The sequence below is a fragment of the Bacillota bacterium genome (genome assembly GCA_012727955.1).
Taxonomy (GTDB): Bacteria; Bacillota; Limnochordia; order DTU087; family JAAYGB01; genus JAAYGB01.
Genome location: JAAYGB010000066.1, coordinates 1 through 57671 on the forward strand (window position 1 = coordinate 1; position 57671 = coordinate 57671).

Here is a 57671-nt window from a genome sequence, read left to right on the forward strand (position 1 = left end):
CCAGCAATTAGGAAGCGAAGAGTCGGCCTCCCTGCCGGACCAAGCTTTCCTGAATGAGCTCCCACTTCGAATGCGGCAAGCCTTTGCAGCACTACCGCCCCTGAAGGATTGGGCCCGGGTTGCCCTGGGAATGAAAACTTCAGACAATAAGAGATTTCTGCGATATTGGTGGCAAGCAGATCCCGGCGGTGATTGGGTTCCCTATGAAAAACAAACCAGCGGATTTCCCTTTTATCGCCGGGCTCGGTTTGTTGTGGACTGGTCGCCCGAGGCTCAAGAACACTATCGGACTCATTATTCGGCACAGCTGCCCAACAAGTCCCTGTGGTTTCAAGAGGGGATTACCTTTGGGATGTTAAGCAGTCGAGGCTTTTCGGCCAAGTACCTGCCACCGGGACACATGGCAGACATGGCGGCGAATCTGGTGATTCCCAATCGGCCGAGGGATCTGTGGTTTCTTCTCGGGGTATTGAACAGCCGCTTAGCTGGGTATTTCCTAGAGGCGATAAACCCCTCGGTGAACTTCCAGGTGCGAGATGTGCAGCGATTACCGCTGCCATCGCCAACTCCCGAGGAGCATCGTCTGATCTCCTTGGTGACGCGGTTGTTGGTCGCCGTGGAAAGGATCCGGGATCAATGGGATCCCACCAGTCCAGACTATCGCCAACCGCCCTTAACGGAAAGTGGGAAACAGGACTTGGCGGCAATTTGCCAACAACTGGACACCATCATCGCCGGCTTTTATCGGGGGGTACTGATCCTGATTGAGATCCTAGACCTTTGTGTCTATCGGTTGTATGGGCTGTCTGAGACAGACCGGAGCCTGTTGGATAACTATGCAAACGCCGGGGTATGTCGCCTGGCAGAATCCTGGCAGAAAGCGGTACTGCAGTGGCGGAGGGACTTCGGCCATGATCTGGTGAACTACGCCTTCACTGAACTGACGAGCTCAGGCCAAGGGGCAGGGTATGGGGATCTGTGCCGTTGGCTGAGCAGCACCTTCGGACCAGAAGGGATTAAGACCATGGAAGAACTGGTCCAGTCCAACTTAGCCGAGTATCTGCAGAAGAAGTTTTATCCCCAGCATGAACGCCGATGGGGTAGGGCGCCAAGACTTCGCCCTTGTTTGCTGGAAGATGGTACGATGGGTTTTGCTTTATTGGCTTAATTTGAGAATAGGGATGGTTATTGATGCATGTTCAAGGGATTAGAAGTTTGGTAATCACTGCAGTATTGGTGGCTCTCGTAGCCGTAGCGACGATGGTAATCCAGGTTCCGATGCCAGGAACCAAGGGATTTGTCAACATCGGTGATACGATTATCTTTGTCGGAGGCGGGTTGTTTGGTGGAACCGTCGGTCTGGTAGCCGGAGGACTGGGTTCAGCCCTGGCGGACCTTTTGGCGGGTTATCCTCACTGGGCACCCTGGACACTGCTCATCAAGGGAATTGAGGGCTTGATTGTTGGGTTGATGGTCTACCCTGGGGTACGAAAGGGATTGGGAGTGAGAAGAACCCTAGCTGGATTGGCAGTTGCTGGACTCTGGATGGTCTTTGGCTATTTTCTCGCCGCGACCATCATCTATGGCAGCCCCGTGGTGGCTGCAACCAGTATTGGTGGCAATGTCGGGCAGGCGGTGGCCAGCATTGCCTTGGCAATCCCGCTGATTCAAATCCTGCGACATCGAGTAGATCCTCTATAAAGGCAAGAAATCGGCGCAGATTCCTGTGGTCAGGAGCCTGCGCCTTTTTGGTTTGTCACTTTATTCTCTGCCAAGGCCCTTTATCAGGCCCAGCTTTATTTGGCGTTGCGGGCTGCAATCACTGGTACTCCGGTACCCAACAGATCGGCAATGATTACGTCACCGACTTTGACGGGAGCCTGGACTTTTACCTTCTCCAGCTCCTTCATTGCGGCAAAAATCAAGTCCTTAGGGATTGCTTCCTTGGTGCGGACCGGTAATAGGCGCAGCTCCTTGCTGTCGATGGCTACGGTGGTAGTGATTACCCGTTGGGGGTTGTTGATTTCATTGACAGCATAGTCCTCGCCTCGACGACACTGATTGCCGCTAACACTGACAAATTCATTATTCTCGTCGATGGTGATCGATAACTCGCAGCCGATGGGACAGACAATACAGGTTTTAGTGAGAACTTTGTTTGTCATTGTGAGGCGGCCTCCTTTTTCTGCGAGGTGGCAGCGGTCATTTCCACGGTAATCTCTGTCTGACCCTGCCAGGCCTGAAGGTCATTTTCCCGGATCGGAATCTTCAGCATCTCACTGGGTTTAACGGTACGGCGGCGTACCTGCTTGTCGCCGATGTGAAGCACCACGTTCTCCTTAGGTTCTGTGACCCGAAGGTAAAGATCGAAGGGCTCTCCGTACTTCACACTCTGGGGGAGAACATAGCGAACCCCGTTTCCGGCCTTGAGAGTAACGGTGGTCTCCTGGGCTTCAGGCAGCTGTCCCAGAGCGTAAAGGGCGGCAGCTCTACCGGCAATTTCTGCTTCCTCGCTGACATAGTCCACCAGGTCGTGGACATGGAGGACGTTTCCGCAGGCGAAGATGCCGGAAGTTTGGGTCTCCCGCAATTCATTGACTACGGGCCCTGAGGTGGCGGAGTCCAAGGCAACTTCGGCATCCAGCGATAGTTCGTTTTCTGGAATCAGACCCACCGACAGCAGCAGGGTATCACACTTGATCACCTGCTCGGTGCCGGGAATGGGGCGCCTTTGATCGTCGACCTTGGCGATAGTTACCGACTCTACCCGCTCTCGCCCTTGGATGTTAATCACCGTTGACTGCAAGTGCAGTGGGATGGCAAAGTCCTCAAGGCACTGGGCCACGTTCCGGGCCAATCCGGCGGCGTAGGGCAGTATCTCCACTACTGCGTGAACCTTAGCTCCCTCCAAGGTAAAGCGACGTGCCATAATCAAGCCGATGTCACCGGAACCGAGAATAACTACATCTTTTCCAGGCATATAGCCGTCGATGTTAATAAAGCGTTGGGCCGCTCCTGCGGTGAACACTCCCGCGGGACGAAAACCAGGAATGTTAATCGCACCTCGCGTCCTTTCCCGACAGCCCATCGCCAGCACAACGGCTTTGGCATCGCACTCTATTAATCCATGCTCGGAGGAAACCGCGGTTACCCGACGCTCCTTGGTCAAGGAGATCACCATAGTGTTGAGGTAGACGTCGATATCTTTGGCCTCAACTTCCTCCATGAAACGAGCAGCGTACTCCGGTCCTGTCAACTCCTCCTTGAACCGATGGAGTCCAAAACCGTTATGGATACATTGCTGCAGAATACCACCGAGTTCATTACTGCGCTCAAAGATGGCAACTTTCTCAGCACCCTGCTCCTTGGCGGCCAGGGCAGCTGCCAAGCCCGCCGGACCACCGCCGATAATCAACACATCGAAGGTTAACTGTGATTGGTTCACTATACGAGCTCCTCCTTCTGGGAAGATACGTTGTCATCGCTGGCTAACCCTTTCCTCACCGGCTCCAACAAAATCTCACTACCGGGACCCCGCTTGGTAATCTCTGTGGGATCAACTCCCAGCTCCCTAGCAAGAATTGCAATTACCAAGGGTTGGCAGAATCCTCCTTGGCAACGGCCCATACCGGCTCTCGTGCGGAACTTAATGCCGTCGACGGTGCGGGCACCACGCTTGATGGCCTCGACAATCTCACCTTCCGTGATGGTTTCACAGCGGCAGATGATATGCCCAAAGCTGGGGTCTGAGGCAATGAGTTTAGCCCGTTCCTCATTGTCCATGGCGTGAAAGCGAGGGAAGGGACGACGACTGTCTACCGCTTCCGGATTTTCCTCTAGCTCTAACCCTGCTTCAACCAACAGCTCCGTCAATACTTCGGCGATGGCCGGTGCGGCAGTCAATCCCGGTGACTCTATGCCTGCTGCATGGATCAGTCGCGGTGTTTTCGACGAGGGCTCGAGGATAAAGTCCCCTCGATCCGAGGCAGCGCGCAGTCCGACAAAGCTGGTAATAATGTCTCGGCTGTTGATCCTGGGAACAATTCGCCTGACTGAAGTGACAATCTCTTCAAATCCACTGGCTGTGGTGTCCAGGGCTTCCTTGTCCGGCAATTCCAGAGCGGTGGGCCCAATCATCAGGTTTCCTTCCGCGGTGGGAATGACCAGGATCCCCTTGCTCTTGGGACTGGGAGTGGGGAAGATGGTGCGATGGACTAGATCTCCCACCCGCTTGTCCATGAGGTACTCTTCACCTTTGCGGGGGGTGATAGTAAAGGAGGTATCGCCGACAAAACGAGCTACCTCATCGGCATACAAGCCTGCAGCGTTAATGACATACCGAGCATAGATAACTCCCTTGTCTGTGACTATGCGAATTCTGTCTGATTCGTCCTCCAAACCGATGACGGTGGTATCGGTAAAGAGGGCAGCTCCATTGGCTTGGGCAACCTCTGAGAAGGCAATAGCCATTTCAAAGGGATTGACTATCCCACCTTCTGGTGCGTAAAGGGCAGCGATTACGTCCTCACTGAGATTGGGTTCAAGGGCCAAGGCTTCTTCTCGAGAAATGATTCTAATACCCGGTACCTGATTGAGCTTGCCTCGCTCCAGGTGTTGCTCTAAGACCGGTAAATCCTCCTCCGAGAAGGCCACCATCAGAATCCCATTCTGCCGAAAACCGACATCAAGCTTCTTGGCCAGTTCTGGGAACTTCTGGTTACCTCGAATACACAGCTTGCCCTTCCAGGTGTTTGGGTCATCGTGAAAACCACCGTGGACAATTCCACTGTTGGCCTTGGTTGCTCCCCAGCCGACTTCAGCGTTTTTCTCAATAAGGGCTAGACGTAGCCGATATTGCGACAATTCATACAGGACGGCTGTACCGACGATACCGCCGCCGATGATTGCAACATCGGCTGAGTAAAGCTCTGGTGCCTTAGTCAATTGCTCCGCCTCCTAATATTGATAATGGGGTAAGTAAATCTATTGTTACCAGTGCAAAACTAGCAATGCCTACAAACACGCAAAAAAGTCCTGCTTCCAGGGTAAGGGATATCCACCCTGTCAGAAGGACTTCTCTCCTTGGTCTCCAGTCAATGCTGACAGAACTATTTGCGTGACTATGTTGTTGGTATATCTATTATACCTGACATGGTCAGTAACGGCAAGGAAACATTTGGCCCGGTGGAATTAGATTCCCTGGGGTGGAAACAAATGGAGGGATCCCGCTGGACAAAGAGAACCTTTGGATCATTGCAGACGGGGTGGTCAAGGAGGGGTAGATGTGGCGGTAGTAGAGAAGGAGACAGTTGGACGAGCCCTTGTGGTCAAGCTGTCCGGTGAACTGGATCTGGTAACCTCGGATTCAGTGAAGGAAGCGATCGATCCCGTACTTGAAGGTTCTTCCCGGATCACTGATCTGGTGATTGACCTAACCCAGGTGAGATTTATCGATAGTTCCGGTTTGGGGATGCTCTTGGGTAGATATAAGAAAGTGAGTGACCGGGGAGGAAAGGTGATTGTCTTTGGCCTACAGCCGGCAGTGGAGAGGGTCTTGGCCATGGCCGGTATCACCAAGATTGTAGAGGTTGCCGCATCGCGGGATGCTGCACTAGCCCACTACTAGGGAGGTTACTAGAGCATGGATGTAATGTTGGAACCCAATAACGTAAGAATGGAATTTCCCAGTAGACCGGAGAATGTGGCCTTTGCCCGTACTGCTGTGGCCATGTTTGCCGCGCAGATGGATTTCACCTTAGATGAAATCGATGAGATTAAGATAGCAACCTCAGAAGCGGTCTCCAATGCGGTGATCCATGGTTACAAGGATCGGGTGGGTATCGTCAAGGTAACGGTAGCCCTTTATGACGATTACCTGGAAATTCGGGTGGAGGATGAAGGCGTCGGTATCGAAGACATTCAGCGGGCGATGGAGCCGGCCTTTACCACGGATCCAACTCAGCGTATGGGGTTGGGAATGGTGTTCATGAAGGAATATATGGACAAACTAGATATCCGTTCGGAGGTCAACAAGGGCACCGAAGTTATCATGCAGAAATCGCCTAGCGCCGGCAACAGAGAAACGGCGGAATGAGGGTATTACTATGGAATGGTCCTTATCCCATATAGAACTGCCGCCGTATAAACCGCTGAGTGATTGTGAAACCAAGGAGCTATTGCACCGGGCCCAGTCGGGAGATGCCCAGGCCAAACAAGAGTTAGTTGAGGCCAACCTTCGCTTGGTGATGAGTGTTGTCCAACGCTTCGCGGGACGGGGTGAACCGGAGGATCTTTTCCAAATCGGCTGTATTGGCTTGACTCGAGCAGTGGAGCGCTTTGATCTTGACTATGATGTCAGATTTTCCACCTATGCTGTGCCCATGATCATTGGCGAGATCCGGCGTCATCTCCGGGAGGATCAGACGATTCGGGTCAGCCGCTCCTTAAAGGAATTGGCCCATCGGGCGGCTCAAGTCAGCGCGACCCTAGAACAAGCCCTAGAACGAACTCCAACCCTGCGGGAACTGGCGGAAGCCCTGGAGGTATCGCCGGAGGATTTAGTGGCTTCCTTGGAGGCCCATCAGGAGCTGGCATCACTCCAAGCAGTAATTTATGAAGACGAGGGACAACCAGTCTTGCTCCAGGACCAAATCGGTGTGCCAGCCAACACTGATGCTGCCATTGAGAATATGGCCCTACGCCAAGTTTTTGAGAGTCTATCTGCCCAAGAGCAGAGTTTCATTAAGTTACGCTTCTTCGAAGAGAAAACCCAATCAGAGATCGCCTCCCTTTTGGGAGTGTCCCAAGCCCATGTATCCCGGATGGAGAAGAATATCCTGCTTACCTTAAGATCGAGACTAGATTGACGGCAGGGATACCCACAGGGAAGACTAAAGCAAAAAAGGGACTGCCCTGTGTTATGCAACACCATAGGGACAGTCCCTTTTCGTGGCTTTATCTTACAGTGAAGTAATCACCCTCAGACCTTGGCGATTTGCTTGCTCTCCGTTGATTTGAGGCAAGCCAAGATAATCTTCAAGGCTTCATAGCCCTCTTCACCGGAAATCTCGGGAGCCTTCTCGTTGACGATGGAGTTAACGAAGGCCTCACTGACGCCACTGGTGACCTGTCTTTCGTTGGTAGCGATAGCACCTACGTTGTAGCACTCTTCGGTGCCGTCTCGGTAGGTAACGGTGACCTGGAAGTTGGGATCATAACCAATCTTCATCACACCGTTCTCACAGTAGAGAATCGTACCGTTATCTTCACCGCCTCGATAGGTCCAGCTGGCGATGAGGGTACCGATGATGCCGCTTTCGGTACGCAGGATACAAGTAGCATTGTCATCGACGTTAATCAAGCTGCCGTCCTCATAGCGCTTGTCTAGGGTACCAACAAAGGCACCGACCTCAACGACCTCTTCACCCAGAAGCCAGCGGATCAAGTCGGCCTTGTGAACGCCCAGGTCACCCATGGCTCCGATGAAGGCCTTGTCCTTCTGGAAGAACCAAGTCTTGACGGACTTATCAACACACCATCCCTCGGGACCGGCGTGACCAAAGGTGGTCCGGAAGGTGAGCACCTTGCCGAGCTTACCGCTGTCAAGAATCTCCTTTGCCTTGACATGAGGAGGCATGAGGCGTTGGTTGTGACCGATCATCAAATACTTCCCGCTGTCCTTGGCAGCCTGGATCATCTCCTCGGCCTCTTCGGCGGAGGTAGCCATCGGTTTTTCGCACAATACGTGTTTGCCTGCCTTCAGGGCTGCAATGGTTACAGGAGCATGCAGGTAGTTGGGGAGGCAGACAACGATGGCGTCGATCTTCGGATCTGCCACCACGTCCTTCCAATCGGTATAGGCCTTCCCGCCGTAGAGCTCTACCATAGCATCGGCCCGCTCAGGCACGATGTCACAGAAAGCTAGAATCTCGGCCTGAGGATTGGCGGCCAGTTCCGGAGCATGGCGATGCCGACAGATAGATCCACAGCCGATGATACCAAACTTGACTGTCACTGCTATTCCTCCCTTATACGCATTATATTAAGAATTTGTGTTACGGGGTATATACTTCGTGTTTTGGTTGATACTTCCTGCCTAAAGCCGCAATGCTCGATCCTTGCCGTAAGGAGGACTTCTTGATGAAAAAAAGGCTGGTTGACTTGCACGTACATTCCAATTATTCCGATGGTACATGGTCAGTGGAAGAAATGGTAGGTGCGGCCAAAGAGAAGGGACTGTCGGCCGTCGCTCTCACGGACCACGACACGGTAGAGGGTATCGATTTGGCAACGGCTGCTGGAAATTCTGTGGGGATTGACGTAATTCCCGGGGTGGAATTGAGTACGGAAGTGGGCGAGGCGGAGGTTCACATTCTGGGATACTTCGTCGATCACATGAACGCCGAATTCAACGGGTTACTAAACAGGATGCGGCAGGGTCGCAGTCATCGGATGGTGGAAATGGTGAACCGGCTCAACTCTCTAGGCTACGAAATCACCTTGGAAGAAGTTGAGGCAAAGGCTGAATCCGGGACAATTGGCCGACCCCATCTTGCCCGGGTACTGGTGGACAAAGGCTATCTCTCGTCGGTGGAAGCGGCCTTTGACCGCTTGTTGGGTAGAGGCAAACCCGGATATGTACCAAGGACGAAACTGACACCACCCCAGGCCATTGCCGCCATCAAGGGGGCCCATGGAGTGGCTGTCTTAGCTCATCCCGGGCTCATTGAGGCCCAATTATCCATCTCCGATTTGGTGGATGCTGGGCTTGGGGGAATCGAGGTGTACTATCCGGCCCATGACTGTAATGCTGTCAATCTATGGCTGCAGGTAGCTCAGCACTATCGGCTAATTGCTACCGGAGGCTCAGACTATCATGGTCCTGGAGCCAAGGCCCATGGGACACTGGGATATCCCGAAGTTAGGTATGAGGTGGTTGAACAATTGCAGGCTGCCATACATGGTTAGATTTGCAGGCAGGTAAATGTCTGAAAAAAACGAAAACAAACAAAGGGCTAGTCCCTAGAGTCTTAGTACTAGATGCAGCAGCAATCTTCAAATCTAATCGAATAAGGAGTGGCAGTACACAATGATTTTGAGTGGGGAAAGGGTGGTACTGCGGCCCGTTCAACCTGCGGATTTTCCCTATGTTGTGGAGTGGACCAAGAACGAGCAGGTAGGCCACTTCGCCGCCGACGACGGGTATCCTGAAAGTATCGCAGAATGTGAGCAGTGGTACAAGAAGTTACTGGCAAATCGCCACAATCAGGTGTTTATTATCCAGGCTGAAGATGGTCATCCCATTGGAGATGTAGAGTTTGATCAGATCACGTGGCGCAGCGGAGACGCCGAACTGCGGATCCGGATCGGTGATCCTCGCTATTGGAACCGGGGATATGGCACTGAAACAGTCAGAGCCATGGTCAAATATGGGTTCGAGGAACTGAACTTGCAGCGGATTTATCTTAGGGTCTCCAAAAACAACCCCAGGGCCCTGCGCTGCTATGAAAAGGCCCATTTCCGCAAAGAGGGCAAGGTGATGCGCAGGGTAGGAAACTCTACCTCGGAGGAAGTAGTTTATTTGATGCGAATTCTCAAGGGCGAATATCTTCAGGCCCAAAACAAGGGCCATCTAGGACAAGTGAGCTAGCTGGTCCGGTACCGGGATGCATCCTCACGGCGGCAAAGAGCCAAATGAGGAAACGTCCCGGTATTTTGTTTGCACTGAAGCTAATCCTTGGCACCTTCCTCGCGCTGAAGCTCAATTTCTGCCCGAGCCGCTTCAATGATTTTCCGCCGCAAGTTGGCTCCAACTGCGGTGTTCAGTTTCCCGCCTACCTGTCCACACTCTGCAGCGGTTAGGGAATCCCACCCCACCTGGGCAATCTTCTCCGCCAATCCCAGTTTTGCAGCCACTTGGTCCCGATACTTTTTCCAAGCAATCTCCTCTAGCTGTTTTTCTTCTATGAATTGCTCATGCTTGTCAACCATTTCAGGCCTCCCAATTCGCTACTAACATAATCCTGTAGAAATCCCTGTAATCCTATTTAGTGTTTGAAGGAGAGATGAAAGGCTATTCGAAAAAACACGACGATATTTGAAAGGGGGATCGGCAGGGCAGGACATAATTACCAGGTGTCGAAATACCAACTAGGTGTAACAGTTGCAGGCATTTGATATGGAATGATTTGGGAGGTATGTGCGGTGGTAGAGATTATCCTTAGGGGCGGCCCACTGATGATTCCGCTGCTTTTGTGCTCCGTTTTCGCAGTAGCGATATCCCTGGAGCGGCTGTGGTATCTGTGGCGCAGTCGTATTGACACGGAAGATTTGATGGATGATGTTAAGTTGGCATTACAGTCGGGCAAAGTACTGGAAGCTATGCAGATCGCCAAGAAAAGCCGCGGTCCAGTGGCTGCTGTAATCGCCGCGGGAATTGCTTATTATGATCGACCGGTTCCAGAGATTCGTCAACATATGGAAGAAGTGGGTAACCTTGAGGTGTACAAGCTGGAGCGACGCTTGCCGATTCTAGAGGTATTGGTGGGAGTAGCGCCCCTCTTGGGATTGCTGGGCACGGTAACTGGAATTATTCGGATTTTTAACGTAATGGCTGGCTTGCGTGGACTGGGCGATCCCGCAGCGATGAGTGGGGGAATTGCAGAGGCGCTGATCACTACAGCAGCGGGCTTGGCCATTGCCATACCCACCATGTTGATATACTCTTACTTCTCCGGTCTCATCGATAAGTTTGTCACCGACATGAACAAGCGCATCTCAGAGTTGCTAAATGTCCTTGAGTCAAGGGGTGAGTACTGATGGCTATTAAGCGCCGTCCACGTAAGCGCTTTCAGCCGGACATTGTGCCACTGATCGACGTTATCTTTTTCCTGTTGGTCTTTTTTATTGTTTTTACAACTTTTCGGACTACGCCAACGGGATTGAATATTGAGTTGCCGCGGGCCGCTACGGCACAGAACCAGGCCCCGACAGAGTTGACCATTAATGTCGCTGCCGATGGAACCTTCTATGTCTCCGGAGAACGGGTGACCGGTCAGCGAATTCAATCCCTTGTTAAACAGCGCTTGGAGAGAAATTCCGATTTGTTTGTGATCATCAACGCCGATAAGCAAACACGCTATGACAACGTCATTACCGCTATGGACCACGTTCGGACCGCTGGTGCTTACCGGATTGGTCTTGCCGTTCAGCCTCGGGATGACTGACCTTTTTCTTTTAGGGGGTGAAGAGCATGGATACCTTTAGCGCCAGTGAACGCCGATTTGGAATCTTTCTCATTCTTTCAGTGATACTTCACGGGGTGCTGCTCTATGTTTTCCCCGATCTGGCCGGTCAGCTGTCTTTGGGTTCCCCCTGGGGTGTCGAGGGTGGAGTAATTCAGGTTGTTCGGGTAGATGGGACATGGGAAGGAACTCGAGATGGGACTGGAGATAAAGCAACAGCAACCACTGTTGCCGAACCAAAGCCCACACCACCACAACCCAAGCCCGAACCCCAGCCAGAGCCGAAGCCACAACCCAAGCCTGAACCGCAACCGCCACCACCCCCGAAGCCAAAGCCAGAACCCAAGCCTGCGCCCAAGCCGGAGCCGAAACCGGAGCCGGCGGCCAGCGTCATGGAGTCTTCGCCCAAGCCCCAGCCAGAACCAAGGCAGCCTGATCCGGTGCCACCGGAACCAGTGCAGAGTCAGCCTGGAGCTAGGGAGTCGGAGGGCAGTTCCAAGGTGATGACCAGTGAGCAGGGCCGAGAGGTAGTGACCTCCCAGGAGGGTACAGGTGGAGGTAACGGGACGATGGGAGAAGGGACTGGGGTGTCTGAAGCGGTCGAGGAACCAGAGATAGAGGATGTTGAGCCCGTTGAACCGGAAACGCCTCCGGCTCCGCCGCCGCCACCACCGCCACCGCCGTTACCTTCTGCCAATGGTATCTTCCCGCTATCTCGGCTTACCTATCCGAAGGACGCGCAGGATTCCGGTGCTGCCGGTGAATGGGTGGGACAGGTCCGGTTCTCCGCTGGAGGAGGTACCCCCCAAGTCTTGAACGTGATGCAAGCCACGGGCAACAGGTCCTTGGATGATTACGCTGAACGAGTTATGCAGAGGGGCTTGCGTTACCCCACGGGCACCGTGGATTACGTCGCCAAGGTGACGGTAAGATTCAGCGGAGCGCCAGACTATGAGGTGGACATCATTGTTTCCGATATCGACTACGCCGAATAAGTAGCTTGGTCGTTGTTCTTTGGAAAGATGACTTAAAAAGGGAGTGCCGGGATTGAAAACACTAAAGCGAACACTGCTGGGCCTAATGGCTCTGTGCCTTCTGATGTTGCCGGTTTCCGGTACCACTATGGCTGCAGGCGGGGATGACTTTATCTTAGCCAACGAGTATATTGCCATCACCGTCAATGGTAGCGGCGAGAACACCGGCAGGTTTTCAGTAAATACCACCGGAGGAGATCCCTTGCGCCAAAATGATGACGACAAGCCGCTGATCTACGGCCGGGCCAATCCTTGGACTTCCTACACCACTGTCCGGGTTGATCAACGGGACTACGTCTTTGGAGGCCCAACGAATAAAAGGGCGGGGCAAGGCGTTCCGACGGGAACCTGGATCTCGGGACCGGAATTGGTCGATGACTCAATCGTAACTACCTATGTCATCGCCGGTATCGAGGTCAGCCAGAGGCTTGGGTTTACCCGAAGCTTGACCACTGGCCTAATGGATACTGCTCGGATTGAATATGAGCTTGTCAACAAGGATGTGGTGGAACACAGCGTGGGCCTGCGAGTCGTCCTGGACACGATGCTCGGTGCCAACGACGGTGCACCCTTCCGGGTGAGGGAGCAGTCAATTCTGACAGACACGCGATTTGCCGGATCGGAAGTACCTCAATTCTGGCAAGCCTTTGATTCTGTGAGCAATCCTCAGGTGATGGCTCAGGGTACCCTGCGAGGCAGCGACTTAACAGCTCCCGACGAAATCTACTTCACTAACTGGGGTAGTGTCGCCGATGCTCCTTGGCAGTTCCAATTCCAACCGGGCCGAGACTTCGTTCGCATAGGCGAGTTTGAGCTCGATAGTGCAATGGCCCTGTTTTGGAATCCCGTCACCCTTCAACCTGGGCAAGCTCTGCGCTATGCGACCAGCTATGGAATGGGTGGAATCACCATTGCTCCTGGTCGCTTGTCCCTCGGGGTGACGGCGCCGGCGCAGGTAGTGGCCGATCCCAGCTCTCCGGAAGAGTTTCCTATCATCGCTTACATAGAAAACTCCGGTGAAGGGGAGGCCCTAGATGTTACTGCTATCCTCCGACTGCCTGAAGGCTTTGAGGTTGTTAGCGGATCTACTTTGCGTAGACTGGGCAACATCGATACCGGATCGTCAGCTCAGGTTCGCTGGCAAGTCAGGGCCAGACAGCCACAGGTAGGCACTGCTCAAATCAGTGTTCAAGTCGAGGCCAAGAACAGCGAAACCAACCGAGTCTACCGTAACATCGAGATACTGGCACCGGCTAGGCTTGAGGTGACCGTAAGATCTGAGGAAGTTTCCATCAACGATCGCACTTGGGCACCGGGGGCCTTCGTAGTCGAGGCCAGATTGACCAATACCGGTGGGTCCGTCGCCCATCGTGTTACCGCCTCCTTCCAGGCTCCCTTGGGAATGGCCTTAGCCAAGGGTGAGTCAGAGTTGAAATTTGCCGGTGACATTGGCCCCGGTCAAACGCAAAGGCTTCGCTGGCGCTTAATACCCACGGGGGTAACCGGGGAAGCTATACCCTATTCCATTCGCACAACCTCCAGGGAGACGGGCTCCCGGGTTGTCAATGGCAGTGTCGCCATCCCTCCGGCTCGATCTGCTGTCTGGTGGCAGTGGACAGAGCAGGAGAACGCTCTTGAGGTGGGAGAGGTCCTAGTGGGACACTTGCGGGTGGTCAACCTAAAGGACTTTGCTGGGGGAGCGGGAATCCTACGCTTTGATCCCACGAAACTGCAGGTAACCGGTGGACGGTTGGGGGTAGCCAAGGGTACCTTGATGCGCTTTGGTCCCGATGGACGCCGGCAAGACAGTGATTGGCAGCAGTTGCTGGTAGACAACCAGCGGGGAGAAATTCGCTTCAACGTCGAGCTGGAGAAAACCTATCCCGAAGCCAGTGGTGATTGGCTGGAAATTGGATTTCGGACGGTAGGAACTGGCTCTAGCGCCCTTGAGATTCACGATCTCGTCCTGTCGGCTTCCGAGCAGGAGAGGATTTTGGTTCGGGGCAGAAATCCTTATCAAGTTGAGTAGGTACGGCTTAGGGAGGTAGACTGTGGTGAAACTGACAAGCAATAGGTTTGTGGTTCCGGCGATATTGGTTGCTTTATTGGTTATGGCTTTGGCGGGCACGGTGTGGGCGGCGCCGAATATCAGCGACGTAGCCCCTAGCCATTGGGCCTATCAGGCCGTTGTCAAGTTGGTGGAGGAAGGTTACCTAGAACTTTCCACCGGTAACGCCTTTAATGGCGAGGATTATGTCGATCGGTACACCTTGGCCAGCGTAGTGGCTGAAGTTCTCCATGAGATGGAGAAGGGACGCCTGGACATTTCCCAGGAGGACGTTGCATTACTGCGAAGGCTGACCACGGAATTTAGCAGTGAGTTGGTTTCCTTGTACGAGGAAAACGATGAGTTGTTTGCCCGGGTAGAGCAATTGGAGAAAACTTCTGAGGCTGTCAAACAACAGGTATATGACAGTGTCGACTTTTTGACACAGACCGATGCACAGCTGACGGAAGAAGTGGATCTGCTGAAGCGGGAACTTCAGGCCAGTGAGGCCAATAGTTTGGCGGCCCTGAGCCAGGTGGATGGAAAGATCGAGGCCTTGTCTGCTTCCGTTTTTGAGATCTCCGGAGCCGTAGACAACCTGCAATCTTCCGTAGCAGAGCACAGCCGCATCCTGGATGCAAACTCCGCGGTGCTGGCAGAAGCCATCGAGGCAATTGTCGCTTTGGAAGAGATCTTAGACGTCAACGTTGAGAGCCGATTCCAGGAACGGGAGATGGCCCTGGCAATGGTCCGAGATGAGTTGGCTGCTGCCGACAGCGAGCTCCTACAGACTCTGCAGTCCCAGGGGGTCTCCTTACAGGAGCTAACCCAGCAGGTGCTGGCGCTGGAGGATGGTTTTGGTACTGTCATAGCTGAACAGGAGACGGAAATCACTGAGCTTGAGGCACAGCTTCAGCAGGCCCAGGAGATGTTGGCGGCGTTGGAGCAACGGGATGAAGCTCAAGCTGAAACCATTGCTGCTTTGCAGAAGCAAATTACAGGGTATCAAGGGCGAATCGAGGAACTCAAGGCCGAGGTAGACCTGTTGCGGCAGCGGTTCATCGCGGTAGAGGATACCGTCGTTAGAATCGGTAAAGTTGTCACTACCCTGGATGAGGAATTGGGGAAAGACCTGGATACCAATATTTCCATGGCTCTGCAGCGTTACCGAGTCTTGGAGCAGGATGTCAACAGCCTCCGCCAGGAGCTTAACGAGCAGAAGGCTAGAAGTCTTGAGGAAATTGAGCAGCTGAAGCGCACCAACAGCTTCCTCATGCTCGGCGGCGGGCTGGCCATTATTCTCCTCTTCGTGATGGGTTCATAGTTGTATATTACGGAATTTGCCAAAGAAACGCTGGCTGGACCACAGCCGGCGTTTTTTGTTTGCCGAAGATGGGAACAATTGGTTATGTCAAGGTAATTAGAAAGGGTGTGTCCGATGAAGCCACTCATCGGTGATAGCTTAGAGCCGTGTGTCTTAGTTATTTTCGGAGCCACCGGAGATCTAACTCATCGCAAATTGTATCCTGCTATTTACAACCTGTACCGAGACCAACTATTGCCGGATACCTTCACCGTGGTATCTATCGGCCGGCGTGATAAATCGACGGAGTCGGTCCGCCAAGACGTGGCCGACAGCATTGCCAAGTACTCCCGAGAGAAGTTCTCTGCTGCCGATGAGCGGGACAAATTCCTGTCGATGTTTCACTATCGGCGCTTTGATTTCTATGATGACGAGGGATACCGAAGCCTAGCCCAATTCTTGCAGGAAATTGATCAGCGCCACAACACTCAAGGCCGTTACCTCTTCTATCTGGCAGTGGCACCGGAACACTTTGGCCAGATTGCCACCAAACTACGGGATCACGGACTGACCAGTTCCCAAGATGGCTGGCGCCGGGTGATCATTGAAAAGCCCTTCGGATACGACTTGGCATCGGCCCAACAACTCAATGAGCAACTAAGGGAGGCCTTTTCGGAAAGGGAGATTTATCGCATCGATCACTACCTCGGCAAGGAAATGCTGCAGAATCTCATGGTAATTCGCTTTGCCAATTCTTTGTTTGAACCCCTGTGGAACAACCGCTACATCGATCATGTTCAAATCAACCTCAGCGAGATCGAAGGAATTGAAGGGCGCGGTCCCTACTATGAGTCTGCCGGGGCCCTGCGGGACATGGTGCAAAACCACATGCTTCAGCTGCTCACCTTGACAGCCATGGAGCCTCCCGTCAGTCTTGAGCCCGATGCCATTAGGGACGAGAAGGTCAAGGTGCTGAGAGCCCTGGAACCAATCAATGGCAAAAATATAATCAGCCACACGGTCCGGGGCCAGTACGGAGCTGGAGTCAGTCGAGGCAGGAAGGTGGCGGGATATCGGGAGGAGGAGCGGGTCGATCCCAATTCGCAGACGGAGACCTTCGTTGCTTTGCGCACAGAAATCAATAATTTCCGCTGGGCCGGTGTGCCCTTTTATCTGCGAACGGGAAAGCGGTTGCCCATCAAGTCCAGTGAAATTATTATTCTCTTTAAGGAGCTGCCGGGTATCCTGTATTTTAAGGACTTCTCCGGGCCCCAGGCCAACATGCTGGTAATTCGTGTGCAGCCCCAAGAGGGAGTTTTCCTCCAATTCAATGCCAAGCGTCCCGGGACCAAGCCGGAGATCATCCCGGTCCAGATGGACTTTTGTCAAAACTGTCGCGAGGGAATCAACTCCCCCGAGGCCTATGAACGACTGCTCTATGACGCGATGCGGGGAGACTCCACTTTGTTTACACGCTGGGACGAGGTAGAACATGCTTGGCGGTTCATTGATTCCATCAACGCCGCGTGGAAGGAACAAAAAGTGCCGGTGGAGACCTATCCCGCGGGTTCCTGGGGCCCGAAGGCAGCCCAAGGGCTTATCGCTCGGGATGGTCGACAATGGGTGGATCCAGAAAGGATTGAGTCCCCTTGAAACTCTATGATGTCAGCATGCCGATTGAGGAAAGTATGGTAGTTTACAAGAATAACCCCAACAAGCGCCCTCAGTTGACAATCACTCGGGATTTTGATCAAGGAGCAAGGGAAACCCGGCTGTCCCTTGACATGCATACGGGAACCCACGTTGACGCACCTTTGCACTTCGTCCCGGAAGGTAAGACCATTGATCAAATTCCCCTAGACAGATTACTGCGGTCCTGTCGGGTGCTGGATCTGACCTCAGTACGGGGTGGCATCGAGGTTCAGGACCTTCAGCCGTGGGGTATCAAAGGGGGAGAGTTCATTATCCTCAAGACCCGAAACTCCCTACAGACTCGCCGAGAGTTCGATCCTGAGTTTGTCTATGTTACCGGCGAGGCGGCAGAGTACCTTGTGAATGTGGGGATCGATGGCGTTGGAATCGATGCGCTGGGCATCGAAAGATCGCAACCGGATCACCGCACCCATAGGCTGTTGTTGTCCCATGGGATCTTGATTATCGAAGGCCTACAGCTGGCAGAGGTTCCTCCGGGAGAGTATATGATGAGTGCCTTGCCCCTAGCGGTACCGGGGGCCGAGGCAGCCCCAGCTCGGGTGGTGCTGTGGACTGACTGATGGTTATCCCAGAATATACAGAAAGGTTTTAGTGGGAATAGCAAGAAAATAGAATATAGACACTTTATGTACCTTCTGCTTGAAAACACAGGATAAGCAGGAAAGCAAGTTTAGTTTAGCGAGGGGATGGTTGGCGAGCCAGAAAGGCGGTAAGAATAGGTGCAACCAAAGACAGCATTAGTCACAGTCATAGTCACAGCAATCATGGCATTAGCCCTTACAGTCTTTGCCGTCTACGCCTCTGCACAAGAACCATCTTGGCAGCAAATTCTCGGTGTTGGGCAGAGCAGACTGTTTCAAACCGATACCGGCAGGACGCGAACTTTGGCGATTAAGCTGCTGCAGTCGGGAACCAGTGCAAAGCTGGAGTGGAAAAGTGGAGATACCTTGCTGAGCAGGGAGCTGCTGCAGTTAAGCGCTGATGAAGTTCGCCGCTTCTCCTACTATGATGGTAGGGATTCCTGGGTGCTGACACCGGCGGAACCCATCTTGAGGCTGCCCATTGAACCGGGAGCTACCTGGGAATGGTTCGGTGAAGTCTCCAATGGTAAGCAGTCATTGCCGGGTCAAATGTACTATCGAGTGGGAAACCAGCAACCAGTGACCATCGCTGGGAAGTCCCACTTGGCAACGGAGATAATTGGGTACGGACGAATCGGCGACCTATCGATTATTAAACAGCAGCTGTTTGTCCCTGGGCTTGGCCTAATCCAGGAGGAACAGGTAGTGCATCGGGAGGGACAGCCCGACAGCCTGTCTACCCGGCTCTTGGGGCTCGAGGGAAAGATTCGCAGCTGACGGACAATTGTTAACTAGAGTTTACACTGAATTTACGGGATAGAAACAAGGAAGTGGTAGAATAATCGTGCTTGAAATTGCTCACTAACCAACCTCTCATGCGGCAGCCTCTACTGGCTGCCTATTTTTTTAACCTCAGTCACTATCCAGGGGGCTTTGCTGGTCCATTGGCGGCGCCTGAGACCTTGCCGATTGGATCTTTGCGACTCTAGCCTTGGTTTGAGCCACCAGATCACGAATGAGAGGGAAGGCCTTTCTCGTACCAAAGGTGACGATAGGACGCCCCAACCAGATCATCCCCTGCCGGCGGGACAGATACCCACCGATCCGCATCCAGGTATTGACCGTGGGCAGTGTATCGACGAAAATCCACTCATCGACGTCACCTTCCATCGCAGCAATCGTCGACTTCACTGCGTTGAGTACCATCTGACTTTGGTTTCGCCGAGGAAGGACATAAACATCATGATCACTATCGTCTTTCCCTAAATAAAATAGGGTACCGTGATCGGAAGCAGTCAAGGCATCAAAGAGGGGCACTGCGGTATTGAGAATTTTTGCCGTTGGAACCTGGCTGGCAGAGATCAACCCAAGGTGAATGGCAGCCGCGGTGGCGGTGGAGTGGGAACCTCCGTAGTCATGGTAGACGATCTTCATTGTGCCCAACCCCCCTCCGATAGTGATCACTGTTGTAGTGTGTCCTCAGGTCAAGGGAGGATATACAGAGCGGGATTTCACTCTTCTCAAAGCCCTTGCAATTGCAGGGTATCGGGTATCTAACTGAGAATATGAACTAGGTGTAGGTGTTTTTTCTGCCGGTAGAATCAGGATAGAGAGAGGGAAGACACGATGCCGAAATCAACTAGCAATGGCTTGTACCGACGGGTGTTTCTCTTGGCCATACCCATCGCTCTGCAAAACGTGATCACGTTATCTGTTGGACTAGCGGACAACCTGATGGTGGGCTCCTTGGGAGAAATGGCCCTGTCGGGCGTGTACGTGGCCAACCAATTGCAAAGTCTTCTGCAGATGTTAATCGTTGGGTTAGGTGCGGCGATGACCATTCTTGTTACCCAATATTGGGGAAAGCGAGATGCCAAGAGTGTCAAGAGCATCATTGGAATCGCACTAAAGTTCAGCATTGCCGCGGGTTTAGCCTTGACCTTGGCAACACTGTTGTATCCTGTCCAGGTGCTGCGGCTGTTTACCAACGATCCAGCGGTAGTTGCCACGGGTCTTGAGTATCTGAGCATCGTGCGGTTCTCCTACATTTTCTTCTGTGTTACCCAGGTAATGATCGCAGCGATGCGAAGCGTGGAAAGAGTTAGGATCGGCATGTACCTGTCGATAGTCACCTTCTTTGTCAACGTCTCCCTCAACTGGGTCCTGATTTTCGGTCATCTGGGTTTTCCTGCCCTCGGGGTGAAGGGTGCTGCCATCGCCACTCTAATTGCCCGGATCCTAGAGACACCGATAATCTTGTACTACGTACGGGTAATCGATGATCAGCTGCGGATCAAGTTTAGTGAGCTGATTCGGACCAATTGGGTCCTGGTAAAGGACTTCTTCCGCTATGGATTCCCGGTGATTATGGGCGACATCTTCTGGGGAATCAACATCGCCGTACAGGGGGCCATCATCGGTCGACTCGGTGCTACAGCCCTAGCTTCCGTTAGTATTGCTAATATCGTCTTCAACATCGTTGGTGTAGCGATGCGGGGAGTGTCAGGGGCAACCGCGGTGATTATCGGGCAGACTGTGGGGGCCGGTGATTATGACCGGGTGAAGGACTATGCTAAGCGCCTTCAGGTCCTGTTTCTCATCGTCGGGGTGATTTCTGGAACGGTCCTATACTTCGTCAAGGACTATGTCATCTTGTTATATAACGTCGGTCCGGAAACGATAACTTTGACTAGACAAGTTCTCACTGTCTTATCGGTGACCATCGTCGGAACTGCTTATCAGGCCTCGGCCCTAACCGGTATTGTTCGGGCAGGAGGGTCCATCTACTTTGTCCTGATCAATGACCTGATCTGGGTCTGGTTGGTGGTGATTCCCTCGGCCCTGTTGGCAGCCTTCGTGTTCAATGCATCGCCGGTGGTGGTCTTTGCCTGCCTCAAGTGCGACCAGGTGTTAAAGTGCGCCGTGGCTGTCGTCAAGGTCAATCGCTTCAAATGGATCAAGAATCTGACCCGGGATACCGACGCACTAGAGCAAGCAAGTGCCTAAGAAGTTGCTGCTATCGGAAGACTTGTTCTCATTTGCCCGGAAACTCCGCAGGGAACCCAATAAGAAGGCCTCGCAAGCTCCTTGTTCTGTGGAGTTTTCCGATTAATATCTAGATAGAAGGGGTCTGAAATTGGATCGGATACAGGTTGAAACTAAGTGCAAGAAGGCATTTTTTGTCACCTTTGGCTGTCAGATGAACGAAAGGGATACCGAAACGATGAAGGGTCTTTTGGCCCAGGACGGATATACCTTCACCGATTCCCCTGAGGATGCTGACCTCATCGTATACAACACCTGTTGTGTCAGGGAAAATCCCGAGCGGAAGGTGTATGGTCAGGTGGGCAGTTTGAAGGAGCTCAAGGAGAAGCATCCCGATCTAATAATTGCCATTACCGGCTGTATGCCACAACAACCTGAGGAATTGGAGCAGTTGCGGCAGCGTTTGACCCATGTGGACCTGATCATCGGAACCCACAACACCCATCGCTTGCCGGAGCTTTTGCATAGAATTGAAGAAACTGGGGAAAGAATCATTGAGGTTTGGGATGAGCCCGAGGGCATCGTCGAGGGGCTTCCTGCACAGCGGGAGGGAAGGTTCAAGGCCTTTGTCAACATTATGTATGGGTGCACCAACTTCTGCACCTATTGTATTGTGCCCTATACCCGTGGCCCCGAAAGAAGTCGCCACCCGGAGGAAATCCTCAAGGAAATCACCGACTTGACGGAAAAGGGGTTCGTCGAGTTCACCCTGTTGGGGCAAAATGTGAACTCCTACGGTAAGGATCTGGGGCTGGACATGGATTTTGCTGCTCTGCTGCGCCAGGTAGATGCCATTCCCGGAGTGCGCCGCATTCGCTTTATGACGTCGCACCCCAAGGATATTACTCCGGCACTAATTGATGCTATGGCAGAACTACCGAAGGTCTGTGAACATCTGCACCTTCCCGTCCAGGCGGGCAGCAACAAAGTCTTGCAGCAGATGAATCGCAAATATACCGTTGAAAGGTATCTAGAGATCGTGGACCGGCTGCGGGAGCGGATTCCTAACATCCACTTGACCACTGACTTAATCGTAGGATTCCCCGGTGAAACAGAGGAGGACTTCCAGGATACCCTGGATCTGGTGCGGCGAGTGGAGTACGACTCGGCCTTTACCTTTATATACTCACCTCGCACCGGGACGCCCGCGGCAAAAAGATCGGATCAGGTACCAGAGGAAATCAAGAAGGATCGTATCCATCGCCTCATCGAGCTGCAGAACAGCATTAGTGCTGAGAAGAACCAACGGATGGTGGGCAAGGAAGAAGAAGTCTTGGTGGAGGGAAGGAGCCAAGGCGGCAACAACACTTGGGTGGGCCGGACCCGAGGTAACAAGCTCATCTCCTTTATCGTAGAAGAAGGGGATTTCATTCAACCTGGGGACTTTGCAACGGTAAGAATCACAACGGCCCAGACCTTTAGTTTGCAGGGAGAACTTGTCAAAGACTAGAGGGGGATGTCTAGCTTATGCGGGAAACCAAGGGCAGGAAAACAGTCATCGCACTGGATGAAGACCAGAGTCTCTTTGAAGTTGGCTCCAGGGAAGTGTGGCAGCTGCCGCTGATCAGTAGTGATGGTGACGTGGTCGGCGTTGTCGTCAGACAGGTGATTGAAGCCCGCATGTATACAGTTCGCTACTTGATAGTGTTTTCCCCGCAAAGGGATAGACAGTTTGTGATTCCTGCCAATGCTCTGGCCGATATCACTGCCGATGGGGTGGTGTGTAATTTGACCAGTCAGCAGTTAGAGAGTCTGCCTACCTTTTCTCAGTCTTTGACCAAAGCGGAGGAGGAAGAGATCTATTCTTATGTGCCGCAGACGCCTTATTGGATCGAGGAGCAATGGGTGAGGAACCAAGGGCCACCGCAAAAGGATAACTAAGCAAGTTTACGGGAGCCGGGTGATGAAAAATCCGGCTCCTTCGGTAGAGAGCATAGGAAGAAGCGGGTGATGTTCCGGTGTCACAGACCAAACTAACTCCAATGATGCAACAGTATTTCTCCATCAAGAACCAATACAAAGACTGCTTGCTCTTGTACCGCCTGGGGGATTTCTACGAGCTCTTTGCTGAGGACGCCAAGGTCGCCTCAAAGGTATTAGATATTACTCTAACCGGGCGGGATGCTGGATTAGATGAGCGAATTCCCATGTGCGGCGTACCCCATCATGCCGCGGATTCATACATCGCTACTTTGGTGAAAAAGGGGTATAAGGTTGCCATTTGTGAACAGGTAGAAGACCCCAAGGAGGCCAAAGGGGTGGTGAAGCGGGAAGTAGTCCGGGTGATTACTCCCGGGACCGTGATTGACCAAGATATTCTGCCCCACAAAGCCAATAACTACCTTGCGGTTTTATCCTGGCATCAGAAAACCGTGGGAGTGGCCAGCGTCGATGTCTCCACGGGAGAGTTCAGGGTGACGGAGTTTTCTGGCAGCAATGGGCAGCAGTCCCTGCTGACGGAGCTGGAAAGGTTGCGCCCAGCTGAGTGCTTGGCCGATCCTCAGCTCCTGGAGCAAAGGGGAATCCGCGACGAGATTGCAAAAGCCCTAGGTGCCGCCCCAGCAGCCTACGACTCCCGGGCCTTTCATCGCGATGCTGCTTACCGGAGCCTAACCCAGCAGTTTAGAGTTTCCTCCTTGATGGGCTTTAACCTTGAGGACAAACCGGCGGCAATCAAGGCCGCGGGCGCACTGCTGAGCTACCTGGGAGAAACCCAGATGCGCAGCCTATCACACATCTCATCGGTACAATACTACCTGCCCGATGGTTTTATGGCCATTGATAGTTCCACCCGTCGCAATCTGGAGCTAACGGAAACCCTGCGTCAAGGCTCCTTTCACGGCTCTTTGCTGTGGGTGTTGGACGATACCCAAACGGCAATGGGCGGCCGAAGACTACGCCAATGGGTGGAAATGCCTCTGATCGACATCGAAGCCATCAAATCCCGCCAAGAACTGGTACAAGCTCTCTACGAGGACACTATGCTTCGGGCCACCCTGCGGGAGAGTCTCAGTCAAATCTCTGACATTGAGCGCTTGTGCAGCAAAGCCGTCTATGGTTCGGCTAACGCCAGAGAACTGGTGTTACTTCGTCACTCCCTGCAGCAGCTGCCAGCCATCTATCAAGTGCTAAAGGATAGCTCATCTTCGCCTTTGCGCCAGGTTGCAGACCAATTGGATCTACTGACGGATCTCACCACGCTGTTGGAGGCGGCCCTAGTGGACGAGCCTCCCATTTCTGTGCGAGAGGGAGGACTGATTCGTCCCGGGTATCACGCTGAGCTTGATAAATTGCGGGAGCTGAGTATCGACGGTAGGCGGTGGGTAGCTCGCCTGGAACAATCGGAACGAGAACGAACGGGAATCAAATCCCTGAAGGTGGGCTTTAACAAGGTCTTTGGCTATTACATTGAGGTTACAAAAGCGAACCTTGACCTGGTGCCCGAGAATTACCATCGCAAGCAAACCCTGGCCAACTCCGAACGGTACATTACCCAGGAGCTGAAGGAATGGGAGAGTCAAATCCTGGGTGCACAGGAGCGCTCCGTCGAGCTGGAATACGAACTTTTTGTTGAGGTACGAGAAAAGGTATCTCAGGCTGCCACCAGGCTGCTGGGTACCGCTTCAGTGATTGCCGCCCTCGATGCCCTCTGTAGTTTAGCTCAGGTGGCTGTGGACCGCAATTATGTCCGTCCGGTGCTCTCACCACCAGGAAGAATTGAAATCGTCGGTGGCAGGCATCCCGTGGTTGAGGCGATGTTGACGGGAACAAGATTTGTTCCCAACGATGTTTTGCTCGATCGCTCCCACACTCAGATCATGATTTTGACAGGACCCAACATGGCGGGAAAAAGTACCTACCTGCGAATGGTGGCCTGCATCGCCTTATTGGCACAAATCGGCAGTTTTGTTCCGGCGGAATCGGCGAATATCGGTTTAGTAGACCGGATCTTCACCCGAGTGGGGGCTTCCGATGACCTGGGCACCGGGCAAAGTACCTTTATGGTGGAGATGAACGAAGTCATGTTGGCCCTTTCCCAGGGAACCTCTCGCTCCCTGGTGATTATCGACGAGTTGGGGCGAGGAACCTCCACCTATGATGGCATGGCTCTAGCCCGGGCTATTGCCGAATACATTCACGACCACTTGGGAGCTCTAACCATCTTTTCTACCCACTACCACGAGTTGGCGGATCTAGAGCTGAGTCATCATCGGGTAAAGAACTACCGTCTAGAGGTGTTGGAACGGGGCTCCGACGTGATTTTCCTGTACAAGGTAGCCAGAGGCAGAGCTGACAAGAGCTACGGAATCCATGTCGCTAAACTAGCGGGATTGCCCCGGGATGTAATCCATAGGGCACAGGCGATCCTTGAGGAGTTGGAGACGACCCAAAGTTTCAAACAGATGGATCTGGGATTATTAGCCGAGGAAGCGGCCGCCACCCAGGAACAAGAATCCCTGGGCTGTAGTTTGACGGCGGCCAAACGAATTGTCGAGGAGTTGACGGCCCTGGATCTCAACCGACTGACGCCCTTGGAAGCCATTAACTTGCTGGCGGTTTGGCAGGCACTGGTCAATCAGGAGTGAGGTGAACCCCAATGAAGCGAATTAGGGTACTAGGCGATGGGTTAGCAAACAAAATCGCTGCCGGCGAGGTGGTGGAGCGGCCGGCTTCAGTGGTTAAGGAGCTGGTGGAAAACTCCCTTGACGCGGGGGCTACAATCATCCAGATCACCATCGCCCAGGGGGGCAAGGAACTGATCCAAGTTGAAGACAACGGTGCTGGGATCCCCAGCGACGATGTTCCGTTGGCCTTTGAACGCCATGCCACCAGCAAGCTGCAATCCTCAGATGATTTGTTTGCCATCTCAACCCTGGGATTTCGGGGTGAAGCGCTGCCTAGTATCGCCGCGGTGAGTCAGATGACACTGATTACCAAGACCACCGATGAACCGGCAGGCTCCCTGGTGGAAGTCCACGGTGGCCAACTGATTAAGCATCAGCCCATTGGAGCCAGCAACGGTACCAGCATTACGGTGCGACAGCTCTTTTACAACACCCCGGTACGCTACAAGTTTCTGAAACAGGATGCGACGGAACGCCGCTACATCCTAGATACCGTAACCCAAATTGCCATGGCGCATCCCGAGGTGCGTTTCACCTTAATCGCGGATGGAACGGAGCTCTTTAAAACCGCCGGGGACGGCGATACCCTATCGGTGATCCTAGCGGCCTATGGCCGCAAGGTCGCCGAGGCCATGATCCCCGTCGATCGAACCAAGGATCTGGTGCGAGTGGTGGGCTATGTCTCTAAACCCCACCTCCACCGAGGCACCCGAAAGGACGAAACATTTCTCGTGAATGGCAGGGTAATTGCCTCCCGGATGTTATCCAGTGCCCTGGAAAGGGGATACCAATCCCTACTGCCGGCACGGCGCTTTCCCATCGGGGTCCTGGGCCTGGAACTAGATCCCAGCTTAGTGGATGTCAACGTGCATCCAGCTAAGGCCGAGGTCCGATTTCAGGAGGAGCGGGAGATTTTCCAAAGGGTGATGTTTGCTGTCAAAGAGGCTTTGTTGTCCCAGGACTTGTCCAGCTCCTATGCCCTGGAGAGCAAGGCTCCCCCTCAAAGTCAAAGGATGGATTATCGGGAGTATCGCCAAAAACTTGCCAGCCCCTCACCCTCCCAGAGTTATTCGGACCACAAGCCCCTCCTGTGGGGAAGGGATGAGGTGGCGGCCTCGGGCCCGGTGGTTTCCAGGCCGATAACACAGCCCAGGGAACAGAGTTCCCTTTCCACCTTTATCAGAGAGCGGGACCAAGACCTATGGGCCAGGAAAAAGGTAGTTGATGTCGTTGCGAACAGCAATCCGGCGGAAGGGCGACTCCACTCCCATCCGATGTGGTCGGGATTGGTACCAATGGGTCAATGGATCAATACCTATATAGTATTGGGGCATCGGGATGCTCTGTGGTTAATCGATCAACACATAGCCCATGAGCGGGTATTGTATGAAAAGCTGCGGTCTTCCTACCGGCGCAACATCGGCAGCCAACCCCTGCTGTTACCCCTGCATCTGGAACTTCCCCCCAGTCAGGCGGCGGTTCTAGCCGATCATCTCGAAATGCTTACGGAACTCTCCTTTGGCATTGAAGAGTTTGGCGGAGGGGGCTTTCTGGTGAGGAGTGTTCCCTTGATTTTGGGCCAGCGCTTGGAGCAGGCTAGTATCGAAGAGATGATTGTAGAACTGATTGAACATTGGGAGAAGGGTGGCGACAAACTAGATGCCACTATTACGACTATGGCCTGTAGAGCTGCGATCAAGGCTGGGGATTCCGTGTCCTGGTCAGAGATAGAGGACATTCTCTTAGACTTGGCGGAAACGGAGAATCCCTATACCTGTCCCCATGGACGGCCAATTATCGTCAAGTTGGGGTTGCCTGAGGTGGAAAGGCGCTTTGGTCGTCGCTAACAGCGGGTATTTGACGGGAGAACACAAGAAGTAGAGGCGGTGCAAGGTAGTGAGCAGGGATCCGATTTTGGTGATTGTGGGGCCCACGGCCGTTGGCAAAACAGAATTGGCTGTCAAAGTGGCGCAGAGACTAAATGCGGAAATTATCAGCGCCGATTCGATGCAGATCTATCGAGGAATGGATGTGGGGACCGCCAAGCCAACTCCCGAGGAGCAAGGAGGAATTGTTCACCACATGATTGATGTGGTGGATCCCGATCAGGATTTCACCGTAGCCCAATACCAGGAGATGGTCGAGGAAATACTGGCCTCCATCTCGGCTCGGGGCAAACGGGCTTTGCTGACCGGCGGCACAGGGCTTTATGTCAAAGCGGTGATCGACGGATTCGACTTTCCGGCCCAACCAGAGGATTTTCAACTGCGTCGTCAACTGCAGCAGATAGCACAGACCCAGGGGCCCAAGGCATTACACGACAAACTGCAGCGGGTTGACCCGGTCAGTGCCAGGCGCCTACATCCCAACGATGTGCGGCGGGTTATTCGGGCCTGGGAGGTGTATGAAGTTACCGGGACCCCCCTCAGTGAGCTCCTTGAGCGGCAGGAGCATCGCCCCCCGAGACACGAAGCCCTGTTCTTTGGCCTGACCAGACCCCGGGAGGAACTCTATCTTCGGTGTGATCAGCGAGTAGACCTGATGCTCGAACAGGGCCTACTTGACGAGGTAAAGCAGCTGTTGGAGCGGGGATTTGACCAAAGGGGTACTGCGCTGCAGGCCATCGGCTACAAGGAGCTTATCGGGTATTTGCAGGGACAATACGACTGGGAAGAAGGAATTCGCTTACTCAAGAGAAACACCCGGCGCTATGCAAAAAGACAATATACCTGGTTTCTGCGGGATCGCCGCATTCAGTGGATTGATGTCAGTACTGTGGGCCCTGAGCAGGCAGTCGAAGAGATCGTCAGTGAGTATCAAAGGAGAGCTGCCAAAGACAGCGAAAGTTAACCACAGAGGAACTGGTAGCTGGCACTTGAGTTGGTCACCGGGATCAGAGAGGGGGAATTGCCATGAAACAATCGCCCAGTCTTCAGGACTTCTACTTGAACCAAGTGATGAAAGAGAAGGTCCCTGTGGTGATTTATCTGGTCAATGGCGTCCAATTGCGGGGCGTCGTGAGTGGTTTCGACAACTTTACCGTCTTGTTTGAAACCGATGGCAAGAGTGAACTGATTTATAAACACGCAGTGTCCACGATATCACCGCAGAGCAATATGAATATTGGGTGGCAGGCGAGAAGCCAGCCAGAGATCTAATCAAGCATTGATTATTCGTTATCCCCCGGACTTTTGCAGCCGGGGGATTTTGCCGTTTCTGGACAAGTCACCGATTCCTAAACACCGGCGTATAGATAAAGTACCGAGTTTAGACAAATTTTGATACAAAGTCGGTGATTCCAGTGAAGACCTTGATTCATCATCCAACCACAGACTCAGAGATCTTGGATTTGATCATTCAGGGCAAGATCACACCCTTAGAGGCCTTTGCGCTCTTTCAGGAGCTAGACCAAGGCCGATACAGCCCACGAATTGGTGGCCATAAGCCGAAGGAAGGATTGTCCAACCAAGAGCAACTGGCGGCGGCGATGGAGGAATTAGACCAGCTGATCGGATTGGACAACGTGAAAGCCGCAATCAAGGAAATCCAGGCCTTTGTACAGATCCAACAACTGCGACGGGAAATGGGCCTGGCAGCCGAGCCCGTAGTGCTACATGCCGTCTTTTCGGGAAACCCCGGCACCGGTAAGACCACCGTAGCTCGCATCTTGGGCCGGATTTATCGCGCCATGGGAATCCTGCCACAGGGGCATCTGGTGGAGGTGGAAAGGGCTGACTTGGTCGGCGAATACATCGGTCACACTGCCACCAAGACTAGGGAACAGATCAAGAAGGCGATGGGTGGGGTATTGTTTGTCGACGAGGCATATTCTTTAGCACGGGGAGGAGCTAAGGACTTTGGTAAAGAGGCCATCGACACCCTTGTCAAAGCGATGGAGGATTACAAGAACGAGTTTATCCTGATTCTGGCGGGCTACCGGGATGAAATGGAGACCTTCCTCCAGGTGAACCCAGGCCTCAAGTCGCGATTTCCGCTGCATCTTAAGTTCAGGGACTACTCGGAAAGGGAATTGATCTCCATTGCAGAACAGATGTTCTCTCAGAGACAGTATCATCTGACCCCCCGAGCGAAAATCAAACTGATTTACCTCATCGAAGAGGCCAAGCGCAACTCCCAGGGTAATTTCGGTAATGCCCGTACCGTTCGAAACCTGGTGGAGAAGGCAATTAGGCGACAGGCTGTGCGATTAGTGGCGCAACAGCGCCCCGGCAAGGAGGAATTGATGTCCATCGAAACCGTAGACATCACAAGGGGGTAGCTGTATTGAAGCAGTGTGTGGTGGTCGGAAAGACAAACGTGGGCAAGACCCTATTTGCCTTGAGATTTGCCGCGATGCTGGGCCAGCAGGAGGCAGTGGTCACCTTTCGTCCCGCTAATGGTCCTGACGTGAATCAGAGAATTCCCCTGGCCAAGGGAGAGACAACTTTGACCGGGGAAACTCCCCATTTGACTCGCTGTCTGCAATCCTTGGAGCTTACTTTGCCCAAGGGTAAAGGACGTAGGAGTTTGACCTTGGTGGATACCTGCGGTTTGATTGAGGGAATTCATCCCAACGAGGAGATTCGACAGGCCATGGCCCAGACCTTGGCCGCCATCAGGCAGGCAGAGGTTGTGCTCCACATGGTGGACATTACTCAAACCTGCCAACCGGGTTCTGCCAGTTGTCTGGGACCGGTGGACTACCAAGTGGCGCAATTTGCTGGACTTCGCCCCGGTTATGCCCTATTGGCCAACAAGATGGATCTGCCCGGGGCCCAGGAGAAACTAAAAAAGCTTCGCACTGAGTTTACCGACTATGTCATCATTGCCCTATCGGTACTGCGGGGCCAGGGGATGAAGGAGGTGAAGCAATTTGTTTGGCGTCATCTCTAGATGGCAGGTGCCTAGCTGGAAAGTGGTACTTAGTATCGTCGTTACCGCTTTTGTGGTGCGTCTGATGGATGATTTCCTCGATCGTCACTATGATCAAGACGGGGGCCGACTCACCTTGGCTGGGGTGCTGCAGGAGGGAACTTTGCCCTATGCTCTCATCGCAATGGGAGTTGCCACCTATTTATCTCCTCCTTGGGCACTATCGTTGTTTGCCGCGGCGTATTCTATAGGGATGACCGGTGAGCTGGGCAGGCAATATCCCTCGGGGCTTCCGGGATATGTGGAATCAGCGCTAATCCTGTCGGGGGTTCTGCTTTGTTTTGGTTGGCGCCAAACAGTATTTGCACTGCTGTTGATCGGTGGGATTCAGGGGTGGGATGATGTGATGGACTACTGGCAGGACCGGAGCCGAGGTAGCAGGAATTGGGCGGTGCGTTGGGGAATCAACCCGGTGCGCTTTTTCTCCCTAGGAAGCCTCCTGTTGGCTTTAGCGATGAGTCCATGGCAGGCGCTTGTGGGACTAATCAGCGTTCCGTCTATCAACTGGATGTCCCAGCGGCTGGCCGAAAGGGGAGGGAACAATGATGCTCCACCCAAGGGTTGAGGTCATCGCTATCATAGGCTTTGCCTGTTTGGTGGTCGGATACCTCTTTGGCCATCACATCGGCAAACGCTTTGGAATTAAGCTGGGGGCCGCCCTGGCCGCGATTAGTCTTCGCCAGGAGACCTTACTCTTGGGACGCTGTCAAATTTGTGGAGCTGACAGTGATATTAACGCCGTGGAAGCAGAGGAAGAACTCCGGATTGGCGAAAAACAGCCATGTATACAGGATTGAAGGGCGCATTAGCCCCTAGCAGCGGCAGGTTTCCCGGGAGCGCCTGAGGAAAACAATAACAGCAGGCGCGAGGGCACAAGTTTTACCTGCAAGATGGAGGATTGCTATGTATACGGCTAAGCGAATTCAGAAGTTACCACCATATCTATTTGCCAGTATTGACCAAGAGATTGCCGAAGCTAAGGCCAAGGGCGTGGATATTATCAACTTGGGTATGGGGGATCCCGATCGACCTACACCCGACAACATCGTCGCCAAGCTCGTGGAGCAGGCGCAAAACCCGGCAACCCATCGTTATCCTTCCTACTCGGGAATGCGGGAGTTTCGCCAGGCTGTTGCCGACTGGTACCGGGATAGATTTGCGGTGGGGCTAGACCCTGATACCGAGGTTGTGGCATTGATTGGGTCCAAGGAAGGCATTGCCCACATTTCCCTGTGTTTTGTCGACCCCGGTGATATCAACTTGGTTCCTGATCCTGGATACCCTGTATACGCTACAGGAACGATGTTTGCCGGCGGCGAAAGTTACAAAATGCCACTACTGGAGGAAAATGGCTTTCTCCCCGACCTGAATCAGATTCCAGAGGAGGTCGCCAAGAAGGCCCGGCTGATGTTTCTCAACTACCCAAACAACCCCACGGGCGCCATCGCCGATGAGAAATTTTTCCGTGAAGTCATTGCCTTTGCCAAGGCCTATGACATTATTGTTTGTCATGACGCTGCCTACACTGAGGTGGCCTTTGATGGGTATCAGCCCATCAGCTTTCTCCAGGTACCGGGAGCCAAAGAGGTGGGGATTGAGTTCCACTCTCTGTCTAAGTCCTTTAACATGACAGGATGGCGGTTGGGTTGGGCAGTGGGCAATTCCCAGGTAATCGAAGCCTTGGGCCGGCTCAAGAGTAATATTGACTCCGGTGTATGGGAAGCTGTACAATATGCCGGGATCGAAGCCCTTAGAGGACCCAAGGAGAGCATAGAGGCCATGCAGCAGCTGTATGCTCGACGAAGGGATGTGGCCGTTGCAGGCTTGGAGAAATTGGGCTGGCAGCTGAAGAAACCCCAAGCCACCATTTATCTTTGGCCCCGGGTTCCCAAGGGGTACACCGCCACCGAGTTTGCTCAGATGCTGCTTGAAAAGACTGGTGTAGTGGTGACTCCGGGGATAGGGTACGGTGAATACGGTGAAGGCTATTTTCGTATCTCCCTATGTGTGGAGGAGTCCCGCTTAGCGGAAGCCATCGAAAGGATGGAGTCGGCTGGGATTAGATTCCAACCATAGACTAGAGGATGAGGCGACAATGATTAAGTCATTTTCCTTGGAATTTAATAATAAGGAAGAGTTGGACAAAGTTGTTGACAAGTTGTGGTTTGAAAAACAGGTTACTGGAGAAGTCGAGAAACTGCCACTGAAGGATGGGAAGTGGCGCCTAAACGTCCACTCGGAAAAAGCTCTCAGGCAGTCCACCATCGACGCCTTAGCAGGCAAATCCGTCACCGGGGATTTCGACGAGGAGGACTAAGGGTAATAGAGGCAATTACCGCCCCAAAGCAATGGACGTAGCAACCAAACTTGCCCACTACTAGTTTTTCGTTGAGGAAGGAGTCGCTAGCGCTGTGCAATCAAGGGTATCGTCAGAGAACATTGTGGAACTGGTTAGTTCGTTACGGAAACAAGTGGCCCCCCAGTGGGAAGAAGTCGACCAAATCGCCTTAGCTAACCAAAGGCGAGTCCTGAAAGCCTTTCACACCCACAGGGTTTCCGATTATCACTTTGCTGCCGGAACTGGTTACGGGTATAATGACTCCGGGCGGGATGTGCTGGAGGCTATCTACGCCGAAGTTTTCGGGGGGGAAGCAGCCTTTGTCAGACCGCAGCTGGCCTCGGGGACCCACGCCATCAGTGCCTGTCTCTTTGGGTTGTTGCGCCCAGGCGATGAACTGCTTTATGCCAGTGGTGCTCCCTATGATACCCTTCAGCACGTAATCGGCGGAGACGATGCACCCCCTTCTTCCCTGAAAGCCTGGGGAATCGGCTACCGGCACGTTGAGCTTAACCCCGACGATACCCTGGATATTACTGGGATTATCAACAGCATATCGCCCCAAACCAAGGTGGTGGCGCTACAGCGTTCTCGGGGATACTCCTGGCGTCGGGCCCTGTCCGTGAGGGAAATCGGTGAGGCCACCCAAGCAATCAAAGCAGCCCATCCCCACGTGGCGGTGTTTGTCGATAACTGTTACGGCGAGTTTGTTGAATCCCTGGAACCGGGGCATGTTGGGGTCGATCTGCTGGCGGGGTCATTGATCAAGAACCCCGGTGCCGGCATCGCCCCTGCCGGTGGCTATATTGTCGGGAGGGAAGATCTGGTGGCTCTAGCCGCGGATGCTGCAGTCGCCCCGGGGATTGGCCAGGAAGTGGGTGCCATGTTTGACCTGACTAGGACGCTGCTGCAGGGGATTTTCCTCGCCCCCCACGTTACCGCTCAGGCCGTTAAGGGCGCAATATTGATGGCGGCCGCTATGGAAAAGCTGGGATTTGCCGTGTCCCCGACTTGGGATGAAGCGCGTTCCGATATTGTGCAAGCAATTCGCTTCGAGTCTCCAGAGCCTCTAATTGCCTTCTGTCAGGGAATACAGCAGGCCGGTCCTGTGGATCATTTTGTTAGTCCAGTGCCGGCGCCGATGCCTGGTTACGCCGATAAGGTTGTAATGGCAGCGGGGACCTTCATTCAAGGTTCCTCCATTGAGCTAAGTGCCGACGGACCAATTCGCCCTCCATATATTGCCTATTTGCAGGGGGGCTTGACGGTAGAACACTGTCAAATAGCTGTTGAAGGGGCAATAGCTGCCGTCCAGGCCGCGATGAAGGAAAGGGAGGACTGAACGGCGTCAGGGGCTGCGAAAAAGCGGAACAAAATATCTTGACTTTGGGATGCGATCTGCTAAAATTAATCTGTTCTTTTTTGCATGAAAGGATGATTTCCAGCCATGCAAATTACTAGGAATAAAGGGGGAACTAGATGGAATGAACCATGCTTTGGGGCGTCATGTTCTTTGTGAAGCATACGGATGTGACCCTGAGGTACTCAACGACAGAAAAGCCATCGAACAGATCATGACTGATGCCGCGTTGGCGGCCGGTGCTGAGGTACGGGAAGTTGCTTTTCACAAGTTTAGCCCACAGGGAGTTAGCGGAGTAGTTGTCATTTCCGAGTCGCACCTCGCGATTCATACGTGGCCAGAATTAGGATACGCTGCGGTAGATGTCTTTACTTGTGGAGAGCGAGTAGACCCTTGGGATGCAGTTAACATCCTGCGGGAAAAGCTGCAAGCGCAGAACGTTACTACTTCCGAGGTAAAAAGGGGAATCTTTCAGCACAAGGTGTCAGTGAAGATATCTTGACAAGGGGAGATGAACTACCGTTTGTATGTGTGCTAAAATTGGTTGGGAAGTAGGTTAACAGCCGTTAGGTTCCACCGAAGAGGGGAACTTGACGGCTATTTTTGTCTGCAATGACAGGAGCCGGCTAAAGGACAATGTCCCAAAGACATTGTCTTGCGACAATAAAGGAATGTTACACCTTCTCTGTAAATATTAAGGTAGACGCGGGATATTTCACAAAATAGGCAATTTATGCTTGTTACAAGAAGGTAAATGACATTTATTCCTAGAAATTAACGTTATAGAAACATATTATCTTCTATTAGCTCAACTTCATTTGCTGAAGGAGTGGACCATTCATGGGTCGTGCTATGCCGGTGCAAAGCGTTGCAGAAGGTAATGATCAAACACACTACTTACAACTTACCGATGAGGAGGTGGTCCAGCGCGCTCAGAACGGTGACAGAGATGCAATGGACTTTCTACTCCATAAGTATCAGAAGTTAGTGTACATTTGGACTCGGCCCTACTTTCTGCAGGGAGCCGAGGACGATGATCTGCTGCAGGAAGGAATGATCGGCCTGTTCAAGGCTATTCGAGACTTCTCGCCCGGGGCCTCTTCCTTCTGGTCCTTTGCGAAACTATGCATTACCCGCAACATTATCAGTGCCATCAAGGGAACCACCAGACAGAAGCACATTCCACTAAACTCCTACACATCCTTGCACAAACCAATTTACGACAACGAAGGAGATCGAACTCTCATCGAGGTCATCAGCAGCAATAAGATGGATGATCCCGAATCAGTGGTCATCGATCGCGAGCGCATTGACTATACACAGAAACATATCGCTGAAGTGCTCAGTGACTTTGAATATCGGGTGTTTCGATTATACATTAACGGATTGTCCTATCGTGAGATGGCCGAAGAGCTAAATACTCACACTAAATCCATCGACAACGCCCTTTGTCGGATCAAAAGTAAAATTTCTACCCAGTTCTAATAGGCGTCATGCTCATGGCGATACGGTACCGCCTCAATCCTCGAGGCGGTTTTTGTTTCTAGAGGGTTTCTGCAAATCGGTGTAGAATTCGGTGATAACAAAAGGCAGTGATATCGGCTTGGAGGTGGGGATTTGGAGCTTGCCTATGTCGCAATCAAGCTGGCAACTTTGGCCTTAGTTGGATATTGGATGTACTCCGACGCCAAGAGCCGGGACTATCATCCTGTGATTTGGACGGCATCGGCATTGTTGTTGGGCTTCTTTGGTATCGGAGTATTGGGTCCTATTCTCCTGGGACTAACGATGCTTGTCTACACTCTGAAACGTCCCAAGGGACCCTTTCGACAGTGCCCCCATTGTAGAAAACCAGCCCTGGATTCCCTAGCCAATTGTCCCCGGTGCAATGGGATTTTGAAGCAAGACTGCTACCGGTGTTTCACCGTAGTGGATGTCACCATGGAACGCTGCCCTAGCTGTAATGCGAAGCTGTAGCATTTTCTGCAGACACGGAGGACCTTGGAATGACCGGAACAATTGTTAACACCCTAGCGATCATTGTGGGAGCGACATTAGGTCTCTTGCTCCGCTCACGGCTACCGTCCCGAGTCAGCAAAACAATAGTTCACGGAGTCGGTACCGTGACGGTGGTGTTAGGTATCGATATGGGCTTAAAAAGCCAGAACATACTCATCCCTCTACTTAGCCTGGTAGTCGGCGGAGCCATCGGCGAAGCCATCGATATCCAGAATTGGCTGGAAAGTATCAGCAGCCGAGTGGAAAGCAGATTCAAGGGAGAGAAGAATCAGTTTTCTCAAGGGTTGATTACCGCCAGTTTGGTATATCTCGTAGGGCCCATGGCCATTCTCGGGGCGATTAACGACGGCCTCAGTGGCGACTATCAGATCCTGCTGACTAAATCGATGCTCGATGGGATTACTTCCATTGCCCTTGGATCGACTCTAGGAGTTGGAGTAGCCTTTTCAGCGATACCGGTCCTTATCTACCAAGGAACCCTGAGTCTGGCTGCGGACATGGCTAGAACCCTTTTTACCGAACCTGTCGTTCTAGAGATGACCGCGACCGGTGGATTCATGGTTTTGGCAATCGGGTTAAATATCCTTGAGGTGACCAAAATCAGGGTAGGAAATCTACTACCGGGCATCGTAATCTGTATTTTATTGGTCCAGGTACTCATGGCTTTGAATCTGCTATAGGCAAGTTGTTTGTAAGGAGCAACAATTGCTGAAGGGGGACTGCGGCTTGACTCCACTAGTCGTTTTGACCCGGATAGGGCTTGCGATTGTCTTGGGCGGAATCGTCGGCATGGAGAGGGAGATGCACGGGCGAGACGCCGGGTTTCGCACTCATATTCTTGTCTGTATCGGCTCGGCCTTAATTATGTTAGTATCCATGTACGGCTTTCCCGATAGCTTCGGCTTTGACCCTGGCCGGTTAGCGGCACAGGTTGTCAGTGGTATCGGTTTCTTGGGTGCGGGTACTATTATGAGAGAAGGTTCTTCCGTACGAGGTCTGACCACTGCTGCCTGCCTGTGGGTAGTAGCAGGGGTTGGCCTGGCCGTCGGAGCAGGGTACTATGTTGGAGCGATTGCCGGCGCACTGGCTGCGGTATTGACCCTGGAGGTGTTGGATCGGGTTGAACACCGTTTCCTGACGGGAGGACCATGGAGGATTCGGGTAACGGCCTTAGATCGACCGGGCTTGTTGGCGACAATTTCCAGCGTCCTCAGTCACCATCACGCCGACATCAGAACCGTAAGTATCACGGAAGGCGATAAAGAAAACTACGTGACAATCCATTTTACCCTCGAGGGAATCCAACAGACGCACCTAACCGCTGTCTTTGGTGCTTTGCAGGCCATCGAAGGAGTTAGTACTGTCGAATCAAGATAGCTTCCTAACTGGAGGAGTACCAACGGTGCACATTTTGATTACCAACGACGACGGAATTCATTCCTTTGGGTTACGAGTGTTAGCACAACGATTAGGCAAGATCGGAAGGGTCTCAGTAATTGCTCCTGATCGGGAACGCAGTGCCACCGGCCATGCCATTACGGTACACCATCCTCTGCGGTTAACACCCTATCCCAATTTCGCCGAGAATGTAGAATCGGCTATGAGTCTCGATGGAACCCCTTCAGACTGCGTTAAAATTGGGGTGGAGGCGGTTTTGGCTACCTCTGTAGACCTTGTTGTCTCGGGCTTGAATCCGGGACCAAACCTAGGAACTGACCTTCTGTATTCAGGGACCGTTGCAGGGGCGGTAGAAGCGGTGTTGTCGGGGATCCCGGCCATTGCGGCCTCGACAATGAGCCTGACCGTCCCGACAGAAGACCTTGAGCAGATGGCCGATTGGCTGGGGTACTTAGTAAGGAAGGTTCATCAGCAAGGGCTACCCCGAGAAACCCTACTGAATGTAAATTTCCCGGATTGTCCCTGGGAGAAAATCAAAGGGGTAAGGCTAACCCGACCAGGGGTTAGGCGTTATCAGAACGTCTTTGACAAGCGGGTGGACCCCAGAGGAAGAATCTACTACTGGATGGCCGGTGATCCTGTGGACTTAGACGAAGGTGAAGATACCGACGCAGCAGCGGTCCGCGCTGGCTACATTTCCATCTCACCGGTACGATTTAACTTAAGCGATCCCGCGATCATGGAGGAGATGACAACCTGGCAGTTGCAGGTTTAGTTCTTGACGGAAAAGGATAGTAAGAAAGGGAGGGGAGTTATGAGCAAAAAGCTCGAGACAGCTGCCCTAACGGGGCTGATGGTGATGATTTTGTTCACTCCCTTGGTCCTTGGGGTTGACACCGCACAGGCCGCGTCAATCTATGATTGGCAGTCATTACTGGAATCCACCTCCGGAGAAACTACCACTGAGAAGCTCTTGGTGGGAATCGCCAACGCCAACCTTGGGCAGCTAGCGGAAGCCTTTGAGGTCTTCTCTTCCTTCTCAAGGCAGGAACAGGGGCCAATCGGTGAATTCATGGAGAGTCAAAGCAAGGTATTGGAAGATAGCCCCGATGACCTGGTAGCTCTCAATGTTCTTGCCTACGGAGCCTATGTTACCGGCAACACGGCAAGGTCCATTGCGCTGCTGGAACAGATTATCGCCAGGGATCCCGAGAATGTCTGGCCGAGAAACTTCGTTGCTCTTCTCTATGGTCGCCAGGGAGATTTTCCCACGGGGATGACGCACTTACGGCAAGCCCTAAAAATAGAACCAGGGAATCAATATACCCATTTGCTGTTGGCCTGGGGCTACAAGGAGCAAAAGCAGATGGTTAGCGCCCTTTACCACTACTTGCGTTCTCCAGACGCGATCAAGGAGCTAAAACGCCACGATGTCTTCTAAGAAACGGGCTAGAATTTGGAAAGAGAGGACGATTACAATGGAGAACAGTAAGGTTCAAACCAACGAACAAGATCAACTACGGGTTATCGGCCATGAAGTGCTGGACATCAGCGGAGAGTATGGCAAAATGATTACCTTTTTCAACCAGACCCTCAAGGACAAAGGATTGATTTTTGGCCTTTCCAAGAGCGGCGACAAGTTTGCCATCACTATTTACGAAGTACCCTAATAGATACAGAAGATCATCTGCGTCACGCATGATTTGGGACCGACGGCTAATAATAAGGGTAAGCATTGTAGTCGGTAATGCATAATATGCGGCAAAGGCGACTCATGCCGTTGCTTGCAGAAAGGGAGTTATGCCAATGTCCAAATTACCTCCTGATGCACCGATTCGAAGGATATTGAGAAGCCGTAGGTATGATGGTCTGATGCGAGAAGAAGCCCTTCAGGAAGCAATGCTGCTGGAAAACAAGAGTTACGTCGGCAGTCTAGAGCGGCGGGGGGAAATGGTAGACTACTATCGATTGGAGGAAGATGGGCACGTCACCTTTGTCTACAATGTTCGAGAGTAGGTTTTTTCGGCCCAGCTGTCGGTCTGAGTGTTTTCTTGGGTGATAATGTCGAACAGGGTCGATTCCGGGAAAGGATTTCTAATCCACCGGGCGAAGATATATATTATAACAATGGGGAATTTCCTAGCCACCAACTAAGGGGGAATGTGTCATGTTTGAGGTAGGCAAGGAAGAGGTTTTGAGAGGGCTGAAGCGTTTTAAGAGACTGGCCAAGCAAGATCTGCTTGCTAGCTCAATGACGTCTAATCCGAAGTTTTGGAGTCGGCAAGCTGAGGCCCGACGGAGCATGTACACATCACTAATGCGCATCATCGAAGAAAAAGGGGTTGAACTGGCATACGAAGCAGCCCGTAGGGAGTATGCCAGTCTGCCCCGTTTTGCTTTTGATGGGGAAGAAACGAACCCACAGGACAAGGGTAGGGCGCAGGCCCTGGAGATGTTCTTCACCTTGCTTGGTGCTGACTCCTTAGGAACTATGCAGTCAGACGAGGCAACGGAAGATGAACTAGGCGTAGCTAACCTAAGCTAGAGGGTGTAGATAAGACTGAAGTTATCAGAAGTCCGCTAGGTTGGTTGGGAGCTGTTAGATAGATGAATTTCCTCAAGAGGTTGTTGGGTCTAGGTGGAAAGCCAAGGGCCGATTCCACCGGGGTGGTCGTCGAACCTGACGCGGTTTGGGTGTATGTTAAGTGTGACCGCTGCGGCGAACCGATTGAAGTTCGGTTGAGTCGAACTTCGGTATTCCAACAGGCTGAACCCGGCGAGGCATATGAGTGGTTCGTAAACAAGACGGTGGTTGGAAACAGTAGTCGTTGTTTTAATCGTATGGACCTGCGAATTGAGCTGGACAGACGATATCGACCAGTACACCAGTCGGTGGTTGGTGGCACATTCATCAGTAAGGCGGAGTACGAAGGGAAAGCTGCCGGTAGGAAAGAGGAACGAGTTTCCTGAGATTAAGAAACAAGCTATCGCAAAGAAAAAGGATGAGGGTGAGCCCAGCAAGGGAGCTTACCCTCATCTTTTTTGGTCAAGGAGTTGTAGTTACTAGTGAAGTCTTCGAAATACGCCCACGACTTTCCCTAAGATCTCTACTTCCTGCACAATAATTGGTTCCATCGCAGGGTTTTCCGGCTGTAATCGGTAGTAGCCGTCCTCTTTAAAAAACCGCTTCACGGTAGAGTCTTCACCGATCAGCGCAACGACAATATCTCCGTTGTCGGCACTAGGCTGGCGCCTTACCAGGACATAGTCGCCATCCAAAATACCTGCTTCAATCATGCTGTCACCTTGGATGTGAAGCATGAAAAGCTCTTCCTCCGAGGAAACAAAATCCGCAGGAATGGGGAAATAATCTTCGATGTTCTCGTGGGCCAAGATAGGCTCACCGGCCGTAACGTTGCCTACGATGGGAACGTTAATGGTCTCCTTGCGGACAAGCTTGTTCATTCCCAAGATTTCGATAGCCCTAGGTTTGGTGGGATCGCGACGGATCAAGCCCTTCTCCTCAAGCCGACTTAGGTGACCGTGCACGGTAGACGAGGACTTTAGGCCCACCGCCTTGCCGATCTCCCGGACGGAAGGAGGATATCCCTTCTCCCGAACCTCTTCGACAATAAAGTCAAATATTTCTTGTTGGCGCTTTGTAAGTTTGCTCAAATCGGTCTCACCCTTCCCAGGACCTCGAAGGTCTTTCCTTGATTATACCATATTGACCCATGGGCGGCAAACCTTCGTTCGGTAGAGATGGGAATGTTCCGTATTTTCCTTGATCAAAACGTGTGTTCGTGCTAGAATATATGCAGATACAAACACTTGTTCCTGCAAAAGTATGTTCCCGTTTGAAATCGAGCGAAGGAGGAGCAACAGGCAATGGCTATTTCTAGCACCAGGTTGCGTCGGTTTGCGTTACAGATGGGCTTGATCGGGTTTGTATTGGCCGGAGCGCTATTTGGGTTGGTTTCCATGACCAACAGTATGCAGCCGGATAACTTTATTGAAGTGACCGTAGCTCCCGGAGACACGCTGTGGAAGATTGCCACCCAAGTGACCAGCGGCAAAGATCCCCGAAGCGTGATCTACGACATCAAAAAGTACAATGGTCTAGAATCGGGCTTTCTCAAGGTCGGACAGGTGCTTCAGGTGCCGCTATATGAGTAGTCGTAACAGATTAGTCATGGACGTTGCTCGTAGGTTTCTTGCAAATAGACAAACAGAAAGCCCCGCAAAAGTCCCTGCGGGGCTTGAATTCGAAGCATCATCGGCGCAAGCCGGTGGCAAACCGTTTGGACTGCACGAAAGCCGACCGTGATTATACCGGGATTTACTAGGCGCTGCGTTCTAGGATGATTTTGCCGCCGATTTACCGTTGCGCTATATATTTCTTGCTAGAATCCACTTCGCATAATATGGATTCTGCGAAGTGCACTGATCGGTAGACAGGGGTTAAGCCGATTCGGTGCTAGATGCTTTGGGAGCTCTGTCCTTCATCAGGCTCCTTCGGCCTTCTTGGCCGTTCCCCTGCCTAAAATGTCTTCTCTCAACACTTATTCAATCAGGGGTCTTGGCCTTGCTGAACCTGCTGGGCTAGATGTTGGGTTGCTCCACATCTGCCTCGGGATTGGTGAAGGGCAAAATGGCCGTAAGAATGATGGGCGCAAACCACGCGATAAATATGTGAACCCAGCCGGCCAGCCAGATGTCGAACTCCTGCCAGACAAACAGAGCTACCGTAGCAGCAATCCAGTACCAGATTATGGTGGCAATGGCTACAGCCACCACTCCCCTTTGATAATGATACAAGAAAACAGCCAAAATGTAGGCCGCCCCCAATAAGGGCAACCACTTTGACTGCAAAGCGATTACCAAAATCCAGGACGCTAGAAACCATATCTTCGGACTCACCATGGAGACTTTCACCCCAGATTTAGTGTATGTAAAGACTCACTGATTATGTGTCAGAGTATACTGGGGCAGGAATCTTCTGGATCATCGTAGAAGCCCATGGTGTCAACGTGGGTCAAAACCTAGGAAGAAACGGTGTGATGTTCATGCTCGATTACGATCAATACCTCAAGGAATTTAGTGATACCATGGCCCTCAACAAGAGTCCTCGGACAGCAGAAGCTTATTATTCCGACCTCCGTTTGCTCAAGCTTCACTTGGTACTGTCCCGGGCTGAATGTGTAGTTAATCTCGACAACAAGCGGGCCCATGAACTAGAGGCAGATTTAAAGGCCCAGGGACGTCTCAGCAGCCTGGGCGAAGACCTTTTGAGTCAGTTCACAGTGGATATCAAGGAGATTACCTCGGGGGATCTCGTCGGGTATTTTCTTTTTCTCAAACAGACCATGGGATATGCGCAAAGTACCATTAACCGCAAGATCGTTTCGGTAAGACAGTTTTTCAAGTATTTAGCGCAGCATAAGCTGATTGACGACACCTCAGCCGTTGTCGACTTGCAGACCAGGACTATTCGCCACAATGAGGCTCCCGTTCATCTGAAGGCCGAGGAGGCTCTGGCCTTTCTCGAAACGGTGAAACAAGCCAAGAATCCCCGGGACTACGCGATTTTCCTGATTATGTTGGCTATGGGCCTTCGCATCAGCGAAGTGGTGGCGATGAATATCGACGATATCTCTGAGGACACCTCGGTGTTTCGGGTCGTAGGCGGCAAGGGTGACAAGAATCGCTTGGTTCCTGTTCCCCCCAGCGTCAAGGAGGCGGTGGCAGAATACCTCAAGGTTCGACCAGGGGACAAAGCTAAGGGCAAAGACCGTCTTGCCTTGTTCCTGGGCAACCGGTATACCCGCATCACCCCTCGAGCGATTCAGGCAAGACTCAAGGAGTATGCCCAAGCTGCTCCGCTGCCGGAAGCGAAGAAGGAGCTGTTGACTCCCCATAAATTGCGGCACAGCTTTGCCACCTCGTTGTACATCAACGGTGAAGATCTGCGAACCCTGCAGCGACTGCTGGGACATGAGGACATCTCCACCACCACTATCTACACCCATGTCGATGATGAGAAGCTGGTGGCCTCTTTAGAAAGGAACCCCTTTGCTTGACGTTGACAAAAGGGGCCATTGTCCATAGACTATAGATACAGCATACCACTTCCCTGCCCTTCGGGAGCAGAAGCGAGGTGGCTTTTTTGTTGTCTAGCAAGGTAAAGCAATATCGCTGGCTGCGCTGGGTTACCATCTGGCTGATGATCGCCGGGTTAGCTTTCTTGGCGTTGGGATGCTCAGGCAGGACCACGCCAGTTTCTCGAAGCGGAACCATTGATCCCAATGCTCCCGCGGGCGCAGTTCGCACCATGGCAACGCTGCAGGGAGAACCAAGGGAAGTTGAAGGTTGGAAGGTTGAGATTAGCTATGTGCGAGGTAAGATGGTCGTTAAGCAAGAGACCGTGGTCAAAGACGGAGGGATCAGCATTGAGTCTCCCCGTCTGTTTGTCGGTGACTGGCAAATTGTCCTCCACGTCTTTGGCCCCAGCGGCAATGCCCTCTACACCGGTAGAGCGGAAGTTACCGTCCAGGAGGATACCACCACTCCCCTGCGGATCACCTTGGGCCCCGCGGACGGGAAATTGGTGGTTACCCTGGATTTAAGCGAGTTTAGCAACATTGGAGGACTAATCAAAGGTCGGTTAATGACCAATGAGGACGCCTATGTCAACTTTGACATCCCCGAGCCCAGGAAGCCGGTGGAAGTATCCATGGATCTTCCGCCCCGACAATACGATATCGCTGTCGCCATCTACAAGGACACCTACCATGCCTACCAGCGGGTATACCTGAGTCCCTATCAGACTCTGGAGATCAACTCCGGTACCACCACCAGGGTGGCGTGGCGTCCCCAGGTGGGTTTAGTGGACATCGACCTAGACATCAGGGAGCAACCCAAGCCCCCAAGCAATGTGACACTGAGCTATCAAGGGGGATGGGCGGTACTAAGCTGGGATCCCAGTCCGACAACACCCCTGACGGGGTATCGGATTTACACCCGCACCGACGAACAGTTCCTGGGGTATCAGCTGTGGCAGGAAGTCGACGCCTTGACGAAGCAGTGGTCCTTTAGTCTCGGGGAGTTTGCCGGTGCAGATCGAGTCAGCTTTGTGATCACTGCCGTCGACCCCTTGGGACACGAAAGCACTCGATCCAACTCCGTCCTATTAACCCTTGATCAATAGTCAAAGCCGTGCCCGGCACGAGTTGCAGTCCGGCCCTAGGAGAGCTGAGCCAACTGCAGCTCGTGTCGGTACCTAGCCAATTTTAGGATAGGAGTTCATCCAAACGAGTGAGGGTTTCTCCGGCTTTGCCATGAATCACCCAATCGGCGTACCGGTCATAGGGAGTCGGATCCAGGTTAATGATGACAAGTTTGCCCCGAGGATTGCGATAGTCAACAAGATAGTTGGCGGGAGACACGGTTAAGGATGTTCCGACAACAATCAGCACTTCCGCCGCCTGGGCAGCAGCAAAGGCCTCGCCCAAAACGTCCTGTGGTAAGGGCTCTTCAAAGAGGACTACTCTGGGTTTCAAGGGCTTGTCACATTCCGGGCAGCGCGGATAGGTCTCCGAGTCGATGACAAAGTCCGACATGGGAAACTCCCGGTCACAGCTGAGGCAAACCACTGAACGGGTATGACCATGTAACTCCAATACCCTTGGGCTGCCGGCAGCTTGATGCAAACCATCGACGTTCTGGGTAACTAGAGTCGTCAGCCGGCCCTCCCGCTGCCATTTGGCAAGAACCTTGTGGGCCGCATTGGGCTGGGCATCTCCGTATCGGAGAAAGCTATCCTTGAAGAATTGATAAAACTCCTTAGGCCGCGCATGAAAGGTGGTAAGAGACAGCAATTCCATCGCATTATCGGTCTGAGTATAGATACCGGTGCTGGATCGAAAGTCAGGGATCCCCGATTCCGTGCTGACTCCCGCGCCGGTAAAGGCAACGGCGTTAGTTGTGTTTCTCAGAACCTCAGCCACCTGTCTCAACATCTGTTCCAAGCTAACTCCCTCCTTGACTCAGCCTGACTTAACAGAAGACATGAATTAGGACCAGATCCAATGACCTAGTCCCAGTCAGCATGGTTGGCAATCCTCCCTTGGTTTCCACCCCGGTGGACCGAGGGTGCAGAGCATTGCCCTTCTATCTTGTCCTTACCTCCGGAACATTCTCAGTCCCTTGCGCAGGTTTCTGCGATACCGTTCCCCTGTCATCGGACCACTGAGCAGTACCAGTAGGATGCGACCTAGATAGCCAATACCCACTTTGAGGTCCAGCATACCGAGCCATGACAACTCCGGATCACAGAGCCATAGAGCCCCAGCGTCAAGGATCAGAAACAGGAACATCCACTGCAACCCTAATTTCCAGCCCACCGCCGCCGGATCCAGGGGACGCCTTGCCGTCACACATTTGGTTCCAAGAGGTACCAACAGGAAGGCCGGTAGAATCATCACCGGTATCAGCCAATAGGCCATCGTCTCAGTAGCCAGCTGCCACAGAGTATAGGATACTGCAAACAAGATTGCATAAACAAACAGTCCAGTTTTTAGCGCTATCGCGAAGGTGCCCAAGTCTTCACCCCCTGGGAATGATTGCCAATCAACTCAATAACTAATCAACCATTCCCTACCTAAGGACAATTTCCTTTGGAAAAGTGGACGGCATTCCGATTTTTGTAGCTATTTCTCGGTACGATTCAGATCCAATAGCCAGCCCGCGGCCTGCAACTCCGCCAAAATAGCTTGAGCCCTGACACGAATCGGCCGCTGTGCTCCGGCTTCAGTCCGCAGCTGGAGATAATGGCGCCAATTGGCTAAGGTGCGAGTGATGACAATAGTCGTTCCCATCGCATTGGGCAATATCCCCCGGGCTACCTCAGGCACAAATCCTGCTGCCCGCAGCGCCCGATAGAAACGATGGGTCACTTGCATCATCTCATCAAAGGTCAAGTGCACCTCAGATCCCAGCATGCTGTCCATCCCCGAAAAATCCACGGTGATTCGCTGGTCCTGAGGGATCTCCTCGGGGTGGACATACTGCAGTTGATTCTGCAGATCCACATATCTTTGGGATTCTTGGCTATAGGCTGCGGGACGGTGTCTTACTTCTTGATGGGTACTATCCCGGGAGGTAGTCACCCGCAGGGTACAGCTGACCAGGCCCTCCTGAGTTGTTGTCGGCAGTCCCTCAAGTTCCGGGAACCGGGTATCGAGGTTCAGAAGCTCCACCGTCTGCCCCTTCTGGGAAAAGATCATCCGGGGCACAATGGTAGGCGTCCCTTCCTCGGTCTGCTCTTCCGTGAATCTGTGGGCATCCATCCAGCCATGGTTGACAAAATCGACGAAAAACGCCTGGGGTAAACTGTAGAGCTGCTCAAGGAGTTGGTCAATCAGCTCTGCAAACCGGGGATCGTCGGTGCTGGCCAGGTATTCCTTTCCGGCCCGCACTAGATCCTTAAACATCCTGGCGTTTCCCGCCAAATACAAACCATCTTCCCCAGTGGGATAGGCAGTGATGTATCGATTAAGTCGCAACGCCGTTAGCAAGGTTTCGGCTGGAGCACCGACAACCTCAATGACGATTTGAGAGTGTTCGATTACCGATTCATGGCCTCGAGAAACGATGCGGGAAACAAACCCCGCAGCTGAGGAATCGGTAATCTTTGCCTCAGAACGATAGCATGTCCTTCCCGCTAGTTCCACTAATTGCAGCATTCCAGGTGTACGATATATTAGTTTTGCATTCATGACTTAGACGGCCTCCACCAAAGATTAGGCCTTCCCTCCCTCGTTGGTCACTAGATGAACAAAAAAGCGGCCCGGTGAAGACCGCAGGTTAAGAAATTGTCCGATAGTCCCTGGCCCTAAGCTGCACTCCTTGGGACATCCCGCGAATCCGCGACACAATCCTCTGCCCCAACCTCTTGGTCAGAACATCAGCCTGACAGTTGCTGGTGAAAATAATCGGCGCCTCCCGTTCCAGGCGGGAGTTAATCACTTCATAGAGGCGAGATTCTACCCAATCCGTCGGTTTTTCGCTACCGATATCATCCAAGACCAAAAGGCCCGCTCGAATATGGGAATCCATCACCGTCGCTTCGTTAACTCCCGTATCAAAACTGCGTTTGAGCTTGGTGATAAACTCCGGGGTGTTGGTCCAGACTACGTCAAAACCCCGATCGATGAGTGCATTGCAGATAGAAGCTGCCAGATGGGTCTTGCCCGCGCCCACGGGTCCATACAGCAACAGTCCCTTGCCTCCGGCAGCCGATTGGGGATAGTTATGGGCATATTCCCAGGCGGCTTCATAGGCTAACCGCAGCTGTGGACTCACCTGGAAGGTCTCAAAACGCATTTTCCGGATCTTTGCCGGCAAAGGATTTAGGCTGGGCTTCGGCCTCCCGTAAACATCCACCTTTCCCGCCACAAAATCCTGGTAATGGGGCCGCATGGCTGCGAGTTCCCCTTCCCCGCTGCAATAGGGACAGACCTTCATCTCCAAGATATCACCAAACTTCTTGCGGGCATCAATAGCCCAGGTCGGAAGGGGCAACTGTCTGATCTGGAGTTTTTTCCCGCAAGACGGACATATTTCCGCCATTTCTAAACCTCCCAACCCCATTCCTCCTTGGTGGTTTCATAGGAACCGATGGAGCGATCTCCATCGCCTCCCGATGAGCTACCCCTCTGCAGGGCCATTTGTACCTGCTCGTCCTCCCTGGCATCCCAATCCCGATAGGTACGCAGACCGTCGTTATACCAGTTACGCAGGATCCCCTCCAGATAGCTAATCCGGCGAATTTGATGGGCACCGGGTTCATTGGCTTGCACCCGGCGCTGGTGTTCGTTTTCCACGGAGAGAATCGCCTGGGCAAGAAGGGCCGGTTCCATTCCCTTCTCCCGCCAGTGATTCAGTTTATCGTAATGGGAAGGAGACATCAGCCCAATCACTCGATGATACTCATCAAACACCTGCTGCATGGTAAATTCCACAGAACCCGTTGTTTCGTAGTTAAAAGCCATAAGGCAGTCCCCTCCTCTCACTTCCCCAGACTCGCTGGGCAGTATCCCTTCACCGGTGTCGTCGATCGATTTCGCTGACACCCTGTTCGTAATCGAGAATGAAATATCCGTATCCGTTAATAATTGTGGTTTCTCCCAGCGTGGTAATTCGCTTTTGGTTATGGCCATAGTTAAGATGGGTATGACCATGAATAAAGTATTTAGGCTGATACTTGTTGATCAGATTCACATAGGTCAAAAAGCCCATATGGGTGGGATCGTCGGCGTCGTGGATGCCAAAGGGAGGCGAATGGGTAACGATAATGTCTAATCCCCGATGCCGCAGGGCGGCGCACTGCACCTTCCAACTCATCCGTCGCATCTGTCGCTCCGTGTATTGCAAGGAGTCAGGAGAGCCGCAAAATCTCGACCCTTCAAAGCCCGCCATCCGAATCTTCTTATGGGTGATCACGCGGCCGGCGAGATTCTCGCCCCCATCGGTATCTTGATCCGGAATCCAGGTATCGTGATTGCCCCGGACATAAAACAAGGGGGCATTAAAGCAGGACATCAAATAGGACAAGTACCAGGGCTGTAGATCACCACAGGAGATGATGAAATCGATGGGCGGAAAGAGATCCGGGTTGTAGTGTTCATACAGGCGAGGGTGAATATCATCGGCTACGATCAGAATCTTCACGGATATACCCTCCCACCTAACCAAATTCCCCGAGAACCAGTTGAGTGCCTACTGTTGATTTCTGGAGTTAGTGTCAAATTCCTGCCGCAGCATCTGCCGTATAGCCCCTTCACCTTCGGTTAGGCTAACCTAGAGGTGATATGCTTGGGTCAGACAGGATGTAGAATTCATGCAAGACAATGGGCACTTCCTTTGCTGCTTCTCCTTTTCATCCTAGTAGTGGCAACGCCATCATCTCAGGCACAGGGCAAGCTGTATGTGCTAATCGTTGATGAATTAACTTGGGACCAGCTCACCGATCAGCGTTATCCCACTCTGGCCGCTCTGGCCAAGCGCAGTTACGTGGCCTCAATGGTCACCAGAACGGCAGGGGCGACGACAACCCTTAACAGTGTAGCCACCATCGGAGCCAGCGGTCGCTCCTTTGGTACCGGCAGCATCCAGCTGGCCTTTAACAAAGATACGCCGTTGCAGACCCAAGCGGCGTCGGCAACGGGAACGGAGCTAGTTACCTCAGCCACCGATTCGCCCAATCGGGAACAGCAGCCGGCGTTAACGGCTGCCCAAATCTACGAGCGGCGCACCGGGAGATGGCCCCAGGGAGAAATCGTTAACTTGGGGATCGAGGATCTGCAGCGCCGCAATCAAGGTACGGAGTTTGGGGCGACCCCGGCGGCCTTGGGGACTGTACTGAGGGACAATGATGTAGTGGTGGCGTATCTGGGCAACGGTGATACCCATCACCCCAACCGTGCCCGATCGGCTCTTTTCATGGACGAGGATGGACAAATCCCACTGGGCAATGTGGAAGTGCCACCCGCCCAGGATCCAGTCTTTCCCTTTAGTTTGCGGACGGATTTTCTCTCATTGCGGGAGGAAATTGAAGAAGTCAAGGGGCAAGCCGACCTAATAGCCATTGAAATAACAGACCTAGCTAGAATTAACGGTACAGCCTCACAATACAGCGCCGCCCAGATCGAACTGCTCCGACATCTGGCCCTCACCCATCTGGACTACTTTGTCAATGAAATCACTGCACAGCTAGAAGGCAAGGATCAGCTGTTGGTGCTGGTACCCACTCCGCCCGCCTATCGGCTCAATGTCGGAGACACCCTAGTTCCCTTTCTGATCCATCGCCCCAATGGGACCGCTGGTCTGGTGGTATCTCCCAGCACCCGGCGATCGGGAGTGATCACCAATCTCGATGTGGGACCAACGATCCTAGCCTGGTTTGACATACCTGCCCCGGAACGCATGTACGGTCGCCGGGTCAATTTTGTTGATCACCCCAGGGCTTTAGAGCAAACCATCGAGATGCGGGATCGGATTGTTGCCGTTGCGGCCCAGCGTAACCACTTCTTGCGGGAACTGGTTTATATCAACATTGGGCTCTACATTGCCGCCACTTTATTCATTCTACTACCGGAGATGCCCCCGTGGTTCGGATATCTCCTGAGGTTAACGTTGCCCATTGCTATGTCTACGCCCTTAGCGTTATTACTGCTGCCTTTGGTGCAGCCAGCAACACCCACCCTAGCCTTGGTCTGGGCATTGGGCATCGCTGCCGCCCTTGCCCTTCTCATCCGGTTGTTGACCCGGCGGACCATCGGCGGAATCACCCTGTTGGCCGCCTTGACCTGTGCGGTAATCCTTTTGGACACGGTGACAGGCGCTAGACTGATGCAAAACTCTGTCCTCGGTTACGATCCTATGGGGGGTGCCCGGTTCTATGGAATTGGAAATGAATACATGGGCGTGCTGGTGGGGATGGCCATCATCGCCATTGCTCCCCTCGGGGACTGGTTGCCCCGCCTGCAGCGCCGAATACCACTGCTGGCAGCGGTGTGGTTCGCCCTAGTGGCGGTGGTAATTTCCGTTCCTGTCTTGGGAGCCAATGTCGGTGGCGGCATTGCTGCTGCCGTGGGGTTTGGAGCCACCTTTCTGCTACTGAAGGGAACTCGCTTTAGCTCCAAATTCCTCCTGGGGATTGCCCTGCTGCCCCTGGCGATGATCCTGATCAATGCTATCGTTGATACCGGGCTCATACCAACGGAGACCAGTCACCTTGGTCACACCCTGGGTTTGATCGGGCGGAAGGGTTTCAGTGAAGCCTTTACCATCATCAAGCGGAAGGTGGGAATGAATCTTAAGCTCTTCCGCTACAGCATCTGGACCAAAGCCCTCTTGGGAGCCCTGGCGGTCATCGCTTGGTTTTCCTACCGTCCCTCTCATTTGATGCTGCGCATCAAGGAAAGATATCCCAACTTGGTTCAGGGCTTTGCCGGAACCACGGTGGCAGCGACAACGGCCCTAATTTTCAATGATTCCGGTGTTGTTGCCGCTGCTTTGGCCCTAAATTACACCGCTTCGGTGATCCTGTTCTTCGGAGTCCAGATTGCTCTTCAGAACCGCTCACTGCAGGAACCCTCCTAGCAGGTCAGCAAGCTCAGAAACCCGATGGGCAACGCCCAGGAAGCCTGCCCAGATGAGGGCTTCTGCCCCTTCGAAGTTGACCAAGGTGTGCTGAGACAAATCCGGCTCAATGACAAAATCCGCCTGAGCGATCTCCCGGCGCTCGTTAGCCCTTTGTAACAGCAGGATAGATTGTGATACCACCTCGGAAAAGCTTTCCAGTGGACCGGTACTGAGCCGGCAGTTCAGGTCCACAGCAATTACAATATCCGCGCCCATCTCCCGCACCACCGACACCGGCACGTTACATACCAAACCGCCATCGGCCAGAATCCGGCCCTCATCAACCACAGGAGTATACAACCCAGGAACGGTAGAACTGATCCGCACCGCCCTGGCCACGGAACCCTCACGCAGGGACACCGCCTCACCGGTCCGCAGGTCTGTGGCCATTGCCGTCAGAGGGATAGTCAGCTGCTCAAAGGTCAGGTCTCCCAACCAACCCAATACCCAGCGTTCAATCCCTGCGGAACTGAGAAGCCCACCCCAGCGCCGCCAGCCCCCTGGTTGAAGCATGAAGAGCCAATTGGTGTCAAAGGCAATCTCCAGCAGTCGATCCAAGGGAATTCTAGCTGCTGCGGCAGCTCCGGCGATGGACCCGGCACTAGTGCCGGCAATGTAATCAAGGGGCAAGCCCAGAGCTTCGAGGGCTAAGAGGACACCGACATGGGCCAGTCCCCTGGCGCCGCCTCCAGCTAGGGCCAACCCGATCTTCGGCCGAGATGGAAGGCCTTTGAAGCGCTGGATTTGCTCCCTGGTTTCGAGGGAAATATCCAGAGGATATTGTTCAGGTCTTCTTCGCTCCGTCTCTAGGTGTCTGGGCACAGGTCGTCCCTCCCGAATTGGTCCTCAAGTTCCCTTTGTGGTATAATGACCCAAGGTGTCAGTCGCTTTTTCTAGGGGGAGTTCACCATGGATAATCACTTCTTTTCCGCTGAGATCATCGATCGGGCTTACCAGATTCTAGCTACAACCACTCCGCTCTCCTTTGACTGCGGCCGGCTATGCGGCAGCATTTGCTGCAGCTCCCAGGCTCCCGGTACCGGAATGATCCTCTTTCCCGGCGAAGAACGCCGCTACCCCAAAACCTTGCCCTGGGCGGAAATCGAAAAGTACCGTCACATTAGGGTTAATTCTCCTGAGCTGCCACCAGATGTAACCGATTTCGATCTTTACCTGCTGCGCTGCCATGGAGTCTGCTCCCGGGAACAACGACCCCTGGCCTGTCGTGTCTTTCCCCTAGCCCCCCTCATCACCGAGAATGGTGTGATCCGGCTGGTTCTTGATACCGATGGCATGGAAATATGTCCCTTGGTTCACCAGGGGCAAATTAATCGCCTTCGTACCGGCTTTGTCCGGCAGGTCAGACGAGCCTTTCAGCTGTTGGCAGAGGATCCCCGGATTCGGTTCTGGATGGAAATGGAATCAACCCGACGAGCCCGGCAGATGCAAGAGCCATGGCATCGACTGGTAGAACTGTAGAATACAAACCTTGTAATTAAGGGCCTGCAGCTTTCCCAAGCGGCAGGCCCTTGTTGATTGCCTATTTTTGGCAATTAGTGTCCATTAGAAATCTTCGCCGGCATTTTCTGCCCACAGATCCAAGAAGTTCTTCAGATCGGTGAAGCTGGGACTGTGCATGTTACGCACATAGAAGCCGGAGGTACCCGTTCCCATCACCAAGGCGGACTGGGGATCGAGACCCAGGGCCAATCCCAGGCTGAATCCAGCATTGAAGTTGTCTCCAGCACCGGTGGTGAGCCTCGGCTTGGAAGTATAGGGTCCATCGGTGGAATAGACCTGCCCGCCGATATAGCAAGCCGCGGAGTTGGTGGGATGGACAACAACGCCGTAAATACCCATGGCCTTGCCAACGGCCTCGGTGATCTCCTCGAGGGAGACATTCTCCGGAGCGTCGCTGAGTTCAACACCCAGTACTTCGGCAATTGCCGATGCCTCTCTGCGGTTCAAGCCCAGTACAGCGCGGCCAAAGTTGTTGAACTTCTTAATGGCTTCCATCGCCTGACGAATGTCCTCATTGCTGCGCTTTGCCGGGTCGGCCAGGTCGAAGAAGATAATCGGATTCTCCTCCAGCTTAGTGTTGGGCAGAACCTCGGTCAACATCTTTTCCCACAGCTCTGTCATGTAAGGAAGCATCGTCCAGTTGACAAAGGCGATGAGATGCTGGTTGCGCAATAGATCCTTGAACCGGTCCAAACCAATATGTTTGAGGATATTATCCCAATTGACATCATTCATGGAAATGGTCTTGCCAAGCATCAGCTTTCCGTCCGCGAATTCCAGGGCATCAGTGTGACCGGGTTCGCAAATGGAGATAGCTTCTACCGCCTTGTCAGCCATATCCTTGAATACCGGATGGATATCGGGATAACCAATGGCACCGATATATGTAACCTTGGTATCATAGGCAAGCAGGGCATTGGCCATGATGGGACCGTTGCCACCTAGCTTAACCTGGCGAGGAACCAACTCAACGTTGGCGGACAAACCCGCGGCCTTACCTAGGCGTTCTGCGAAATCTGAGATGGTCTCAACTCTGGTGTACTCCTCGGGGCTTTGACGTTTGTCGACAACGTCGATAATCTCATCAACAAAACCATCAAAACCAAGGAACATATTCAGTTGGTCCGGTGTCTTATCCACCTGATCCAAGGCCTGTCTGGCGGTTTGGATTCTAGTCTTTAGGTCCATGTTACAAGTGCCTCCTTCGTACTGTTTAGCCTTCGCTGATGAACTCGTCCAAGAGTACTCTATTCATCTTGTGGCGCCCTTTTACCTTCCTAGCCAAGGGAAAACTCAGGAAAAAGCCGAGTTGCCGAGAAACTCCTGAAGAATCGACGTTTTCGGCACATCGTCCGGGGCCAAGGGCAAAAAGTAGCTGAGGAACTTCAGCAACCGCTGCGCCTCAGAATACTGCTCACTGGTGGGGGGAATTTCCCTAAGCAGCGGCTCAACCAAGGGCTTGAGAACCGCTAGTTCATAGGGCAAAGCGGAATTGAACATTACATCGGCATTCTCCTGGAAGGGAAAGATATTCCGCTCTTCACCTCGGCGAATCCGAGTCCACATGTTCAAGGTTGCCTCCGCACTGTGATTGCGGAACTGGTAATCTCGAAAGATTCTCCTAATCTTGCGCACATCGGTGGTGGGAATTCGGTTGTGGGCATCGAGATTTAACTGAGTTAAGCAGCTGATGTAGATTTTGAACTTATGGGCCGCGGGAATGCTTTCCGTCAACCGGTCATTCAGCCCATGAATTCCTTCTAATATGATGGGCTGGTCGCTGCTAATCTGCAGGGTTCTCCCTTCATACCGGCGACGACCCTCCCGGAAATCAAAGGTGGGCAGATTAATCGGCTCACCTTGAATCAACTTTGCCAGATCGGAGTTGAACAGTTCCAGGTCGATGGCCTCAATGGATTCAAAGTCATAGTGCCCCTCTTCGTCTCGGGGTGTTTTCTCTCGGTCCACAAAATAGTCATCCAGGGAAATTGCCACCGGTCGCAGGCCGTTGACTCGCAGATGTAAGCGAAGCCGTTGGGCAAAGGTTGTCTTCCCCGATGATGATGGCCCGGCAATGAGAATCACTCGGGTTTCGCCATTCTTGACGATGAGATCGGCGATCTCCATTGTCTTCTTTTCATGGAGCGCTTCCGAGACAAGAATCAGTTCCTTGATGTTGCCGGTTTTGATTATCTTGTTCAAGGAACCGACATATTCTACCCCCTCTACCTGACCCCAGCGCTCTGCTTCCCGAAAGATTGCCGCCAATTTCGGCTGTTCCTTGTAGGGTGGAATCATCTGGGGACTGTGGCGAGCAGGAATCTGCAGGATAAAGCCTGGTAAATAGAAGTGCAAACGAAAGCTAGAGATATAACCGGTACTGGGAACTACGTAACTGTAGTAATAGTCCTTGAAATCCAGCAGCGAATACATGGTACAGGTTTGGGCCTCGCTGCTGTTGGACTGGCGTCCCTTGAGAAGTTCCACCTTATCCCATTGCTCTAAAGAAGCAAAGTAGTCCAGAGCCTGTTCTAAACTCACCGTCTCCTTGCTGATAGGCAGATCTGCCTCTACTAACTCACGCATTCTCCCGGCAATCAGCTTAATCTCCTCGGGACCAATGGGAGAACTCCAATGAATTTCTCCATACAGACCGTTGCTTAAGGAGTGCTCGATGGATACCTGTGCTCCCGGGAGGACATCCTGGGTGGCCTTGAGGAGAATCATCACCGCGCTCCGCTGATAAATCCGTTGACCCGCGGTGCTCCGCAGATCAACGAACTCCACGGTACAGTCGGAGTCAAGGGTGGTATGCAAATCCAGCAACCGATTATCCACCATAGCCGCCACGATAACCCCGGTTTCCGGAGTGACAAATTCCTTTGCCAAATCCTCAAGCCGGGTTCCAGCGGGAACTGTCAGAGACTGATTACCCGGTTTGACAATGACATTGACTGTTGCCTCTTGGACCATAGCCACCACCACCTGTTAGGGGATTGGTACAAAGAAACAAGGAGCGAGTCCTTAGGATTAGGTTTTGCCTTAGCCTTGGCAATATCCTGCCAGTTTGTTAGAATACCGGGATCGCCATCGCCGGCGCTGCCAGGGGTTTCAGACTATCGGAGACGGCAGCCACAGCTTCATAGGACCAAAGGACCTTGCCCTTGCGGTCTACTAAAAGCACGTCCTCCAGGGCAGCATCGGTGATCAGCGTCAGCTCCGACCCAAGCCTCGTGGCGTGAACGGGCCGCTGTAACGGCATCCTTTCATCGGCCACGGTAACAGTATCGAGCTTCCAGACAATTTTCCCGCTACCATCGATTTCAAGGACTTGCCCTTGACCAGGATCGCAAACCAAGTATTCCCCCGTTGCTAACCACTCCACACAAACAGGCTCAATCAAGATTACTTCCGATTCCGTCAGGCCCTCGGCCCCATGCTGACGGACAATGTTACCCTGCCTATCGGTCTCTAACACTCTACCATTGAGGGAATCGGCGATGAGGATATTCCCGTTGGCCAGGGGTTGGGCCCAAGTAGGTCCATAGAGGAGAGTTTGTCGGCCGGGAAAATCCCTCTGACCAAAGCTCCAAATTACCTGCAGACGGTCCCCCGGGGTTGAGATGCCCCCCTGACCATCGGCCAAGGCCGGCGCCGTGCCCCCTTGCGACGCTATCTCCGCCACCCAGTGTTGACCGCCATCGGCGTAGAGATAATTGCCGGAATCCAGCTTGAAAGCCGAGCGAATCACCGGCAACTGTCCCCTGCCTTGATCTTCCGGCAAAACTCGGGTGACCCTAGCAACTTGGAGAGGAGTGTACTCCACTATCAGACCCTGAGAGGCATCGGCCACAACAACCCGATCGTCCTGACAGTGCTGGACAAAAAGCGGTTGGGACAGAAGCCCCTCGGATATTTCTCCAAGTTGTCCCCTTTCACCGGCTGACCAGACTAGAGTTCCCTGCAGAGTACAGCCAAAGACCCAGTGATTACCGGCATCGGCGATAAGGATTATCTCCGGCAGGTGAAGGGCAGTATCCTCGTTGGCAAAGGCCACAAAGGAGCCGGCAACGCCCATTATTACCAAGAAGATTAATGATAGCTGACATACCGAGCAATGTGAGCAAAAACCCATGAAGGATCATCCTCAACCAGTCGCAGCTTGCAGCTGGGACGTGGGATTCTCCTTCATGGCTATTCCAAATTACCGGAAGATATACCACGGGAATTGGTCTTGGTTAACACAACCTAGAGCAAAGGCCGACGATTAGTTCTCAGGTTAACTCCGATCCGAAAAACAGAACCCG

At 52.9% G+C, this 57671-nt stretch carries 63 protein-coding genes and 1 pseudogene (1 of these 64 running past the window's edge); 45 read left to right on the top strand and 19 right to left on the bottom strand.

What is annotated here, in order from left to right:
- Nucleotides 1–70: 70 nt before the first annotated feature.
- Together GX030_10590 and GX030_10595 are read left to right on the top strand one after the other, a co-directional pair.
- The gene (locus GX030_10590) at nt 71–1168 is read left to right on the top strand and encodes a hypothetical protein (protein NLV92820.1); all 1098 of its coding nucleotides are present in this window, start codon (nt 71–73) and stop codon (nt 1166–1168) included.
- A gap of 23 nt (nt 1169–1191) precedes the next feature.
- Complete coding sequence (locus GX030_10595; protein ID NLV92821.1) at nt 1192–1701, top strand: ECF transporter S component; 510 nt, start codon at nt 1192–1194, stop codon at nt 1699–1701.
- Nucleotides 1702–1796: 95 nt separating this feature from the next.
- Here the strand turns inward: GX030_10595 and GX030_10600 are convergent, their stop codons facing one another.
- The 3 genes from GX030_10600 to GX030_10610 are packed head-to-tail and all read right to left on the bottom strand — an operon-like array spanning nt 1797 to nt 4944.
- Entirely contained in the window at nt 1797–2165 is a 369-nt protein-coding gene (locus GX030_10600; protein NLV92822.1) for a DUF1667 domain-containing protein, read from the bottom strand.
- Nucleotides 2162–3445, bottom strand: a complete 1284-nt coding sequence (locus tag GX030_10605; protein ID NLV92823.1) for an FAD-dependent oxidoreductase — start codon at nt 3443–3445, stop codon at nt 2162–2164. Before GX030_10605 ends, GX030_10600 begins: the two co-directional genes overlap by 4 nt.
- Nucleotides 3445–4944: an NAD(P)/FAD-dependent oxidoreductase gene (locus GX030_10610; GenBank protein ID NLV92824.1), complete on the bottom strand. Its 1500-nt coding sequence runs from the start codon at nt 4942–4944 to the stop codon at nt 3445–3447. The genes GX030_10605 and GX030_10610 overlap by 1 nt, the downstream gene beginning before the upstream one ends.
- Nucleotides 4945–5284: 340 nt before the next feature.
- Between GX030_10610 and GX030_10615 the strand changes: the two genes are divergently transcribed.
- The 3 genes from GX030_10615 to GX030_10625 are packed head-to-tail and all read left to right on the top strand — an operon-like array spanning nt 5285 to nt 6866.
- A complete protein-coding gene (locus GX030_10615; protein ID NLV92825.1) occupies nt 5285–5626 on the top strand; it encodes an anti-sigma factor antagonist in 342 nt (113 codons plus the stop codon).
- A gap of 24 nt (nt 5627–5650) precedes the next feature.
- A complete protein-coding gene (locus GX030_10620) occupies nt 5651–6094 on the top strand; it encodes an anti-sigma F factor (GenBank protein NLV92826.1) in 444 nt (147 codons plus the stop codon).
- 10 nt (nt 6095–6104) lie between these two features.
- On the top strand, nt 6105–6866 hold the full coding sequence (locus tag GX030_10625; protein NLV92827.1) for a SigB/SigF/SigG family RNA polymerase sigma factor: 762 nt from the start codon (nt 6105–6107) through the stop codon (nt 6864–6866).
- Nucleotides 6867–6979: 113 nt separating this feature from the next.
- Here the strand turns inward: GX030_10625 and GX030_10630 are convergent, their stop codons facing one another.
- Complete coding sequence (locus GX030_10630; GenBank protein NLV92828.1) at nt 6980–8014, bottom strand: Gfo/Idh/MocA family oxidoreductase; 1035 nt, start codon at nt 8012–8014, stop codon at nt 6980–6982.
- Between the two features lie 125 nt (nt 8015–8139).
- Between GX030_10630 and GX030_10635 the strand changes: the two genes are divergently transcribed.
- Both GX030_10635 and GX030_10640 read left to right on the top strand, forming a co-directional pair.
- Complete coding sequence (locus tag GX030_10635; protein ID NLV92829.1) at nt 8140–8967, top strand: PHP domain-containing protein; 828 nt, start codon at nt 8140–8142, stop codon at nt 8965–8967.
- Between the two features lie 121 nt (nt 8968–9088).
- On the top strand, nt 9089–9649 hold the full coding sequence (locus tag GX030_10640) for a GNAT family N-acetyltransferase (GenBank protein NLV92830.1): 561 nt from the start codon (nt 9089–9091) through the stop codon (nt 9647–9649).
- Nucleotides 9650–9729: 80 nt separating this feature from the next.
- On the opposite strand, the gene GX030_10645 is transcribed toward GX030_10640, so the two are convergent.
- Entirely contained in the window at nt 9730–9990 is a 261-nt protein-coding gene (locus tag GX030_10645; protein NLV92831.1) for a hypothetical protein, read from the bottom strand.
- A gap of 213 nt (nt 9991–10203) precedes the next feature.
- On the opposite strand from GX030_10645, the gene GX030_10650 reads away from it, so the two are divergent.
- From GX030_10650 to GX030_10685, 8 genes and pseudogenes are all read left to right on the top strand, one after another.
- Nucleotides 10204–10818: a MotA/TolQ/ExbB proton channel family protein gene (locus GX030_10650; GenBank protein ID NLV92832.1), complete on the top strand. Its 615-nt coding sequence runs from the start codon at nt 10204–10206 to the stop codon at nt 10816–10818.
- The gene (locus GX030_10655) at nt 10818–11225 is read left to right on the top strand and encodes a biopolymer transporter ExbD (protein ID NLV92833.1); all 408 of its coding nucleotides are present in this window, start codon (nt 10818–10820) and stop codon (nt 11223–11225) included. Before GX030_10650 ends, GX030_10655 begins: the two co-directional genes overlap by 1 nt.
- Before the next feature lie 251 nt (nt 11226–11476).
- Nucleotides 11477–11689 (top strand): annotated as a pseudogene (locus GX030_10660) (hypothetical protein).
- A gap of 601 nt (nt 11690–12290) precedes the next feature.
- Entirely contained in the window at nt 12291–14306 is a 2016-nt protein-coding gene (locus GX030_10665; protein ID NLV92834.1) for a hypothetical protein, read from the top strand.
- Nucleotides 14307–14328: 22 nt separating this feature from the next.
- A complete protein-coding gene (locus GX030_10670) occupies nt 14329–15648 on the top strand; it encodes a hypothetical protein (GenBank protein ID NLV92835.1) in 1320 nt (439 codons plus the stop codon).
- 114 nt (nt 15649–15762) lie between these two features.
- Nucleotides 15763–17280, top strand: coding sequence for a glucose-6-phosphate dehydrogenase (locus GX030_10675; protein NLV92836.1), 1518 nt, complete (start codon nt 15763–15765; stop codon nt 17278–17280).
- Complete coding sequence (locus GX030_10680; GenBank protein ID NLV92837.1) at nt 17277–17900, top strand: cyclase family protein; 624 nt, start codon at nt 17277–17279, stop codon at nt 17898–17900. Before GX030_10675 ends, GX030_10680 begins: the two co-directional genes overlap by 4 nt.
- Nucleotides 17901–18059: 159 nt before the next feature.
- The gene (locus GX030_10685) at nt 18060–18698 is read left to right on the top strand and encodes a hypothetical protein (protein ID NLV92838.1); all 639 of its coding nucleotides are present in this window, start codon (nt 18060–18062) and stop codon (nt 18696–18698) included.
- 135 nt (nt 18699–18833) lie between these two features.
- Here the strand turns inward: GX030_10685 and GX030_10690 are convergent, their stop codons facing one another.
- Nucleotides 18834–19355 (bottom strand): DUF3189 family protein, encoded by a 522-nt coding sequence (locus GX030_10690; protein ID NLV92839.1) that lies wholly within the window; start codon nt 19353–19355, stop codon nt 18834–18836.
- A gap of 192 nt (nt 19356–19547) precedes the next feature.
- Between GX030_10690 and GX030_10695 the strand changes: the two genes are divergently transcribed.
- From GX030_10695 to GX030_10815, 25 genes are all read left to right on the top strand, one after another.
- On the top strand, nt 19548–20927 hold the full coding sequence (locus GX030_10695; protein ID NLV92840.1) for an MATE family efflux transporter: 1380 nt from the start codon (nt 19548–19550) through the stop codon (nt 20925–20927).
- A gap of 193 nt (nt 20928–21120) precedes the next feature.
- A complete protein-coding gene (gene miaB / locus GX030_10700; GenBank protein NLV92841.1) occupies nt 21121–22416 on the top strand; it encodes a tRNA (N6-isopentenyl adenosine(37)-C2)-methylthiotransferase MiaB in 1296 nt (431 codons plus the stop codon).
- Nucleotides 22417–22433: 17 nt separating this feature from the next.
- Nucleotides 22434–22847, top strand: coding sequence for a hypothetical protein (locus GX030_10705; protein ID NLV92842.1), 414 nt, complete (start codon nt 22434–22436; stop codon nt 22845–22847).
- A 101-nt stretch (nt 22848–22948) separates the two neighbouring features.
- On the top strand, nt 22949–25552 hold the full coding sequence (mutS, locus tag GX030_10710) for a DNA mismatch repair protein MutS (protein ID NLV92843.1): 2604 nt from the start codon (nt 22949–22951) through the stop codon (nt 25550–25552).
- 11 nt (nt 25553–25563) lie between these two features.
- Entirely contained in the window at nt 25564–27438 is a 1875-nt protein-coding gene (gene mutL, locus GX030_10715; protein NLV92844.1) for a DNA mismatch repair endonuclease MutL, read from the top strand.
- A 49-nt stretch (nt 27439–27487) separates the two neighbouring features.
- Complete coding sequence (gene miaA / locus GX030_10720) at nt 27488–28441, top strand: tRNA (adenosine(37)-N6)-dimethylallyltransferase MiaA (protein NLV92845.1); 954 nt, start codon at nt 27488–27490, stop codon at nt 28439–28441.
- Between the two features lie 62 nt (nt 28442–28503).
- Nucleotides 28504–28749, top strand: a complete 246-nt coding sequence (hfq, locus tag GX030_10725; protein ID NLV92846.1) for an RNA chaperone Hfq — start codon at nt 28504–28506, stop codon at nt 28747–28749.
- A 134-nt stretch (nt 28750–28883) separates the two neighbouring features.
- Nucleotides 28884–29870, top strand: coding sequence for an AAA family ATPase (locus GX030_10730; GenBank protein ID NLV92847.1), 987 nt, complete (start codon nt 28884–28886; stop codon nt 29868–29870).
- 5 nt (nt 29871–29875) lie between these two features.
- Nucleotides 29876–30484 (top strand): GTP-binding protein HSR1, encoded by a 609-nt coding sequence (locus GX030_10735; GenBank protein NLV92848.1) that lies wholly within the window; start codon nt 29876–29878, stop codon nt 30482–30484.
- Entirely contained in the window at nt 30465–31088 is a 624-nt protein-coding gene (locus GX030_10740; GenBank protein NLV92849.1) for a hypothetical protein, read from the top strand. Before GX030_10735 ends, GX030_10740 begins: the two co-directional genes overlap by 20 nt.
- Nucleotides 31069–31320, top strand: coding sequence for a hypothetical protein (locus GX030_10745; GenBank protein NLV92850.1), 252 nt, complete (start codon nt 31069–31071; stop codon nt 31318–31320). Before GX030_10740 ends, GX030_10745 begins: the two co-directional genes overlap by 20 nt.
- Before the next feature lie 106 nt (nt 31321–31426).
- A complete protein-coding gene (locus tag GX030_10750) occupies nt 31427–32599 on the top strand; it encodes an LL-diaminopimelate aminotransferase (protein NLV92851.1) in 1173 nt (390 codons plus the stop codon).
- 19 nt (nt 32600–32618) lie between these two features.
- Nucleotides 32619–32840, top strand: coding sequence for a hypothetical protein (locus GX030_10755; GenBank protein NLV92852.1), 222 nt, complete (start codon nt 32619–32621; stop codon nt 32838–32840).
- A 94-nt stretch (nt 32841–32934) separates the two neighbouring features.
- A complete protein-coding gene (locus tag GX030_10760; protein ID NLV92853.1) occupies nt 32935–34203 on the top strand; it encodes a hypothetical protein in 1269 nt (422 codons plus the stop codon).
- Between the two features lie 142 nt (nt 34204–34345).
- A complete protein-coding gene (locus GX030_10765; GenBank protein NLV92854.1) occupies nt 34346–34723 on the top strand; it encodes an S-adenosylmethionine decarboxylase proenzyme in 378 nt (125 codons plus the stop codon).
- A 350-nt stretch (nt 34724–35073) separates the two neighbouring features.
- Nucleotides 35074–35706, top strand: coding sequence for an RNA polymerase sporulation sigma factor SigH (gene sigH / locus GX030_10770; protein NLV92855.1), 633 nt, complete (start codon nt 35074–35076; stop codon nt 35704–35706).
- A 132-nt stretch (nt 35707–35838) separates the two neighbouring features.
- A complete protein-coding gene (locus GX030_10775; GenBank protein NLV92856.1) occupies nt 35839–36198 on the top strand; it encodes a hypothetical protein in 360 nt (119 codons plus the stop codon).
- Nucleotides 36199–36227: 29 nt separating this feature from the next.
- Nucleotides 36228–36920, top strand: a complete 693-nt coding sequence (locus GX030_10780) for a DUF554 domain-containing protein (protein NLV92857.1) — start codon at nt 36228–36230, stop codon at nt 36918–36920.
- 46 nt (nt 36921–36966) lie between these two features.
- Nucleotides 36967–37617, top strand: coding sequence for an MgtC/SapB family protein (locus GX030_10785; protein ID NLV92858.1), 651 nt, complete (start codon nt 36967–36969; stop codon nt 37615–37617).
- Between the two features lie 25 nt (nt 37618–37642).
- On the top strand, nt 37643–38413 hold the full coding sequence (gene surE, locus GX030_10790; GenBank protein ID NLV92859.1) for a 5'/3'-nucleotidase SurE: 771 nt from the start codon (nt 37643–37645) through the stop codon (nt 38411–38413).
- 39 nt (nt 38414–38452) lie between these two features.
- Entirely contained in the window at nt 38453–39079 is a 627-nt protein-coding gene (locus GX030_10795; GenBank protein NLV92860.1) for a hypothetical protein, read from the top strand.
- A gap of 37 nt (nt 39080–39116) precedes the next feature.
- Nucleotides 39117–39308, top strand: coding sequence for a DUF4264 family protein (locus tag GX030_10800; protein ID NLV92861.1), 192 nt, complete (start codon nt 39117–39119; stop codon nt 39306–39308).
- A 136-nt stretch (nt 39309–39444) separates the two neighbouring features.
- Nucleotides 39445–39654: a hypothetical protein gene (locus GX030_10805; protein ID NLV92862.1), complete on the top strand. Its 210-nt coding sequence runs from the start codon at nt 39445–39447 to the stop codon at nt 39652–39654.
- Nucleotides 39655–39805: 151 nt separating this feature from the next.
- Nucleotides 39806–40183: a hypothetical protein gene (locus GX030_10810; GenBank protein ID NLV92863.1), complete on the top strand. Its 378-nt coding sequence runs from the start codon at nt 39806–39808 to the stop codon at nt 40181–40183.
- A 62-nt stretch (nt 40184–40245) separates the two neighbouring features.
- The gene (locus GX030_10815; GenBank protein NLV92864.1) at nt 40246–40608 is read left to right on the top strand and encodes a hypothetical protein; all 363 of its coding nucleotides are present in this window, start codon (nt 40246–40248) and stop codon (nt 40606–40608) included.
- A gap of 93 nt (nt 40609–40701) precedes the next feature.
- Here GX030_10815 and lexA read toward each other — a convergent pair whose 3' ends face one another.
- A complete protein-coding gene (gene lexA, locus GX030_10820; GenBank protein ID NLV92865.1) occupies nt 40702–41313 on the bottom strand; it encodes a transcriptional repressor LexA in 612 nt (203 codons plus the stop codon).
- A 213-nt stretch (nt 41314–41526) separates the two neighbouring features.
- Here lexA and GX030_10825 point away from each other — a divergent pair, with 213 nt between their 5' ends.
- Nucleotides 41527–41814 carry a LysM peptidoglycan-binding domain-containing protein gene (locus GX030_10825; GenBank protein ID NLV92866.1) on the top strand — a complete coding sequence of 96 codons (288 nt, stop codon included), beginning with the start codon at nt 41527–41529 and terminating at the stop codon, nt 41812–41814.
- 426 nt (nt 41815–42240) lie between these two features.
- On the opposite strand, the gene GX030_10830 is transcribed toward GX030_10825, so the two are convergent.
- The gene (locus GX030_10830) at nt 42241–42558 is read right to left on the bottom strand and encodes a hypothetical protein (protein NLV92867.1); all 318 of its coding nucleotides are present in this window, start codon (nt 42556–42558) and stop codon (nt 42241–42243) included.
- 137 nt (nt 42559–42695) lie between these two features.
- Between GX030_10830 and GX030_10835 the strand changes: the two genes are divergently transcribed.
- Nucleotides 42696–43718, top strand: a complete 1023-nt coding sequence (locus GX030_10835) for a tyrosine-type recombinase/integrase (protein NLV92868.1) — start codon at nt 42696–42698, stop codon at nt 43716–43718.
- Between the two features lie 89 nt (nt 43719–43807).
- A complete protein-coding gene (locus tag GX030_10840; protein NLV92869.1) occupies nt 43808–44845 on the top strand; it encodes a hypothetical protein in 1038 nt (345 codons plus the stop codon).
- Between the two features lie 82 nt (nt 44846–44927).
- Here GX030_10840 and GX030_10845 read toward each other — a convergent pair whose 3' ends face one another.
- The 6 genes from GX030_10845 to GX030_10870 all read right to left on the bottom strand — a co-directional run bounded on the left by GX030_10845 (nt 44928) and on the right by GX030_10870 (nt 49368).
- Nucleotides 44928–45665, bottom strand: a complete 738-nt coding sequence (locus tag GX030_10845) for an NAD-dependent protein deacylase (protein ID NLV92870.1) — start codon at nt 45663–45665, stop codon at nt 44928–44930.
- Nucleotides 45666–45818: 153 nt separating this feature from the next.
- The gene (locus tag GX030_10850; GenBank protein NLV92871.1) at nt 45819–46238 is read right to left on the bottom strand and encodes a hypothetical protein; all 420 of its coding nucleotides are present in this window, start codon (nt 46236–46238) and stop codon (nt 45819–45821) included.
- A 108-nt stretch (nt 46239–46346) separates the two neighbouring features.
- Entirely contained in the window at nt 46347–47414 is a 1068-nt protein-coding gene (thyX, locus tag GX030_10855) for an FAD-dependent thymidylate synthase (GenBank protein NLV92872.1), read from the bottom strand.
- Between the two features lie 88 nt (nt 47415–47502).
- Nucleotides 47503–48267, bottom strand: a complete 765-nt coding sequence (locus GX030_10860) for an ATP-binding protein (protein NLV92873.1) — start codon at nt 48265–48267, stop codon at nt 47503–47505.
- A gap of 2 nt (nt 48268–48269) precedes the next feature.
- On the bottom strand, nt 48270–48689 hold the full coding sequence (locus GX030_10865; protein NLV92874.1) for a DnaD domain protein: 420 nt from the start codon (nt 48687–48689) through the stop codon (nt 48270–48272).
- 49 nt (nt 48690–48738) lie between these two features.
- A complete protein-coding gene (locus tag GX030_10870; GenBank protein NLV92875.1) occupies nt 48739–49368 on the bottom strand; it encodes a metallophosphoesterase in 630 nt (209 codons plus the stop codon).
- A 144-nt stretch (nt 49369–49512) separates the two neighbouring features.
- On the opposite strand from GX030_10870, the gene GX030_10875 reads away from it, so the two are divergent.
- On the top strand, nt 49513–51801 hold the full coding sequence (locus tag GX030_10875; GenBank protein ID NLV92876.1) for a hypothetical protein: 2289 nt from the start codon (nt 49513–49515) through the stop codon (nt 51799–51801).
- Here GX030_10875 and GX030_10880 read toward each other — a convergent pair.
- Complete coding sequence (locus GX030_10880; protein ID NLV92877.1) at nt 51781–52665, bottom strand: hypothetical protein; 885 nt, start codon at nt 52663–52665, stop codon at nt 51781–51783. The two genes, GX030_10875 and GX030_10880, sit on opposite strands and share 21 nt — an antisense overlap.
- A gap of 87 nt (nt 52666–52752) precedes the next feature.
- Here GX030_10880 and GX030_10885 point away from each other — a divergent pair, with 87 nt between their 5' ends.
- On the top strand, nt 52753–53322 hold the full coding sequence (locus tag GX030_10885; protein ID NLV92878.1) for a hypothetical protein: 570 nt from the start codon (nt 52753–52755) through the stop codon (nt 53320–53322).
- An 84-nt stretch (nt 53323–53406) separates the two neighbouring features.
- Here GX030_10885 and GX030_10890 read toward each other — a convergent pair whose 3' ends face one another.
- The 4 genes from GX030_10890 to GX030_10905 form a co-directional block, all read right to left on the bottom strand.
- Nucleotides 53407–54552, bottom strand: a complete 1146-nt coding sequence (locus tag GX030_10890; GenBank protein NLV92879.1) for a hypothetical protein — start codon at nt 54550–54552, stop codon at nt 53407–53409.
- Nucleotides 54553–54657: 105 nt separating this feature from the next.
- A complete protein-coding gene (locus GX030_10895; protein ID NLV92880.1) occupies nt 54658–56337 on the bottom strand; it encodes a nucleoside kinase in 1680 nt (559 codons plus the stop codon).
- 97 nt (nt 56338–56434) lie between these two features.
- Nucleotides 56435–57499: a hypothetical protein gene (locus GX030_10900; GenBank protein ID NLV92881.1), complete on the bottom strand. Its 1065-nt coding sequence runs from the start codon at nt 57497–57499 to the stop codon at nt 56435–56437.
- A gap of 113 nt (nt 57500–57612) precedes the next feature.
- Nucleotides 57613–57671, bottom strand: partial view of a threonine/serine exporter gene (locus GX030_10905; GenBank protein ID NLV92882.1) — the 3' end only. It continues 394 nt past the right edge of the window; the window shows 59 of its 453 coding nt (coding positions 395–453); its start codon lies off the right edge, out of view — the gene reads right to left on this strand; its stop codon occupies nt 57613–57615.

Excerpts from the sequence above, each read along its gene's own strand:
- GX030_10750 (NLV92851.1), top strand. The coding sequence starts at position 31,427 with ATGTATACGGCTAAGCGAATTCAGAAGTTACCACCATATCTATTTGCC.
- GX030_10895 (NLV92880.1), bottom strand. The coding sequence starts at position 56,337 with ATGGTCCAAGAGGCAACAGTCAATGTCATTGTCAAACCGGGTAATCAG.
- GX030_10795 (NLV92860.1), top strand. The coding sequence starts at position 38,453 with ATGAGCAAAAAGCTCGAGACAGCTGCCCTAACGGGGCTGATGGTGATG.
- GX030_10675 (NLV92836.1), top strand. The coding sequence starts at position 15,763 with ATGAAGCCACTCATCGGTGATAGCTTAGAGCCGTGTGTCTTAGTTATT.
- GX030_10765 (NLV92854.1), top strand. The coding sequence starts at position 34,346 with ATGAACCATGCTTTGGGGCGTCATGTTCTTTGTGAAGCATACGGATGT.
- GX030_10800 (NLV92861.1), top strand. The coding sequence starts at position 39,117 with ATGGAGAACAGTAAGGTTCAAACCAACGAACAAGATCAACTACGGGTT.
- GX030_10695 (NLV92840.1), top strand. The coding sequence starts at position 19,548 with ATGCCGAAATCAACTAGCAATGGCTTGTACCGACGGGTGTTTCTCTTG.
- GX030_10860 (NLV92873.1), bottom strand. The coding sequence starts at position 48,267 with ATGGCGGAAATATGTCCGTCTTGCGGGAAAAAACTCCAGATCAGACAG.
- GX030_10780 (NLV92857.1), top strand. The coding sequence starts at position 36,228 with ATGACCGGAACAATTGTTAACACCCTAGCGATCATTGTGGGAGCGACA.
- GX030_10705 (NLV92842.1), top strand. The coding sequence starts at position 22,434 with ATGCGGGAAACCAAGGGCAGGAAAACAGTCATCGCACTGGATGAAGAC.
- GX030_10825 (NLV92866.1), top strand. The coding sequence starts at position 41,527 with ATGGCTATTTCTAGCACCAGGTTGCGTCGGTTTGCGTTACAGATGGGC.
- GX030_10625 (NLV92827.1), top strand. The coding sequence starts at position 6,105 with ATGGAATGGTCCTTATCCCATATAGAACTGCCGCCGTATAAACCGCTG.
- GX030_10885 (NLV92878.1), top strand. The coding sequence starts at position 52,753 with ATGGATAATCACTTCTTTTCCGCTGAGATCATCGATCGGGCTTACCAG.
- hfq (NLV92846.1), top strand. The coding sequence starts at position 28,504 with ATGAAACAATCGCCCAGTCTTCAGGACTTCTACTTGAACCAAGTGATG.
- mutL (NLV92844.1), top strand. The coding sequence starts at position 25,564 with ATGAAGCGAATTAGGGTACTAGGCGATGGGTTAGCAAACAAAATCGCT.
- GX030_10690 (NLV92839.1), bottom strand. The coding sequence starts at position 19,355 with ATGAAGATCGTCTACCATGACTACGGAGGTTCCCACTCCACCGCCACC.
- GX030_10595 (NLV92821.1), top strand. The coding sequence starts at position 1,192 with ATGCATGTTCAAGGGATTAGAAGTTTGGTAATCACTGCAGTATTGGTG.
- thyX (NLV92872.1), bottom strand. The coding sequence starts at position 47,414 with ATGAATGCAAAACTAATATATCGTACACCTGGAATGCTGCAATTAGTG.
- GX030_10810 (NLV92863.1), top strand. The coding sequence starts at position 39,806 with ATGTTTGAGGTAGGCAAGGAAGAGGTTTTGAGAGGGCTGAAGCGTTTT.
- GX030_10865 (NLV92874.1), bottom strand. The coding sequence starts at position 48,689 with ATGGCTTTTAACTACGAAACAACGGGTTCTGTGGAATTTACCATGCAG.
- GX030_10745 (NLV92850.1), top strand. The coding sequence starts at position 31,069 with ATGCTCCACCCAAGGGTTGAGGTCATCGCTATCATAGGCTTTGCCTGT.
- GX030_10890 (NLV92879.1), bottom strand. The coding sequence starts at position 54,552 with ATGGACCTAAAGACTAGAATCCAAACCGCCAGACAGGCCTTGGATCAG.
- GX030_10900 (NLV92881.1), bottom strand. The coding sequence starts at position 57,499 with ATGGGTTTTTGCTCACATTGCTCGGTATGTCAGCTATCATTAATCTTC.
- mutS (NLV92843.1), top strand. The coding sequence starts at position 22,949 with ATGATGCAACAGTATTTCTCCATCAAGAACCAATACAAAGACTGCTTG.
- GX030_10635 (NLV92829.1), top strand. The coding sequence starts at position 8,140 with ATGAAAAAAAGGCTGGTTGACTTGCACGTACATTCCAATTATTCCGAT.
- GX030_10620 (NLV92826.1), top strand. The coding sequence starts at position 5,651 with ATGTTGGAACCCAATAACGTAAGAATGGAATTTCCCAGTAGACCGGAG.
- miaB (NLV92841.1), top strand. The coding sequence starts at position 21,121 with ATGAACGAAAGGGATACCGAAACGATGAAGGGTCTTTTGGCCCAGGAC.
- GX030_10805 (NLV92862.1), top strand. The coding sequence starts at position 39,445 with ATGTCCAAATTACCTCCTGATGCACCGATTCGAAGGATATTGAGAAGC.
- sigH (NLV92855.1), top strand. The coding sequence starts at position 35,074 with ATGCCGGTGCAAAGCGTTGCAGAAGGTAATGATCAAACACACTACTTA.
- GX030_10645 (NLV92831.1), bottom strand. The coding sequence starts at position 9,990 with ATGGTTGACAAGCATGAGCAATTCATAGAAGAAAAACAGCTAGAGGAG.
- GX030_10755 (NLV92852.1), top strand. The coding sequence starts at position 32,619 with ATGATTAAGTCATTTTCCTTGGAATTTAATAATAAGGAAGAGTTGGAC.
- GX030_10815 (NLV92864.1), top strand. The coding sequence starts at position 40,246 with ATGAATTTCCTCAAGAGGTTGTTGGGTCTAGGTGGAAAGCCAAGGGCC.
- GX030_10600 (NLV92822.1), bottom strand. The coding sequence starts at position 2,165 with ATGACAAACAAAGTTCTCACTAAAACCTGTATTGTCTGTCCCATCGGC.
- GX030_10640 (NLV92830.1), top strand. The coding sequence starts at position 9,089 with ATGATTTTGAGTGGGGAAAGGGTGGTACTGCGGCCCGTTCAACCTGCG.
- GX030_10590 (NLV92820.1), top strand. The coding sequence starts at position 71 with ATGCGGCAAGCCTTTGCAGCACTACCGCCCCTGAAGGATTGGGCCCGG.
- GX030_10655 (NLV92833.1), top strand. The coding sequence starts at position 10,818 with ATGGCTATTAAGCGCCGTCCACGTAAGCGCTTTCAGCCGGACATTGTG.